The following is a 54747-nucleotide window of genomic DNA, read 5'->3' on the forward strand; positions in this document are numbered from 1 at the left end:
CTTCAACCGCCCCGAGCCGGATCGCGTCGAGGCTGTGGCGGATCGCATCGCCGCGCATCTTCGGCTGCGCGCGACGCCGAGGGCCGAGCGCAACCTCGTCATCCTTATTCCTGACTACCCTTCCGCCCCCGGCCGCACCGGCTATGCCGTGGGCCTCGACGTGCCGGAAAGCGTGCGGCGCATGCTGATCCGGCTGAAGGACGAGGGCTATGCGGTGGAGGATATCCCCGCCACCGCCCGCGACCTACTCGACCGGTTGGAGGGCGGCGAAACGCTGCCCCTTTCCGCTTACCGCGCGGCGATGGCCGATCAAACGCAAACGGTGCCGCGTCCCCTTCTCCCCAGCGGGGAGAAGGTGCCCGAAGGGCGGATGAGGGTGGATGCGCCGGCGCAAAAGTCGCAAGGGGAGCCCCCTCATCCGGCTGCCGCCACCTTCTCCCCCACGGGGAGAAGGGGCAAGAGCCGTGAGCCTGGTATTACAGGCGACGGTCCTGCCCTCCTGCCCCAAGCCGCACTGCAAGCGGTCTTCACGACATGGGGATCGCCGGAGGAAGACGAGTCCGTCGAAAACGGCCGTTTCCGTTTCCGCGCCGCCCGCTTCGGGCGCATCACCGTGGCGCTCGCGCCCGACCGGGGGCGGCAGGCGGAGCGCCGCGCCGATTATCACGATCCGGCGCTTGCGCCCCGCCACGCGCTGATCGCCTTCGGCCTGTGGATGCGCCGCGCGCTCGATGCGCACGCCATCGTCCATGTCGGCGCGCACGGGGCCATCGAATGGCTGCCGGGCAAGGTGGTGGCGCTGTCGTCCGCCTGCTTCCCGGAGGTCGTGATCGGTTCGTTGCCGGTCGTCTATCCGTTCATCGTTTCCAATCCGGGCGAGGCGGCGGTCGCCAAGCGGCGCATCGGCGCGGTCACGCTCGGCCACCTGCCGCCGCCGCTCGTCGGTGCGGAACTGTCGCCGGAGCAGCAAAAGCTGGAGCAACTCGCCGACGAATATGCGCAGGCCGAGGGGCTGGACCGCAACCGCCGCGACCGGCTGGCGAAGCTGATCGTCGAGACCGCGCGCGACACCGGCGTCGCGGCGGAAGCGGGCGTCGCGAAGACCGACGATCCCGAGACGGCGCTGGTGCGTATCGACGCCTTCCTCTGCGACCTCAAAGATTTCTCGCTGAAGGACGGCCAGCACATCTTCGGCTTCTCGCCACCGGGCGAGACCGACCCCGCCCGCATCGAAAGCGCGCGCGCCGAGGGCGAGGCCCTGATCGCCGCGCTCGACGGGCGGCGCATCCGCCCCGGCCCCTCCGGCGCGCCGGCGCGCGGCCGCCGCGACGTGCTGCCCACGGGCCGCAATCTCTATGCCGCCGACCCGCGCACCATGCCGACGCCGACGGCCTATGAGCTGGGCCGCCGGGCGGCGGAAGAGGTGCTGCGCCGCCATCTTCAGGACCACGGCGACTGGCCGCAATCCATCGTCATGGACCTGTGGGGCAGCGCCAGCTTGCGCAACGGCGGCGAGGACGTGGCGCATGCGCTGGCGCTGATGGGCGCGAGGCCGGTCTGGGACGCCGCGACGGGCCGGGTGACGGGCGTCGAGGTCCTGCCGCCCGCGAAGCTCGGACGCCCCCGCATCGACGTCACCATCCGCATGTCCGGCCTGTTTCGCGACATGTTCGCCGCGCTCATCGCGCTGCTCGACACGACGATGCGGGCGATCGCGGCGCGCGAGGAAGCGCCGGGCGACAATCCGCTTGCCGAAAAGGCTCGCCGTGAGGGCCGCCTGCCGCCGCGCCTGTTCGGCTCGGCCCCCGGCACCTATGGCGCAGGCATCGAGGACCGGCTTTCCTCCGGCGACTGGCAGGCCCGCGAGGCGCTGGGCGAGGCCTATCTGGCCATGACGAGCCATGCCTTTTCCGGCGAGAACGGCGAGGCGGAGGCCCTGCCCGGCCGTTTCGCCGAGGCCGTGCGCGACGCCGACCTTCTCGTCCATACCGGCGACGATCCGGGCCGCGACCTGCTCGACGGCTCGGCGGACGTCGCCTTCATCGGCGGGTTTTCGGCGGCGGTGGCCGCACTCGGCGGCAAGGCCGATGTGATCGCGCTCGACACCACCGATCCCGCCCGCCCCCGCGCCCGCTCGGTCAGCGAGGCCGTCGCCCGCGTGGTGCGGGGCCGCGCCGTCAGCCCGCGCTTCATCGCCGGCCAGATGCGCCACGGCCCGCGCGGGGCGGCCGAACTGGTCGAAACCGTCGACCGTCTCGTCGGCTTCGCCGAAACCACAGAGGCCATCCAGCCCTCGCTGATCGAAGCCGTGTTCGACGCCTATCTGGGCGACGGGACGGTGCGCGATTTCCTTACCGCCCAGAATCCGGAAGGCGCGCGCTTCATGGCGAAGCGCTTTCTCTCCGCCCGCCGCCGCAACCTCTGGCATCCGCGCCGCAACAGCATCGACGCGCTGCTGGAATCCCTTCTTCGCGAAGATACGGAGGCGACGATCCGATGACGGCGATCCTTCCCGAGACCATGCGGCGCGGCGCGTGCCCCAGCCTTTCCGCCCCCATGCAGACCGGCGACGGCCTGCTCTGCCGCGCGGCACTCACCGCCCCGGCAAGCCCGCGGGCGCTGGTGTCGCTCTGCGCGGCGGCGCTGCGCCACGGCAACGGCATTCTCGACATTTCCGCGCGCGGCAATCTCCAAGCGCGCGGCCTCACGCCCGAAAGCGCCTGTCTGTTCGAGCACGAGGCGCGCACGTTCGGCCTGCCGCTGCGCGATGGCATCGCCATCGACACCGGCCCGCTCGCCGGGCTGGATGCGGCGGAAGAGGCCGATCCGCGCCCGCTGGCGGAAGCCATCCGGCAGGGTGTCGCCGAACGCGGGCTTGCCCCCCGGCTCGCCCCTAAAACGGCGGTGGTGGTGGATGGCGGCGGACGCCTGCCGCTGTCCGCCCTGCTCGCCGATATTCGTCTGCGGGCGGTGAAGAATGCGGGATGGCTGCTTTTCACCGGCGGGCCGGAAAGGCCGGACGCGGCGCACGGCCTGCTGACAGCGAACGATGCGGTCGAAACGGCGCTCATCCTCCTGTCGCAGATGGCCGAGAAGGGCCGCCGCTTCCGGGGCCGTGATTTCGGCGCGGACGCGGTGCGGGCGCTGGCCGGCGCCCGGCTTGCTCCCGCAAGGCCCGCCCCCGTGCCGGCCGGCGATCCGAAGCCGTTCGGCCTGTTTGCGCTGAACGACGGAAAGACGGCGTTCGGCATCGCCCCGGCCTTCGGACAGGTCCGCGCCGAAACGCTGATCGGCTTCCTGCACGCGGCGGAGGCGGCCGGCATCGAGGCGATCCGCCCCGCGCCGGGCCATGCGCTGCTGCTGATCGGCGCGCCTGCCGCCTGCGCGGCGATGGAAAAGGCGGCGGAAAGCGCCGGCTTCCTGACGCGGGCCGACGATCCGCGTGCGGCAATTGCCGTCTGCCCCGGCCAGCCCGCCTGCACCTCGGCGCTGTTCGATACGCATGCGCTGGCGGCGGAGGCCGCACGCCTGCCGCGCCTGCTCGACGGTTCGTTCACGCTGCACATTTCCGGCTGCGCGAAGGGCTGTGCCCATCCCGAGCCGGCGCTGATTGCGCTGTCCGGCCAGCCGGACGGCATCGCTTTTGCCTTCGACGGCAAGGCTGGCGCTCCCCCGACCGCGAGCCTCGCCATCGATCAGGCGGCGGAAACCCTGCGCACGCTCTCGGCGCTCGTTGAACTGAGGCGCGAGGCGGGCGAGACCGCCGCCCGCTGCCTTCGCCGTCTCGGTCCCGCCGGGATCGCCCCGGCGCTCACGAAAGGAACCTCATGACCGTTTACGACTATATCCGCGACGGCAACGCCATTTACGAGAAATCCTTCGCGACCATTCGCGCCGAGGCCGATCTTTCCGCCTTTTCCGAAGAGGAGGCGGACGTGGCGATCCGCATGATCCACGCCTGCGGACAGGTGGAGGCGGCGGCGCATTTCCGCTTCTCGCCCGGCTTCGTCGGCGCGGCGCGCGCCGCGCTCAAGGCAGGCAGGCCGATCCTCTGCGACGCGGAAATGGTGGCGCACGGCGTGACGCGGGCGCGGCTGCCGGCGAACAATGCGGTGATCTGCACCCTGCGCGACCCGCGCACGGCGGAACGGGCGAAGGAAATCGGCAACACCCGCTCGGCGGCGGCGCTGGATTTCTGGGACGAGCATCTGGAGGGCGCCGTGGTCGCCATCGGCAATGCGCCGACCGCCCTGTTCTATCTGCTGGAAAAGCTGGAGGCCGGCGCGCCGCGCCCCGCCGCCATCGTCGGCATGCCGGTCGGCTTCGTGGGCGCGGCCGAATCCAAGGAGGCGCTTCTGGAAAGCCCGCTCGGCATTCCCCACGCCGTGGTCCGGGGCCGCATGGGCGGTTCGGCGATGACGGCGGCCGCACTCAACGCGCTGGCGAGGGCGGGGCTATGACGGAAAAGGGCAAGCTCTGGGGCGTCGGCACCGGCCCCGGCGATCCGGAACTGATGACGCTGAAGGCGGTCAGGGCGCTTTCCGAGGCCCATGTCGTCGCCTTCTTCTGCAAGAAGGGCTCGACCGGCAACGGGCGCGCCATCGTGGCCGCCCATATCCGCCCCGGAACGGTGGAACTGCCGCTGGTCTACCCGGTGACGGTGGAAAAGCACCGCAAGAGCGACGATTACGGCACGGAGATTTCCGCCTTCTTCGACCGCTCGGCGGAAGAGATCGCCGTCCATCTGGAGGCGGGCCGCACGGTGGCGGTGCTCTCCGAGGGCGATCCGCTGTTCTACGGTTCCTACATGCACCTGCATCTGCGGCTGGCGCCGCGCTTCGAGGCCGAGGTGGCGGCGGGCGTCACCGCCATGTCCGGCTGCTGGTCGGCGGCCGGCCTGCCGCTGGTGCAGGGCGACGATATCCTCTCCGTTCTGCCCGGCACGCTGGATGAGGACCTGCTGGCCGAGCGGCTTTCCGGCACGGATGGCGCGGTGATCATGAAGGTGGGGCGCAACCTGCCGAAGATCCGCCGGGCGCTGGAACGGGCCGGCAAGCTCGCCGGCGCGCTCTATGTCGAGCGCGGCACGATGGCCAATGCCGCGATGATGCCGCTTGCCGAACGCGGCCCGGAGCCTGCGCCCTATTTCTCCATCGTGTTGGTGCCCGGCTGGCGGACGCGCCCGCAAGCCCGCGCGGAGGCGGCGGAATGACCGGCGCGCTCAGCGTCGTCGGCCTCGGCCCCGGCGAACCCCGCTTCCTGACGCCGGAAGCCTCCGAAGCCATCGCGCAGGCGGAGGATTTCTTCGGCTACCTCCCCTATCTCGACCGGCTGGCGCTTCGCGACGACCAGCGCCGCCACGCTTCCGACAACCGCGAGGAACTTTCCCGCGCCGAGGCCGCGCTGACGCTGGCCGCCGCCGGGGGTAAGGTCTGCGTGGTTTCGGGCGGCGATCCCGGCGTCTTCGCGATGGCCGCCGCCGTCTGCGAGGCGATGGACAGGGGGCCGGAGGACTGGCGGGCCATCGATTTCAGGGTCGTGCCAGGCGTGACGGCCATGCTGGCGGTGGCGGCGAGCGCCGGCGCGCCGCTCGGCCACGATTTCTGCGCGATCTCGCTCTCCGACAACCTGAAACCCTGGTCCGTCATCGAACGGCGGCTGATCGCGGCGGCGGAGGCCGGCTTCGTCATGGCCTTCTACAACCCGGTGAGCAAGGCCCGCCCGCATCAGCTCGACACGGCCTTCGATGTGCTGCGCGCTCATCTGCCGGCCAAGGTGCCGGTGATTTTCGGCCGCGCTGCCGGCCGCCCGGACGAGGCGATCCGCGTGGTGCCGCTCGCCGAAGCGCGCGGCGCGATGGCCGACATGGCCACCTGCATCATCGTCGGCTCGGTGCAGACGCGGCTGATCGAGCGGCCGGGCAAACCGGCGCTGGTCTATTCACCGCGCTTCTGGGAGGAAGGATGAGAATGGAGCGGCTGCGTCGCTACCCCCTCTGGCTGCCGCCATCTCCCCCACGAGGGGGGAGAACGATGGGTGCACCGGTTTCCCGGCTCGCCGGCGTGGAAGACAACCTAACGGCTCCTGCGCCCTCTCCCCGAGGGGGAGAAGGTGGCGGCAGCCGGATGAGGGGGCTTGCACGGCAGGACCGTCGCGTTCGCTCCCCCTCATCCGCCCTTCGGGCCCCTTCTCCCCGGTGGGGAGAAGGGGGAGCCTGGCAGGAACGCGGAAAATCGCCGCAGCACCATGTCCGCCACCGCCTCCACGCTCTCGCCGCTTTCCACCTCCGGCAAAACGGGCCGGGCGATCATCACCACCGGCAGGCCGAGCGCGCGGGCGGCGGCGATCTTGCCGTAGGCGGCCTCGCCGCCGGAGTTCTTCGAAACGACCACCTCCACGCCGTGCGCTTCGAGCAACGCCCTCTCCTCGTCCTCCGGGAACGGACCGCGCGCGGTGATGTAGTCCGCATCCGGCAGGGCGAGCGGCGGCTCGACCGGATCGACGCTGCGGATCAGGTAACGGTGCTGCGGCGCGGCCTCGAAGGGCAGAAGTTCGTTGCGTCCGAGCGCCACGAACACCCGGCGCGGCGCATCACCAAGCACGGAAACCGCCGCCGCGACGCTTGCCGCGTCGCGCCAGTCGTCGCCCGCCTGCCGCTGCCAGCCGGGGCGGCGCAGCGCGACCAGCGGCACGCCGGAAAGCGCCGAGGCGCGGGCGGCATTGGCGGAAATCTTCGCCGCATAGGGATGGGTCGCATCCACCAGCAGATCGAAACGGCCCTGCTTCAGAAATTCCGCCAGCCCTTCCGCGCCGCCGAAGCCGCCGGTCCGCACCGGCACGGGCTGGGCGGCGGGCGTCTTCGTGCGTCCGGCCAGCGAAAGCAGGCAATCGAAGCCGGCTTGGGAAAGCTGCGCGGCAAGCTGGCGCGCTTCGGTCGTACCGCCGAGAATGAGCAGGGAGGGTTTCATGTCGTCTCCTGAATCGGATCGTCCCGTTTTAGCCGATGCGCCGTGGCTGTCCATCGTCGGCATCGGCGAGGACGGTGCGGCGGGGCTGGGCGAAGCGGCGCGCGCGGCGATCGCCGGGGCCGCGCATGTCTTCGGCGGCCGGCGGCATCTTGAGCTTGCCGCCCCGCTGATTACCGGCGAGGCGCATCCCTGGCCCGTGCCCTTCGATCCCGGCATGGCGGCGGTGCTGGCGCTGAAGGGAAGCCGCGTCTGCGTGCTTGCCTCCGGCGATCCCTTCTTCTTCGGTGTCGGGGCGACGCTCTCGCGCCATCTGAGCCACGGCGAGTTTGTCGCCTTCCCCGCGCCGTCCGCCTTCTCGCTGGCGGCGTCGCGGCTTGGCTGGCCGTTGCAGGGGGCCGAATGCCTGTCGCTGCATGGCCGCCCGCTCGATCTCATCCGCCCGCACCTGCATCCCGGTGCGCGCCTCATCGCGCTGACCTCGGACGGAGACGGCCCGGCGGCGCTGGCGGGTCTGCTGGCCGGAAGCGGCTTCGGCGCATCGCGGCTCACCGTTCTCGAAGCGCTCGGCGGGCCGCAGGAGCGCATCCGCACCCGGCCCGCGGAGAAATGGGACCTCGGCCCGGTCGATGCGCTCAATGTCGTGGCGGTCGAGGTGACGGCGGGGGAGAACGCCCGCGTCCTTCCCTTCGGCTTCGGCCTCGCCGACGATCTGTTCGAGCATGACGGCCAGATCACCAAGCGCGAGATCCGGGCGCTGACGCTTTCGGCATTGTCGCCCCGACGTGGCGAATTGTTGTGGGATATCGGCGCGGGCTCCGGCTCCATCGGCATCGAGTGGATGCTGGCGCATCCGTCGCTCTCCGCCATCACCATCGAGCGCGATCCGGCCCGCGCCGAACGCATCGCGCTCAACGCTGCGCGGTTCGGCGTGCCGGGGTTGAAAATCGTCACCGGCGCGGCTCCGGCGGCGCTCGAAGGCCTGCCCGCGCCGGATGCGATCTTCATCGGCGGCGGCGGTTCGGGTGACGGCGTGCTGGACGTGGCACTCGCCTCGCTGAAATCCGGCGGCCGGCTCGTCGCCAATGCCGTGACGCTCGACATGGAGGCGGTGCTGATCGCCGCACATTCGCGCCACGGCGGCGCGCTGACGCGGATCGAGGTTGCCCGCGCCGCGCCCATCGGCACGATGACCGGCTGGCGGTCCGCCATGCCGGTGACGCAATGGGCATGGGTGAAGCCATGATCGTCGCGGGCATCGGCTGCCGCAGGGGCACGGCGGCGGAGACCATTCTTGCCACGCTCGACGCGGCGTTGGCGGCGGCTTCCCTCAGCCGTGGTGCGCTGGCCGCGCTGGCGACCGGTGCGCTCAAGGCGGAGGAAGCCGGGGTGAAGGAAGCGGCGAACCGCCTCGGCCTGCCGCTGCGCATCGCGGACGATGCCGCGCTCGCCGCCGCCGAACCGCGCCTTCTCACCCGTTCCGAGGCAAGCCACGGGGCGACCGGCAGCGGCAGCCTGTGCGAAGCCGCCGCCCTTGCCGCCGCCGGCGAAGGCGCAAGCCTGCTTGCCCCCCGTTTCATCCGCGAGGGCGTCACCGTCGCCCTCGCCCGCATGTCCGGAGACCATCCATGACCGTTCATTTCATCGGCGCCGGCCCCGGCGCCGCCGACCTCATCACGCTGCGCGGCATGCGGCTGATTTCGACCTCCCCCGTCTGCCTCTATGCCGGCTCCATCGTGCCGAAGGAACTGCTCGACTATTGCCCGGCGGAGGCCCGCATCGTCGATACGGCGGCACTGTCGCTGGACGAGATCGAGGCGGAATATGTCGCCGCCCACGCGGCGGGCCGCGACGTGGCGCGGTTGCATTCCGGCGATCTTTCCGTCTGGAGCGCGGTGGCCGAGCAGATCCGCCGGCTGGAGCACCATGGCATCCCCTATACGATGACGCCCGGCGTGCCGGCCTTCGCGGCGGCGGCAAGCGCGCTGAAGCGGGAGCTGACCATTCCCGAAGTGGCCCAGAGCCTCGTCCTCACCCGCGTCTCCGGCCGCGCCTCGAAGATGCCGGCGGGCGAGACGCTCGCCGCCTTCGGCGCCACCGGCACGACGCTCGCCATCCATCTGGCGATCCACGCGCTGGCGAAGATCGTCGCCGAGCTCGCCCCTCTCTACGGTGCCGATTGCCCGGTCGCCATCGTCGTGCGCGCCACCTGGCCGGACGAGCGGGTGATCCGCGGCACGCTTTCCGACATCGAGGCGAAACTCGCCGCCGAACCGGCGGAACGCACCGCGCTCATTCTCGTCGGACCGGGGCTGGGCGCGCGGGATTTCCGCGAAAGCGCCCTCTATAGCGCCGATTACGTCCGCCGCTTCCGTCAGGGCCGGTCCGAATGAGCCGCCGGCGCGAAGCCGCAGCGACCGCGAAGCGCGCCGTCGCGGTCGAAGACGAGGATTTCGAGCGCGATGCCGGGATGGTCGAGCGCCTTGGCCGCCGTCCGCCAGGCGCGCGCGGCGACCAGTGCCCCGAGGTCGAAGCCTGCCGCCTGCGCCAGCGCGAAGGCGTGCGCCACGGTGTTGGCGGCGGCGATTTCGCCCGCGAGTGCCTCGTCCGCCCCGCCTTGCCGGGCGAGTGCGGTAAGCGCCTCGAGATCGGCGAGGCCGCGCTTGGAATGCACGTCCAGCATGCCCTGCGCCAGCTTGGTCATCTTGGCGACCCCGCCGGCCACCGTGACCTTTTCGACCGGGTGTTTCCTCAGATATTTCAGCATGCCGCCGACGAAATCGCCCATGTCGATCAGCGCGATGTCGTCGAGGCCGTGCAGCGCCTGTCCCGCCTTTTCCGAGGCGTTGCCGGTCGCGCCGAGAACGTGGGTAAGCCCCGCCGCGCGGGCGACGTCGATGCCGCGCCAGATCGAATGGATCCAGGCCGAGCAGGAAAAGGGAATGACGATGCCCGTCGTGCCGAGGATGGAAATGCCGCCGAGAATGCCGAGCCGCGGGTTGAGCGTGCGTTCGGCGAGCCTGGCGCCGTTCGCGACGGAAATCTCCACCTCGAAATCCTCCGAGCCCGTCGCTTCGCGGATCGCCTCGGCGATCATCCGGCGCGGCACGGGGTTGATGGCCGGCTCGCCCGGCGGCAGCGGCAGGCCGGGACGGGTGATCGTGCCGACGCCCGGCCCGGCGCGATAGGCGATGCCGCTGCCCGGTTCGCGGTGGCGCACGGTGGCGGAAATCGCTGCGCCGTGCGTCACGTCCGGGTCGTCGCCGGCATCCTTGATCACCGTGGCGCGGGCGAAACCCTCGCCTTTTTCCTGCGCGGCGAGCGCGAAGGCCGGGCGCTGGCCGCCGGGCAGCGTCACCGCGACGGGATCGGGAAACTCGCCGGAAACGAGCGCGGAAACGGCGGCCTTCGCAGCCGCCGCCGCGCAGGCGCCGGTCGTCCAGCCGCGCCGCAGGTCCTTGCCGTCCTCGATCATGAACCATCCTATAAACGCCGGGCGGCGCGCCGTCACCGGCAAAAGGCTTTCGCATGACGCTTACCCGTACGCTTTCCCGTTTCGAGGCCGGCTGGCCGGACTTCCGGCCCGGCCATGTCTGGCTGGCGGGCGCCGGCCCCGGTGATCCGCGCCACCTGACGCTGGAGGTGGCGAGCGCCCTTTCCCGCGCCGATGCCGTGGTTTACGACGCGCTGGTGAACGAGGCGGTGCTGTCCCTCGCGCCGCAGGCGGACCTGCTTTACGCCGGAAAACGCGGCGGCAGGCCCTCCGCCGTGCAGGAGGATATCTGCAAGACCCTTATCGATCTCGCCCGGGACAACGGGCGCGTTCTGAGGCTGAAGGGCGGCGATCCCTTCCTGTTCGGGCGCGGCGGCGAGGAGGCGCTGGCGCTGCGGGCGGCAAACATCCCCTTCCGCGTCCTGCCCGGCCTCACCTCCGCTTTCGCGGCGCTCGCCACGGCGCATATTCCGGCGACGATGCGGGGCATGAGCCGCGCCGTGACCTTCGCCACCGGCCATGCGGCGGACGAGCCCGACGATCTCGACTGGGCGGCGCTCGCCCGCACCGGCGAGCCTATTATCGTCTACATGGGCATGAAAAACCTCGACCGGATCGTCGCGAAGCTGAAGGCCGCCGGCCTTTCCGGCGCTACGCCCGCCGCCGTCATCATGGCCGCGACGACGCCCGGGGAGCGTATCCTGACGGCGACGCTGGACACGCTGGCGGAGGAGGCGAAGGCGCAGGGCTTTGCCGCACCGGCGCTGATCGTGATCGGCGAAATCGTCGCCGTGCGGGCCATGCTTGCCGGGGAGACGGCGGCATGAGCGCCCGGGCCATCATCATCGGCGCGCCGCGCTCCGGCTCGGGCAAGACCAGCGTCACCATCGGCCTGCTGCGCGCCTTTTCCCGGCGCGGCGTGAAGGTGCGCGGCATCAAGACCGGGCCGGACTACATCGACCCCGGCTTCCACGCCGCCGCGACGGGCCTGGAGGGCCTGAACCTCGAAAGCTGGGCCATGCGGCCGGCGCTGATCGCCCATCTTCTCGACGATGCGGCGAAGGATGCCGACCTCCTGCTCATCGAAAGCGCGATGGGCCTTTTCGACGGCATTCCGGGCGAGCCGAACCGCTCCGGCGCGGCGGCGGATCTCGCCCGCAGCATGAACATTCCGGTGCTGCTGGTGCTCGATGTCTCGGGCCAGTCGCAGACGGCGGCGGCGCTGGCCTGCGGATTCCTGCGCTACGATCCGGCGGTGAGGATCGCCGCCGTGGCGATGAACCGGGCGGGCAGCGAGCGCCACGTCCGGCTGGCGGGCGACGCGATCCGGGCGCTCGGCGTTCCTCTCGTCGGCGCGGTTCGCCGCGATGCGGGGCTGACCCTGCCCGAGCGGCATCTGGGACTGGTGCAGGCAAGCGAGCACCCCGCCATCGAGGCGCATATCGAGCGTCTGGCCGATGCGATGGAGCGGTCGCTCGATCTCGATGCGATCCATGCCGCCGCCGCGCCGCTCGCCATACCGCCCGGCTCGGATGAGGCGATGATTTCCCCGCCCGGGCAGCGCATCGCCATTGCCGAGGATGCGGCCTTCACCTTTCTCTATCCGCATCTGCGCCGGCACTGGCGCCGGGCGGGCGCGGAACTCGTCGGCTTTTCGCCGCTGGCGGACGAGGCGCCGCCTGCGGATTGCGACGTCTGCTGGCTGCCGGGCGGCTATCCGGAGTTGCACGCGGGACGGCTTGCGGCAGCGGAAACGTTCCGCGCCGGGCTTGTCCGTTTCGCCGGGACGAAGGCGGTTCACGGCGAGTGCGGCGGCTATATGGCGCTTGGGGAAAGCCTGACGGATGCCGCCGGGAAGACGCACCGCATGGCGGGATTGCTCTCCCACCGCACCAGTTTCGCGGAGCGGAAGATGAACCTCGGCTACCGGCAGGCCCGGCTTGTCGATAGCGGTGTGCTCGGTCCGGCGGGCACAAGCATCCGGGGCCATGAATTTCACTATGCGCGCGTCATCGATCCCGGCTGCGACGCGCCCTTTGCCGAAATCGCTGACGGGGAAGGCCGCCCGATCGGCTTTTCGGGCGGGCGGCGCCGCCTCGTCAGCGGCACGTTCTTCCATGCCATCGCCCGTTCCTGACATGGATAGCCCCTCCCCGGCATTCCGGGAAGGGGCTATCCTTTTGTTCCTGCGCATTTTCTGAAAATGCTCGAAATCCGGCGGCTCAGCCGGAAGCGCCGTCCACCGCGTCCTCGTCGGGTTCCGGCAGCATGCCGGTGCCCGGCGTCTTCGAACGGTCGATCAGTTCTTCCTTGTTGTGCGGTCCTGCAGCGGGCAACTCCTCGGGCGTGCTGGCCTTGTCGCGCGGCTGAAGATCGCGTTCCTTCTTCTTCACCTTGCTCATGTCGTTGCCTCCTTCCCTTGTTTTTCAGGTCTGGATCAACGGGCGGGCCGGCGGAAAGGTTCCCCGGCCCCGCAGGGCTCAGGCCGCCTCCAGCGCGGCTTCGGCACGCAGCAGCATGCCGAACAGGTCGCGCGGCTCGTCCGGGTCGGCCACCAGGTCGAGGTCCTGATAGAGCCCGGTTTCGGCCAGAAGGGCATGGACGTAGCGCAGGGCGGAAAAGTCCTCCGTGGCGAAGCCGACGCTGTCGAACAGGGTGATCTGCCGGTCGTCGCCGCGGCCCTCCTTCTCGCCGGCGATGACCTGCCAAAGCTCCGTCACCGGATGATCGGGCGCGAGCTGCTGGATTTCGCCCTCGATGCGGGTCTGCGGCGGGTATTCGACGAAGATCTGCGACCGCAGCAGGATTTCCCGGGCCAGTTCCGTCTTGCCGGGGCTGTCGCCGCCGACCGCGTTGATGTGAACGCCCGGCCCGGCCATGTTGTCGGAAAGAATGGTGTTCTGGCGCTTGTCCGCCGTGACGGTGGTGATGATATCCGCGCCCTCGACGGCTTCCTCCGCCGTCTTGCAGGCGACTATCTCGAAGCCGAAGCCCGAAAGGTTGCGCCGGCATTTTTCCGTGGCGGCCGGGTCGATGTCGTAGAGGCGCAGGCGCGTGACGCCGGTCAGCGCCTTGAAGGCGATCGCCTGGAATTCGCTCTGCGCGCCGTTGCCGATGATCGCCATGACGCTCGAATCCGTGCGGGCGAGATGCTTCGCCGCGACGGCGGAGGTCGCCGCCGTGCGCAGTGCGGTCAGCAGCGTCATTTCGCTGAACAGGATCGGATAGCCGTTGTGGACATCGGCCAGAACGCCGAAGCCGGTGACGGTCTGGCGGCCTTCCTTCATGTTCTTCGGATGACCGTTGACGTATTTGAAGCCGTAGAGATCGCCGTCGCTGGTCGGCATCAGCTCGATCACGCCTTCTGCCGAATGGCAGGGCACGCGCTCGCGCTTGTCGAACTGCGGCCAGCGGCGGAAATCCGCCTCGATGGTCTCGGCCAGTCCCTTCAGGAACGGCTCCACGCCGGTCCTCAGGACAAGCTTCATCATGTTGTCGACGCTGACGAACGGAACGGTGTTGAGGTTGGCGGCGGTCATAGTCTGGTTCCCTCTTTGCTTATGGCTGGTCGGTTGAATGGTGGGCGCTCACCCGGCGCGGGTCGGGCGGTCGAGCACGGTGCGGCCCATGAGGCTGGCGGCGAGATCGACCATCAGCAGCGCCGTCTTGCCGCGCTCGTCGAGAAACGGGTTGAGTTCCACCAGGTCGAGGCTCGAAACGAGGCCGCTGTCGTGCAGCATCTCCATGACGAGATGCGCCTCGCGGAACGTCGCGCCGCCCGGCACGGTGGTGCCGACGGCAGGCGCGATGGACGGGTCGAGAAAATCGACGTCGAGGCTAACGTGCAGCATGCCGTTCGCCGCCTTCACGCGGTCCAGAAAGGCGCGGATCAGCACGCCGACGCCGTGTTCGTCGACGGCGCGCATGTCGTGGATGGTGGCGGCGGTCGCGTTGAGCGCGGTGCGCTCGGCCGGATCGGCGCTGCGGATGCCGAGCATGGCCAGATTTTCCGTTGCCAGCGGATGCGGCACGGGCGGAAAATAGCCGGCAAAGCCCGACTGTCCGGTGAAATAGGCCACCGGCGTGCCGTGCAGGTTGCCACTTTCCGTCGTGTCGAGCGTATGGAAATCGGTGTGGGCGTCGAGCCAGAGCACGAAGAGAGGCCGGCCCCGTGCTGCCGCGCGGGCCGCCATGCCGTGGACCGTTCCGGCCGACAGCGCATGGTCGCCGCCCATGAAGACGGGCATGGCGTTCTCGCTCTCGCGGAAGGCGATCTCCGAAAGGGTCTCCACCCAGCCGGCGATGTCCGGCAGATGATGGATCGCCCGGTTGGGATGGACCGGCGGCCGGGCGGGTCGCGGCGCGGCATTGCCGCAATCCGTCACCCTGTGGCCGAGGCTGGACAGCGCATCGGCGAGCCCCGCCACGCGCAGGGCCGAAGGGCCCATTTCGCAGCCGAGCCGTCCTGCGCCGTCCTGAAGCGGCACGCCGATCAAACGCACATCCATGTCCCGGTCTCCGTCGGATTCGTAATGTGTCTATTGAAACACGGAGATGTGGCGGAATGAACATTGAATATTGGCAAATATTCCCGAATGACTTGTCAAATTGGTCAATTATCTTTATCGAAACGGTCATCATGGACGAACTGGACACCAAGCTCATCACCCTGCTGCGCCACAACGGACGCCGCAGCATTTCCGATCTGGCGCTCGAAACGGGAGCGTCCCGCGCCACCGTGCGGGCGCGGATCGAGAAGATGGAGAAGGAGGGCACGATTCTCGGCTACACCGTCATCCTGCGGGCCGACACGGTGGAGGTGCCGGTGCGCGGCATCATGCTGATCGAGATCGAAGGCCACGGCACCGAGCGCATCATCCGCGCGCTCGGCAACTATCCGGAAATATCGGAAATCCACACCACCAACGGCCGCTGGGACCTCATTCTGGAACTGGGCGCCTCCAGCCTGGCCGAGTTCGACGCCGTCCTGCGGCGCATCCGGCTCATTCCCGGCATCGCCTCCAGCGAAACCAGCCTGCTTCTGTCATCGCCGCGCTCGGCGCGGGCGCGGCTTTGAGTTGAGGACCGCCGTGCTTCAGGCGCGCTCGTAAAGATTGCGCCGGGCCAGCCAGCAGCCGGCTTCCAGCCGCGTCACCCGCCCGCGGCCGTCGCGTTCGAACCGCAGCGTGAAATCGCCGGGCGCCGGGGCGTCCATCGACCGGCGGACGGGCATGAGCCAGACGTCCGGCGCGAAGGGAAAGAGCGGATGCGCCGTCCCCTTGCCGAGAAAGCCGGAAAAGACGCCGAAAGGCTGGCCGCCGGAAACCGCGATGTCCAGATCGGCCTGAAGCTCCGGCGAGGTGTAGCGGCCGGCGATGTCCTCCGCTCCGGCGAACGGTTCGTCGGCAAGCGGCGGCAGGCGCTCCAGCCGGGTGAACAGGTTTTCGAACCGGCGTTCCAGAAGCAGGCCGTCGCCGTCGACCCGCAGCACCGTCTGGTCGCCGGAGGCCGTGCGCTCGTCGGCCGGGCTCAGGAACTCCGCGCCGGTGCCGAAGCGGAAATGGATGGTGCCGCCCGGCAGGGGAGTGACGGCGGCCGAAAGCCCGGTTTGCGGGCACAGGAAATGCCCCTTGAGCGCTTCGCCCGGCTGGCGGTTTTCCGTCGCGGCCGGCGAGCGGCCAAGGGCAGCGTCCAGCACGGAAAAGGCGGCGGCGCGCGCATTGGCCTCGTGGTTGAACATCACCACCACCGAAAGCCGCTCGGCGGGCGCATGAACGCGGTGGCAGCGCCAGCCGCGCAGGGCGCCGCCGTGGCCGACGGTCGCGATGCCGTTATGATCGGCATGGGCAAGGCCGAAGCCGTAATAGGCCTGGCGTCCGTCCGCGAAGGCCGGCGGGCGGGAGAGCCGGGCATGGATGCCGTCGGCGTCGTCGCGCGTCCGGTCGATGAACCGCTCCCAGGCGATCAGATCGTCGAGGCTCGCCACCAGGCCGGCATCGCCCGCCCACCAGATGCGGTTGACAGCCGGGAAGAAGCCGGTCGCGGCATTGCCTTCATAGCCCATGACATGGCCGGGCCGGTCGGCGGTGTCGGGCGCCAGCCGCGCCGTTTCCATGCCGGCGGGCGCCAGAATGCGCTCGGCCAGCAACTCGCCGAGATCGCGGTCGGTCCGCTCGGCGATGATCTCGCCGAGAATGTGGAAATTGCCGTTGGAATAGGAATAGCGGTGGCCGGGCGCGAAATGGGTGGTGCGGGTCCGCCCGATCAGTTCGCGCGCCTGGCTGCGGTCGAAACGCCCTTCCGCCAGCGCGCCGTGCAGCACGGTGAGCGCCCAGTAGTCGCGCAGGCCGGACTGGTTGTGGGCGAGGTGCGCAATCGTCGGGCGCGGCCCCTCCATTAGCGGCAGCCACGCGCCGAGCGCATCGTCGAGAACGGACGGATCGGGAAAGAGATCGAGCAGCAGGCCGCAGGTGAACTGCTTGGTGACGGAACAGACCGGCATGAGGCTTTGCGGAGACATCGGCATGCGGCGGTCGAGATCGGCATAGCCCCAGGCGTGGCGCACGAGCACCTCGCCGTTCCGGACGACGGCGACCGCGCCGCCCGGTCCCCGCCAGTGAAGGGGCAGGGCGGCGACGATCCGTTCGAGCGGTGAAAGCGATTGCGACATGGGAAAATCCTGAGAAGGGCTTATCCACGGGGCCGGGCAAGCAGACGGTCCACGAAATCCGGCACGGTTTCGGTTGCGCGGCCTTCGATGACGGAGTCGAAGAACCCGCCGGAGGCTTCAAGGTTCAGTTCGACGGTCCATGCGCCGGCCTCTCTGGCCTCGCGCACGAAGCCCGCTGCGGGATAGACCGTACCGGACGTGCCGATCGAAATGAAGAGGTCGGCCGAAGAAAGCGCGTCGAAAATCTCCTCCATGAAGTAGGGCATCTCCCCGAACCAGACGACATCCGGGCGCACCTGCCCGGCCTGCATGCACGAAGGGCAGACGGTGTCCGTGCCCATGTCGCCGTCCTGCGCGAAGCGCGCGCCGCATCCCGCGCACAGCGCGCCATCCAGCGTGCCGTGCATGTGGCGCAGCCGCGACGAGCCGGCTTTCTCGTGCAGGCTGTCGATGTTCTGCGTCACGAGCAGGAAGCCGCCCGGCCATTCCCGTTCCAGCCGCGCCAGCGCCAGATGGGCGGCGTTCGGGGCGCGGGCCGCCGTCTCGCGCCGGCGCATGTTGTAGAATTCGTGGACCAGCGCGGGGTTTTCGGCAAACCCTTCCGGCGTCGCCACCCGGCGGTAATCGTACCGGGCCCAGATGCCGTCCGGATCGCGGAACGTGTCGAGGCCGGATTCGGCGGAAATCCCCGCCCCGGTCAGGATGACGATGTTGCGTTCCCTGAATTGCTGCATGCCGCTTCCCCCGGTAATCTCCTGTGGAGCGATGTCCATCCTCCTGCCCCGCGGAACAGGGAGATGGAGGCTTGGCGCAAGATGTCAAGGCGCGCCGCGAAGGCCGAGAACCGCATTCAGCCGTGCGACCAGCACCCGTTCGCCGCCGCCGGGCCTGTCCTGTTCGACGCGGCCGGAGACGAAGGCGACCCGGTTTCCGGTCCGTTCGGCATGGATCGTCACGGCAAGATCGCCGGGGCGGCCCGACGCGAGAAAATCGACCGTTCCGTCGAGAAGCGAAAGCGGCCGTACAAGATGGCCGCCGAAGCGTTCCGCCGCCGTGTGCAGCGCGGCGGCGATCAGGCCGCCATGCAGCGCGCCGCGGCTGGCATTGCCCATGAATTGCGGGCGAAAGGCAAGGCGCCCGACCAGAACATCGGCGCGGATTTCCGAAACCATGCCTGCCGGCCCCGACAACGGGTCGATGCTGAAATCGGCCCGCGGCGGGATGGGCGGCGCCTCGTTTTCGTTCAGTTCGACGCGGCGCACCGCGATCATCCGGCCCTGCGCCAGCACCAGCGGCACATGCGGCGCATCCTTGGCCGATATGGTGATTTCCGTCAGCACGAAATCGCCCTGCACGGGCCGCGCCCGGGCAAAGGCCAGCAGCGCCGCGCCCTTCGGAATCGGCGCCAGAACCGCCTGTTGCAGGCTCACCGTCGCCACCTGCGTGCGCCAGCCGAAGGCGGCGGCGGCAGCCTGCCCCGCCGCTACATCGGCAAGGGCGAAGGTCATGGCCGGCGCGATGGCGCCGTCCGATCCGCTCAGGCGCGGCAGGAAGGGCATGACCAGCCGCACATCGTCGGCTTCCGCCGACAGGTAGCGCAGCCCGCACCAGTCATGAAAGGCGACGATGCCATCGTAGAGCGCGAAGAACCGGTGGCGGAGGCGGTCATGGATTTCGGTCATCACGGGTTCCGTCGATGGCAGACAAGCGGTTCGGCATGGCATAGAAGTGGAACATGGCGCATCGCGACAGTTTCGGCCGTCTGCGGGCGAAACACAAGTCCGGCCGCCGGCAGGCCGGGCCGGACGATATCGGCAAGGGAGTGAACAGGACATGACCGCGGCGGACCGGACATTCGAAACCGAACTGGAAACCTGGCGCGCGCAGCGCCTGAAGGCGCTCACTTCCGAGGACGGCTGGCTTTCGGTCTGCGGCCTGATCTGGATCGAACCGGGCCGATGGCGCTTCGGTTCGGCGCAGGACAACGATATCCTCATCGAAAAGCTGCCGCCCCATGCCGGGGTGCTCACGCTCGATGACGACGGTTCCGCACGGGTTGCCCTGTCGGCTGCGGGCGGCACGATCGGCGGCGAGGCCGTGCCGGAAGGTCCGCTCGTCGACGACCGCGACGCGGCGCGTCCGCCGACCCGCGTCGCCTTCGGCACGGTGAGCTTCCACCTCATCGACCGCGAGGGCCGGAAGGCATTGCGGGCGCGCGACAGCGAAAGCCCCATTCGCACGGGTTTTGCCGGTCTCGATCATTTCGACGCCGACCCGGCCTTTCGCATCGAGGCCGATTGGGTGGCGGTCGATCCGCCCCGCGTCTTCGAGGTCGACAGCATCGTCGGCATTTCGAGCACCGTCGCGGTGACGCACAAGGCCGTCTTTTATCATGACGGCGCACAATACACGCTCTGGCCGACGCATGGCAGCGCCGCCGCCCCCATGTTCGTGCTGCGCGACACGACGGCGGGCAAGGAAACCTATGGCGCGGCCCGCTTCCTGTCCGGCTTTTTCGAGGAGGACAGGCCGGGCCGGATCGTCCTCGATTTCAACCGGGCGATCAACCCGCCCTGCGCCTTCACGCCCGCCGCAACCTGCCCGCTGCCGCCGGAGGAAAACCGCTTGCCCTTCCCGATCCGCGCCGGCGAGAAGAAGCCGCGCGACTGACCTGACAGCAACCCGACAGTCGGGTATCTGTCGTGGTGCGGGACCGGAGAAGAGGCAATCTTCCGGCATCGAACCCCGGAGAAACGGCATGCTGGTACAAAAACACAGGCTTCAGCGCGGCTGGTCGCAAGAGCAACTGGCCGAAGTGAGCGGATTGAGCGTCCGCACGATCCAGCGCATCGAGCGCGGGCAATCCGCCAGTCTGGAAAGCATGAAGGCGCTGGCCGCCGTCTTCGAGGTCGATCTTTCGCAACTCACGGAGCCGAAGGAGGCCGAAATGCCCGTTCCCGCAACCAGTGCCGCCGAAGCGGAGGAAACCCTCGCTTTCGCGCGGGTCCGCCGCATCAGGCGGTTCTACATCCATGTTCTGCAATATATCGTCGTCATCGCCGTGCTGGCGGTCGTCAATGTCGTCACCAACCCGGATTATCTATGGGTGTTCTGGCCGGCGCTCGGCTGGGGCATCGGCCTCGTTTCCCTCGGGCTCACCACCTTCGGCATGGTGCCGTTTCTCAATGCCGCGTGGGAGAAGAGGCAGGTGGAAAAATATCTCGGCCGGAAGCTCTGACATTGAAAGCTCTGACAGGGGCTTTCGCCCGCCCGGGCACGAAAAAGCCGCCTGCGAACGGGTCGCAGGCGGCCTTGCGGGGCGGCGGAACCGGCGGAGGTCAGACCGTTTGCACCGCCATCATTTTCTCGGCATATGCGTGGACGCGGCGGAAGGCGGCCACGGCTCCGGCGACGGCGCGCTCCTCGGCGGCCTCGTCCAGGTCGACGGCGTCGAGCGCGGCCGTGAAGGTGCGCCAGTGCAGGCCGCGGCCTTCCGGTGCGCCGGCCAGATGGCGCGCGCCGAAGGTCTCGTCGAGGCCGAGCTTCGCCGCATCCTTGAGCAGGAAGGCGGCGCCCAGATTGGAGCCCTCGACCACGTAGAGCCAGCCCAGCGCCTCGGCGAGAACCGGTTCGGAGCCGCGAGCGAAGACGGGCTCGCCGGCCTCCGGCCGCTCGGTGCCGAGATCGGCGAGGTCCTGTTCGATCATCGCCAGACGGCGGCGGCCGGCGAGATCGGGCAGGAGCGCATCGAGCCGCGCATCGAAGAACAGCGCGTCGAGATCGCGGTGAAAGAGATATTGGGTGCGCACGAACCGGGCGAAATTCTCCCGCCCCTCGAAGGGCTTGGCCTGCATGATGAAGCCGTCCAGCGCCGAATGGGCGGCGTGCGTGGCGGCTCTCATCCGCTTCACGCGGGAGGTCGTGTCGAGATCGCGTTCTGCCTTGGTCATTCCATACTCCAGATCCGTATTTTTCCAGACTATAACAGTCATGTTTTGCCATCAAGGGGCTGTTCGGCGATTCCGCGACGCTAACCCGCCGGGTCGGTTCTTTTGCGCAGCTTGCGTTCGGCGCCGAGGAGCAGGCCCTTGAGCTCCGGCTCGCGGACGCGGCGGGCCGCTTCCGCACAGGACATCCATTCGATGCGCCGCTGTCCCTTCTCGCGGAAGGAGGTGACGATGCCGCGCGTCTCGACCAGATGAACCTCGACCGTGCAGGGCGCGAGGGAGCCGTCGTCCCTCTCCTTGAGATAGGTGAAATAGCCGAACGGCTTCTTGCGCGCCTTGCCGCGCACGCCGGCTTCCTCCAGCGCCTCGATCTCGGCCGAGCGACAGAGCGTCTTGCCCTTGACCGGCCAGCCCTTGGGAATGATCCAGCGCCCGCTTTCGCGCGACGTCACCAGCAATACTTCCAGCGCGCCGGTGACGGGGTTGTGGCGATGACAGAGCGCGCCGCACTGGGTCTGGAAGCCGGCGGAGAACAGCCTGTCCGCAACGGCGGCAAGCTCGCCGAGCAGTCCCGTGGCCTTGCGTTTGCCGGTATCCTTGTGCGCCATCGCCGCGACCGTTCCTTGCCTTCTACGGCGAACACCGATTCCCGCTCCATTGTGCCCGTGGCCGGATGTCGGGAATGTGACAGTTTCATCTTCAACAGAAAAAAGCAAAAAGCCCCCTGATTTCGCGGGGATTCGAATTCTTTCTTCTGTCCTTCATGACAAATTTGTGACAGGGGAGGCAAGCATAAAAGGAACGACGTCATGATGGGACTTTTCAGAAAGTTGCTTCCCCGCGAGGATGCCTTCTTCGCCCTTTTCGAGCGCCATTCCCAGCGCATCGTCGGTGCGGCCGAAGCGCTGGAACGCCTGCTTGCGGGGCATGACGGGGCGGCGAACGCCGAGCGGATCGTGGCGCTCGAGGACGAGGCGGACGACATCACCCGCGAAGTGTTGCAGGCCGTGCGCCTCAGTTTCATCACGCCGTTCGACCGCGGCGACATCAAGGACCTGATCCAGTCGATGGACGACGCCATCGACATGATGCACAAGGTGGTAAAGACCGTGCGCCTGTTCGAACGGACGGATTTCGAGCCCGGCATGCAGGAAATGGGCAAGGCCGTGGTCCAGGCGGCGCACCTGATCGCCAGCGCCATTCCCCTGCTCGACAGGATCAACGCCAATGCCGTCGAACTCGGCAGCATCGCCGAGGAGGTCATGCGCGTCGAGGGCCGGTCCGACGAATTGCACGAACTCGGCCTGAAGGACCTCTACCGGCGCTACGGCAAGGCCGACCCGATGGCCTACATCGTCGGAAGCCAGATCTACGGCGATCTCGAGAAGGTTCTCGACCGGTTCGAGGACGTCGCCAATGAAATCAGCGGCATCGTGATCGAGAACGTCTGATGGACGCGTCACTCGCTCTCCCGCTGCTCGTGGCGCTGATCGGCGTCGCGCTGTTCTTCGATTTCCTCAATGGTCTGCACGACGCGGCGAACTCCATCGCCACCATCGTCTCGACCCGCGTGCTGAAGCCGCAATATGCCGTCGCCTGGGCGGCGTTCTTCAATTTCATCGCCTTCCTGTTCTTCGGCCTGCATGTGGCCAACACGCTCGGCACGGGCATCATCGATCCGCATATCGTCTCGCCGCAGGTGATCTTCGCGGCGCTGACCGGCGCGATCCTGTGGAACATCATCACCTGGCGGTTCGGCATCCCCTCCTCCTCCTCGCATGCGCTGATCGGCGGCCTCGTGGGCGCGGGGCTCGCCAAGGTCGGCCCGTCCTCCATCGTGGCGAGCGGCCTGCTCAAGACCGTGTTCGCCATCGCCCTGTCGCCGATGGTGGGCTTCCTGCTGGCGCTCACCCTCATCCTGCTGGTGTCCTGGGGGTTCCTGCGCCAGACGCCGTTCGCGGTGGACCGCACCTTCCGCTTCATGCAATTCGTGTCCGCCTCGATGTATTCGCTCGGGCATGGCGGCAACGACGCGCAGAAGACGATGGGCATCATCGCCGTGCTTCTGTTCTCGCAGGGCCATCTCGGCGCCGAGTTCTACGTTCCCTTCTGGGTGGTCATCACCTGCCAGTCGGCGATGGCGCTCGGCACGTTGTTCGGCGGCTGGAGGATCGTCCACACGATGGGGTCGAAGATCACCCGGCTGAACCCGATGCAGGGGTTCTGCGCGGAAACCGGCGGGGCGCTGACGCTGTTCGGCGCGACCTTCCTTGGCATTCCGGTCTCCACCACCCACACGATCACCGGCGCCATCATCGGCGTCGGCGCGGCGCGGCGCACCTCGGCGGTGCGCTGGGGCATTGCCGGCAACATCGTCGTTGCCTGGGTGGTCACGCTGCCCTCGGCCGCCGTCATTTCCGCGCTGACCTACTACATCGCCAGCCTGTTCGGCTGATATCCGGTCGTGCCCTGAAACGATCCACGTAATCTTGTTGCTCTCAAATTCAGCAGACGATGCCTTTGTTGCGCGATTGCGTCGAAAGCCCTCACCTTATTTCGCGTTTTCGAGGCTGTTTGTGCCCGCCCGGCGCTTGACGTTGCGCGGATTTTGCTGAAATGAAAGGGATCTATCGAGGCGTACCGGATGGTTCGCCAAGGTTCCGGAGGCGTTCGGGAGCAAGGCGGCACGAAGGCGGCGGGAGGACATTGCCCCGGCAGGCCGCAATCCGCTTCGCCCTCGCAACGAACGACAAGAGCAAAAGCCGGGGACGCCTGCCGAAGGGGCGGCCGATCGCCGGAAGGAGAGGAAAAATGAAGTCGCTTTTCGCCTGCGCCGCTGCTGCCGGCGTTTTCGTTTCCGCCCTATGGGCGACTGCCGCCGCCGCCGATCCGGTCGAGGTGAAGATCGCCTATGCGCTCGCCCGCGATTCGCACTATGGCGCGGCCGCCGAGGGCTGGGAAAAGGCTGTCACCGAAGCGTCCGGCGGGCGTTACAAGTTCACCCACTTCCCGTCTTCCGCACAGGGCGGCGAGCGTGAGGTTCTCGAAGGGCTGCAACTCGGCACCGGCGTTCAGGCCGCCGTCGTGTCCTCGGGCACGCTGTCGAACTTCGTGCCGGAAGCCGGCGTGACGGACATCCCCTTCCTGTTCCGCGACCTCGCGCATGGCCGCGCCGTGCTCGACGGCCCGGTCGGCCAGTCGATCATCGAGAAGTTCCCCGATGCCGACCTGATCGCGCTGGCCTGGGGCGAACAGGGCTTCCGCCACATCACCAACAACCGCAAGCCGATCGAAAAGCCGGAGGATCTTGCGGGCCTCAAGATCCGCACGATGGAAAACCCGACCCATATCGACGCCTTCAAGGCCGCCGGCGCGGCACCGACGCCGATGTCGTGGCCGGAAGTCATCCCGGCGCTGGAACAGGGCGCCATCGACGCGCAGGAAAACCCGCTTTCCGTGATCGTGTCGGCCAAGCTGTGGGAAGTGCAGAAGTACCTGACGCTGTCCGGTCACGTCTATTCGACGGCGATGCTGGTGGTCGCGCCGGATTTCTGGAACGGCCTGTCCGAAGAGGACCAGAAGATCTTCCTCGACGGCGCGAAGCAGGGCCAGGCCGCGATGCGGGCCTTCGTCGACAATGCCGAAAAGAGCGGCGCCGAAACGGCAAAGGCCGCCGGCATACAGATCAACGAGCTCTCCGCCGAGCAGAAGGCCGCGTTCCAGACGTCCATGAAGGACGCCTATGACGGCTATTACAAGACCTACGGCAAGGACCTGATCGACGAGATCATCGCGGTGGAATAAGCCGCACCTGCGTCATCGCCGTCCGGCGCGCATTGTGCGGGATGGCTTCGCCTTCGGGCCGGAAGATAACGACACGACACATCAGAGCATCTCGGCTCTTCCGCGGCAGGCGGAGGCAGCCCGGGGGAAAGCCCATCATGAAGACCGCAGAGAAAATCTTCGTCGACATCAACCGCTGGGTGCTGATCGCCATCATGGTGACGATGGCGGTCATCGTGTTCCTGAACGTTCTCCTGCGCTTCTTCACCAACCAGTCGATCACCTGGTCGGACGAGGTGGCGCGCCACCTGATGATCTGGCTGACCTTCCTCGGCGCCGGCATCACGCTGCGTTACGGCGGGCTGGTCGCCATCGACAATCTCCAGCTTTCCGCCAGTCCGCGCGCGGCGAAGATCATGCGTATTCTCGTCGCCGCCATCCTGCTCGCCTTCTTCGTGGTCATGATCTGGGCCGGCAAGACCTATGTGGGGCGGACGATGCGCCAGCTCACGCCTTCGACGCGCATCCCCTTCGGCTATGTCTACATGGCCATTCCCATCGGCTTTTCGCTGCTGATCGCCCATTTCCTGCTGGTGATCCGTGCCTTCGTCGGCCACGGAATGAGCGTTCTCCAGGAGGAGGACGAGGCCCCGCCCGTCGCGGGCTGAGGCCCGGATACATCACGCCGTCCTCCCACCGCTTCCTCCGTCGAACAGTCTTCCGGCCATGATCATCATCCTTTTCGCTTCCTTCTTCGTTCTGCTCGCGCTGGGCGTTCCCGTCGCCTTCACGCTGGCGATCTCCACCTGGCTCGCCGTCATTCTCGGCAGCAACCTGCCGCAGATCCTGGTGATCAAGGAAATGTTCTCCGGCGTCGACAGCTTCCCGCTGCTCGCCGTGCCCTTCTTCATCCTTGCGGCGGAACTGATGACCGGTGGCTCGCTGACGCATCACCTGCTCAGGCTCACCATCCAGTTCGTCGGCCGCGCCCGCGGCGGGCTCGGCTATGCCAGCATTCTCTCCACCACACTGTTCGCCGGCATTTCCGGTTCGGCGCTGGCCGCCGCCGCCGGCCCGGGCGCGATGAACATCCGCATGATGGAAAAGAGCGGCTACGACAAGCGCTACGCCTCGGCGCTCGCCGCCGCCGTCGCCGTGGTCGATCCGATCATCCCGCCCTCGATCACCATGATCATCTACGCGTTGCAGGACCAGAACGTCTCGGTCGGCGGTCTCTTCGTCGCCGGCGTCATGCCCGGCATCGCCATCTCCATCGCCATGTGCGTGGTGAACTGGTACGTGTCGCGCAAGCGCGGCTACCGCTCGATGGACGTGCGCCCGAGCGTCCGCGAGATGATTTCCAACACGCTTTTCGCCATTCCGGCGCTGGCGCTCATCGTCATCGTCGTCGGCGGCATCCGCTTCGGCTATTTCACGCCCACCGAGGCGTCGGTGATCGCGGTCTTCTATTCGCTGTTCTGCGGCATGTTCATCTACCGTTCGCTGAAGGTGAAGGACCTGCCGGACATCATCTTCCGCTCGGCGATGGTCACGGTCGGCATCCTGCTCATCCTCGCCTCGGCGCGCGCCTTCGCCTGGGTGCTGATCAACGAGGGCGTGCCGCAGTTCCTGGCCGACACCATCGTCGGCTGGGACCTTTCGCCCATCGTTTTCCTGCTGGCGGTCAACCTGCTGCTGCTGGTGTTCGGCATGTTCATGGACCCGCTGCCGGGCGTGATGATCCTCGTGCCGATCCTCGCGCCCATCGCCGTCCATCTCGGGATCGACCCGATCCATTTCGCGATGGTCGTCATCCTCAACCTCACCATCGGCCTGATCACGCCGCCGGTCGGGGCGCTGCTGTTCGTCGTGTCGGCGGTGGTGAAGATCAGGGTCAGCGAGATCACCCGCGAGATGGCGCCCTTCCTTCTCGCCTATCTCGTCATCCTGGCGACCGTCACCTTCGTTCCGGCGCTTTCCACCTGGCTGCCGCGCCTGACGGGCTTCTGACGCGCCTCAGACCTTCCGCCGATGGACGCGGGCGCCAGCCGCGTCTATGATCCCTTCCCGAGGATGAGGAGCAGGCACCGCCGGCGCGACCGGCGGCGCGGAGGGGCACATGAATCTCAGGCAGCAGATTCTGGCGCTGGCGATCGTGCCGCTGGTCGTCGCCATACTGGCGGTGACGGCGCTGATCACCTGGCAGTCGATCACGCTTGCGCGCACCAGCATCGACGCCTTCGAGCGCAATATGCTGGAGGCGAAGCAGGCCGAACTGATGAACCTGACCAACCTGGCGCTTTCGGCGATCAACGGCATCTACGAAAGGGCCGGACCGGACGACGAGGCCGCGAAGGAGGAGGTCCGGCGCATTCTCTCCAGCCTCGATTACGGCGAGGACGGCTATTTCTTCGTCTACGACTATGACGGCTACAATGTCGTGCATCCGCGCCAGTCGTTCCGCCCCGGCCACAACTGGCTGGACCTGACCGACCCGGACGGCAACCGCGTGATCGCCGAACTCATCCGCAAGGCGGAGGAAGGCGGCGGCCTCCACCAGTACAAGTGGGAAAAGCCCTCGACGACCGAAACCGTCGACAAGCTCTCCTTTGCCGCCGGGCTCGACAAGTGGCGCTGGATGATCGGAACCGGCGTCTATCTCGACGATGTGTTCGCCGCCACCACCGCGGCCAAGGCGGATCTTCGCCGTTCGATCGCCAACACCTTCTTGACCGTCGCGCTGATCGCGGTGCCGGCCGTCTTCGTGGTCTTCGCCACCTGCATGCTGCTCAACCTGCGCCAGCAGCGGCTGGCGGATGGAAAGCTCAAGGAACTGACCCAGCGCATCATCGACACGCAGGAGGAGGAGCGCCTGCGCATCGCCCGCGAGCTGCATGACGGCATTTCGCAGAACCTCGTCGGCGTCCGCTATGCCATCGACCTCGTCCGGCGCAAGGTTCCGCCGGACAATCTGGCGGCGGCGAACGCCATCGAGAAGGGTGCCGTCGCGCTCAACGACGCGATCAAGGAAGTCCGGCGCATCTCCCACGACCTGCGCCCGCGCGTGCTGGACGACCTCGGCCTGACCGCGGCCCTGGAGGCGCTGATCGCCGGCTTTTCGGAACGCACGGGCATCGCGGTGACGCTGGAATCGGTCGCCTTCAAGAACATGCTGGTGCCCGAGGCGCGCATCGCGCTCTATCGCGTGGCGCAGGAGGCGCTGACCAATATCGAGCGCCATGCCGGGGCGAGCAAGGTGGCCGTGACCTTCTCCAGCCGGGTCGACAGCGTGCGGATGAAGATCAGCGACAACGGCCGCGGTTTCCCCGTCGATGCCCCGGGCGCGGAAAGGAGGGCCGATGCGGGGCTCGGCCTGCGCAACATGCAGGAGCGCATGGCCCATTTCGGCGGGCGGCTGGACGTCGAAAGCTCGGACCGCGGCACGGTGCTGCACGCCATCCTGCCGATCACCACGATGATGAGTCGCCGCGCCGCGCTCGCGGAGGCCGCATGAGTGCGAACGATGCGATCAGGGTCCTGCTCATCGACAACCATCCGCTGGTGCTGGACGGGCTGAAGGCCATTCTCGAAACCTACGATCATATCGACGTCGTCGGCGTCGCCTCCAATGCCGGTTCCGGCCTCGACGTGGCGCTCGCGACCCGGCCGGCGGTGGTGCTGATGGACATCAACATGCCGCAGATCAACGGCATCGATGCGCTGGAACTGTTCAAGGAGAAGCTGCCGGCGGCCCGCATTCTGATGCTTTCGATGCATGACAGCCGCGAATATATCTCCACCTCGGTCATGCACGGCGCGTCCGGCTATGTTCTCAAGGATGTCGCGACCGACGAGATCGTCTTGGCCATCGAGGCGGTCGCCGCCGGCGGCACCTATTTCTCGTCGGGCGTCTATGACGTCCTGATGGAGCGCAACCGCGAGATGGCGACGGCGCTGACCTCGCGGGAACAGGCGGTGCTGCTCTTGATCGCCGGCGGAAAGAGCAACCGCGACACGGCGCTCACGCTCGAAATCTCCGAACGGACCGTCGAAACCCACCGCAAGCACATCAAGCGCAAGCTCGGGATCGCGACGACGGCGGGACTGACCCGCTACGCCATCGAGAACGGCCTGATCGAGCGGTAGGGGATGGCAGCATACCCCCTCTGGCTGCCGCCATCTCCCCCACAAGGGGGAGATCGATAGAAGCACCGGTTTCCCCGATCAAAGATGTCGAAAGAAGGCAAAAGACTGCCACCTGCTTTCTCCCCCCTTGTGGGGGAGATGGCCGGCAGGTCAGAGGGGGCTTGTCCCGCGAATGAAAGGGCACATTCTTGCCGGACGCTGGGGCCCGCCTCCCCTACCCCGTAAGGCTCAGGCCGCCTTTTCCTCGTTTTCGGCCGGCGCCGAAATGCGGATCAGGTGGTCGAAGGCGCCGAGCGAGGCTTTCGCGCCCTCGCCGACCGCGATCACGATCTGCTTGTAGGGAACGGTGGTGCAGTCGCCGGCGGCGAAGACCCCTTCCAGCGAGGTGTCGCCATGCGCGCCGGTGACGATTTCGCCACGCGGGGAAAGCTCTACGGTGCCCTTCAGCCATTCGGTGTTGGGCAGCAGGCCGATCTGCACGAAGATGCCCTCGAGCGGAAGCGTGTGCTGCTCGCCCGTCTGGCGGTCCTCATAGGCAAGGCCCGTCACCTTGCTGTCATCGCCCAGCACCTCGGTCGTTTTCGCGTTGAGAAGAACCGTGACGTTCGGCAGGCTCCTGAGCTTGCGCTGGAGAACGTCGTCGGCGCGCAGTTTCGTGTCGAACTCGATCAGCGTGACATGCGCGACGATGCCGGCGAGATCGATGGCCGCCTCGACGCCGGAATTGCCGCCGCCGATGACGGCGGTGCGCTTGCCCTTGAACAGCGGGCCGTCGCAATGCGGGCAATAGGCCACGCCCTTGTTCCGGTAGGCATCCTCGCCCGGAACGCCCATCTGCCGCCAGCGCGCGCCGGTCGAAAGGATGACGGTCCGCGATTTCAGCGTGGCGCCGCTTTCCAGGGAAAGCTCGAAGAAATCGCCGTTCTTCGCAAGCTTCTCGGCCTTTTGAAGGTTCATGACCTCGACCGGGTATTCCTTCACATGCTGTTCCAGCGCGGTGGCGAAGGCGGGGCCCTCGGTGTGCGGCACGGAAATGAAGTTCTCGATGGCCATCGTGTCGAGCACCTGCCCGCCGAAGCGCTCGGCCACGAGGCCGGTGCGGATGCCCTTGCGGGCGGCATAGACCGCCGCGGCCGCGCCGGCCGGCCCGCCGCCGACGACCAGAACGTCGAACGGATCGAGTGCGTTCAGCTTGCCGGCTACGCGGGCGGAGGCGCCGGTGTCGATCTTCGCGAGGATCTGCTCGGCTTCCATGCGGCCCTGGCCGAACACCTCGCCGTTCAGGTAGACGGTCGGCACCGACATGATCTGGCGGTCGGCCACTTCCTCGGGGAAGAGCGCGCCGTCGATGGCGACATGGCGGATGCGCGGGTTCAGCACCGCCATCAGGTTCAGCGCCTGCACCACGTCCGGGCAGTTCTGGCAGGACAGCGAGAAATAGGTCTCGAAGGTGAAATCGCCGTCGAGATCGCGAATCTGGTCGATGATCGCCTGTTCGAGACGCGGCGGATGGCCGCCGACCTGAAGCAGCGCCAGAACCAGCGAGGTGAATTCGTGGCCGAGCGGAATGCCCGCGAAGGTCAGGCCGATATCCTGGCCGGGGGTGGAGAGCGAGAAGGACGGCGCGCGGGCGGATGCGTCCTCGACCGTCTCGACCGTGATCCTATCGGTCAGGCCGGCGATGTCGTTGAGGAGATCCAGCATTTCCTTCGATTTCGCCGAACCGTTCACGAAGGCGCGGATTTCGATGGGGCGAACGACCTTTTCGAGATAGGCGCGAAGCTGGCCTTTCAATGTTTCGTCAAGCATGGCTTTCTCCGGAAGGTGCCAGATTCGAACGGGATGGGCCGCCCCTTTTCAGGCAGGGCGGCCGGTGCGCGGAAAATCAGATCTTGCCGACGAGCGACAGGGACGGCGCGAGCGTCTTTTCGCCCTCTTCCCACTTGGCCGGGCACACTTCGCCCGGATGCGCGCGGATATACTGGGCGGCCTTGACCTTGCGGACCAGTTCGGCGGCGTTGCGGCCAATGCCTTCGGAGGTGACTTCGACGCCCTGGATGATGCCGTCCGGGTCGATGATGAAGGTGCCGCGGTCGGCAAGGCCTTCTTCCTCGCGCAGGTTGTCGAAGTTGCGCGAGATCGTCAGCGTCGGATCGCCGATCATGTAGTACTGGATCTTGCCGATGGTCTCGGAGGAATCGTGCCAGGCCTTGTGGGTGAAATGCGTGTCGGTGGAAACGGAGAAGACCTCGACGCCGAGCTTCTGGAGTTCCTCGTAATGATCGGCGACGTCGCCCAGCTCCGTCGGGCAGACGAAGGTGAAATCGGCCGGATAGAAGAAGAAGATGGCCCACTTGCCGAGAACGTCGGCTTCGGTGATCTCGACGAACTTGCCCTGCTTGTAGGCCTGTGCCTTGAACGGCTTGATCGATGTGTTGATGACAGACATGGCTTCCTATCCGTGTTGGCGGGGAGATTGTTTTGCAATGCAGCATAATGCGGGCTTTCGGCGCTGCAAACAGAAAACTCGCGGCATTCGGGCCGCCATTAACAGGAAATGTCGATTACAGGGGTGTTTTTAAACGGTATTTCCGATCCGGAAAAAGGCGCACGCAAACCGGTTGCAGGCAGCCGGCGCAGGGGCGGCCTGTTGCGATGCGAAGCGGCAGCGGGATGGAGCCGCAGGCCGGCCCGCTCGTCTTGCGAAAGGGGGAGACTGTGAGGCGATGCCGCCTCACAGGCCTCCGAAGCGTGAGGAGATCAGCACCAGTGCGAGGCCGACCACGCAGAAGGCGGTGACGACCAGAACGACGCGCCGCACCGGCGCCTGGGCATGGCCTGCCGCGGAACGAACCGCGGTCGGCTTGATGTAATAGCGATAATAGAAGCTTGGTTCGGGGCTTTCGAGCAGCCCCCGGAAAACGTGGGGCGCTATATCCATGTGCTCCACGACTCGTCCGTTCGACAAGGTGACATCGAGCCGGCGCGAACGTTCATTATAGCGAGCCAGCTTTATTTTCCGAGACTTGATGTTGACCCAATCCATCGAGTTCCCTTTCCAGTCTGCGTTCGCAGCCTTCCCGGGAGGCGGGAAGCCGATTCTGCGGATGCTGCGAGCCCGTCATTTTCATCGGATATGAGGCAATGAGAAGGCAAGGAAAAAGTTTCGCATGGATGGGCGCCAATGAAAACGCCCGGCGGGCAGGAACCGTCGGGCGTCTTCATGACCGGAGGGGTCGGTGGAAATCAGGCGGCGCTGGCCAGTGCCTCGGTCTTCGCCTTGGCGGCGGCGAGCGCCTTCTCGGCGGCTTCAGGACCGAAGGCCAGGCCCTCGACGAAGATCGTCTCGACATCGGTGAGGCCGATGAAGCCGAGAACCGTCTTGAGGTAGGGAACGGCATGGTTGACGGCCACGCCGGGGCCTTCGGAATAGATGCCGCCGGAAGCGAGGACGATATAGACCTTCTTGCCCGTCACGAGGCCTTCCGGGCCGGTTTCAGTGTAGCGGAAGGTGCTGCCGGCGCGCGCGATGTTGTCGATCCAGCTCTTCAGCGTGGAATAGAGGCCGAAATTGATGAGGCCGGTGGCCAGCACGATCGTGTCGGCGGCCTTGAGTTCGGCGACCAGCTTGTCGGAATAGTCGGCGGCGGCCGCCTCTTCCGGCGTGCGGTCGGCGGGCGCCTTGCGGATGGCGGAGGTCACGACGCTGTCGATGTGCGGGATCGGGTTGGAGCCGAGATCGCGCACCGTGACCTTGCCGCCCCTGGCGAGCGCCGTCGCCAACTCGCCGGCAACCTTGGAGGAAATGGATTCCGCGCCGCGCGGGCTGGAGGTGACGAGAAGAATGGAGGACATGGGCATATACCTTGCAAGGGTTGTCGTTCTTTCCGGCGGGCGCCGCCGTTTCGCCTGTGAAAATAAGCATGGACACCCATCCAACAAACCGGAATAATATCGAAGTCTTCCATCGAAAATATGGATAACGGGCATGGACGCCAATCCGACCCTCGATCAGTTGCAGGTCTTTCTCGCCGTGGCGGAAACCGGCAGTTTTTCCGCGGCCGCGCGCCAGATCAACCGGGCGCAATCGGTGGTGAGCTATACGATCGCCAATCTGGAGGCGCAGCTTGAAGTCACGCTGTTCGAGCGCGGCGCGGCGCGCCAGCCGCGACTGACGGAAGCGGGACGGGCGCTGATCGCCGACGCGCGCCGCCTCGTCGCCGATCTTCAGGCGTTGCGCGCCCGCGCCCGCAGCATCAACCAGGGGCTGGAGGCGGAAATCACCCTGGCGCTCTCCAGCCTGATCCCCTCGGATGTGGTGGTGGCGGAACTGCGGGCGTTCCGCGACCGGTTCGCGAACGTCACGCTGAACCTGTCCATCGGCGAACTCGGCATGGTGATGGAGGCCGTCACCAGCGGCAGGGCGGATATCGGGCTGGGTGGAGCCCTGCTCCAGCCGGACAACCGGCTGGTGGCCGAGCGGATCGGCCATTCCTACATGGTGCCCGTCGCCTCGGCCGACCATCCGCTCGCCCGGCTCGGACGCCCGTTGACGCTGGCCGACGTGCGCGAGGAGGTGCAACTGGTCGTGACCGACACGTCGGGGCTGACCAGCGGCCGGGATTTCAACGTGCTGTCCTATCGCACATGGCGGGTGGGCGACGTTCACAGCAAGCGGCTCCTGACGCTCGGCGGGCTCGGCTGGGGCGGGTTGCCCGCGCCGCTGATCGCCGATGACCTGCGTGCCGGCCGGCTGGTGATCCTGCCGCTCGAAGCCTACGAGCAGGGGCAATATCCGCTCTATGCCATCAGCCGGGTCGCCAGTCCGCCCGGTCCCGCCGGACGCTGGCTGATCGAGCGGTTCCAGGCGCAGCTTTCGTCCTGCCCCGACCACGGGGAGTTCGTGGGGGCGCTCGGCGGAACCCCGCCGGCGGAAAAGCGCAGGGCGGCGGAATGATCATGGCCGCGTCTTCACCGGCGTAAAGAAAAAATCAAATTTCCTCCGCTATTGGGTATGGCGGAACGGGATATGATTTTAGGGGATCGGGGCTGATGGGTGCCTTTCAGAACAAAGCCGTGAAACTGCTTCAGGTTCAGGACGGACATGAATCGGTTTCCGAACTTGCGCTTGCCAATGCGCGTCTTCTCAAGGCGTTCCTCGATTTCTACCTGTCGACCGGCGGCACGCTGGACGAGGTGGTGGAGGCTGCGCAAAGCGCCGAAACGGAACGCCAGGCCGGGGCCCAGCGCGTCGATGTCGCGATGGGCGATGTGATGACGGCGCTGGCCGTGCTCGGCCATGTCCATGACATCGACATCATGCAGGCGGGCTACAACACGCTCGAGGCGCAGATCCGGGAACTGAAGGCGAGCCTTAACAGCCTGCGCGCCGACGATTTCTGAGACGGCGCACCGGTGGGACGGCAGACATGCACGCAGGCAGGGAAGAAGGACGCCCGTCCTTCCTCCGCCCGGCGACCGTCAGAGGATCAGGCGGAACGTCGCGAATCCGTTTTCGCCGTCGCCGGCATCCTCGATCGTCACGCCCTTGACCTCCGCCGCATAGGTCCGCCCCTTCGGCCCGGTTTCGAACAGCGCAGTGGCATCCTTCACCGGCGCGAACGACCAGTTGGCATCGGCCGACGGGTTGATCGTGCCTTCGGCAAGGATATAGCGGACGATGACGTCGCGGTTCGTGTCCGGGGCGGCGAAGATGACCTTGTCGGCGGCGATCTCCGGGAACTTGCCGCCGCCGCCGGCACGATAATTGTTGGTCGCGACGATGAATTTCTGCTCCGGATCGATGGGTTCGCCCTCGAAGCGCAGGTCGACGATGCGGTGGGCGTCGGGGTTGGCCAGTTCGCCGTCGCCGTCGAAGCGCGCCGGCTGCGAAAGGTCGATCTTGTAGGTCACGCCGTCGATGACGTCGTAATTGTAGGAGGGGAAACCCGGGTTCAGCAGCGGCACGTCCCGCTCGCCCGGACTGACCTGGTTGAACATGCCCGCCGATGCCTCCAGCCAGTTCTTCACCTGCGCGCCGGTGACGAGCACGGCCTGCACGGTGTTGGGATAGAGATAGAGGTCGGCGACGTTCTTGATGGCGATATCGCCGGCCGGCACGTCTGTGTAGTAGTCCGCGCCGCCGCGCCCGCCCGCCTTGAACGGCGCCGCCGCCGACAGGATGGGATAATCCTTGTACGGACCGTCCTTCAGCATGTCCCTGATGTACCAGGTCTGCGCGTTCGAGACGATCTGCACGGAGGGATCGTCGGCCACCAGCGCGAAATAGGAGTAGAGCGGCGCGGAGGTCTTGCCGACGGCGCGGCGCACATAGGCGAGCGTTGCCTCGTGGTCGGCCTGCACGGGAGCGATCACGTCCGGCTTGTCCCCTACGTCGGCCACGATCGCGCGGTTCTCGTCGCGATGATAGATCGGCCGGGCCTCCGTGGTGAAATCGACGATCTTCCAGCCGCTGCCGTCCTTTTCGATCAGAAGATCGATCAGGCCGAGATGCGAGCCCCAGAAGCCCGCCATCACCGCCGGCTTGCCCATCAGCGTGCCCTTCACGGGGTCGGCGCCGTCGATGCCGTCCCAGCTCGTCGGGCCGGGGAAGACGAGATGCTGGTGGCCGGTGAAGACCGCGTCGATGCCCTCGACGCCGGCGAGATAGAGCGCGGCGTTTTCCATGCGCTCGCTGCGGCCCTTGCCTTCGATACCCGAATGGGCGAGCGCGATGACGATATCGGCGCCCTCCTCCTTCATCGCCGGCACCCAGGCTTCCGCCGCCTCGACGATATCCCGGGTGGCCGCCTTGCCTTCGAGATGACCGGAATCCCACAGCATGATCTGCGGCGGCACGAAGCCGATGACGCCGACCCGGATCGGGCTTTTCTCGCCGGCTCCGTCGACGATCTCCCGGTCGAGGATGGTGTAGGGCCGGAAGAACAGGTCGTCCCGCTTCGGATCCGAGGCGAGCTGCCCCTTGGCGAGATTGGCGCAGACATAGGGATGCTTCGCACCGTTCAGGGTGTTGAACATGAAGTCGAGGCCGTAATTGAACTCGTGATTGCCGAGCGTGCCGCAATCGTAGCCGAGCACGTTCATCGCCGCGATGACCGGATGGATGTCGCCCGCCTTCATGCCGCGCTCGTGGGCGATGAAATCGCCCATCGGATTGCCCTGGAGGAAATCGCCGTTGTCGACCAGCAGGGAATTGCCGGCCTCGGCACGGATGGCGTCGATGATCGAGGCGGTGCGGGCAAGGCCAAGCGTGTCGTTCGGCTTGTCGGCATAATAGTCGTAGGGGAAGACGTGGACGTGGATGTCCGTCGTTTCCATGATGCGCAGATGCGCCTGGCCCGCATTCGCCCGCGCGGCGAACGGATGGAGCAGCACCAGAGTCGTCGATGCAGCCGCGCCGCCGAGAAAGGAGCGGCGGCTGACGAGACGGGTTTCACGGCGAAACGGCATGATGTTTTCCTCCGGGGTAAAACGCATGGGCGCGTTGCAGGGACAGTGCAGGCGTGTCTTGCAAAAATGCATCGGCCAGATGACAGCACCGGGCGGCGGAGCGATCAAGCCCCGTTTTCGCCCGCCGTCAGACCAGAAACTGTTCCGGCCAGTCGCGGTAAAGGGCGACCTGCCCGTCCCGGCGCAGCCGGGCCACCTCGGCAAGGTCGATTTCGCCGTAGAGCCAGCGGCTGTCCGGGGTGAAGACGGCATCGCTCTCGCACCAGACGCCGCTCGGCGGCATGCCGTAATCGGCGGGGACATAGAGCGCCGCACGGCCGGCATTTTCATCGACCGCCGGCGACCACGGCGCGGAGCCGGCGGTAGGCGACACCAGAACGGCGAACTGGTTTTCCAGCGCCCGGGCCTGTGCGCCGATGCGCACCCGGTGATAGCCGGCCTCCGTGTCGGTGCAACTCGGGGCGAGCACGAGATCGGTGCCCATTTCCGCCAGGCGACGGGCCAGCATCGGGAATTCGTTGTCGTAGCAGATGAGGATGCCGAGCCGCCCGAACGGCGTCTCGAAGGTGCGCAATCCGTCGGTGCCGCTGGCGATGAACCATTCCTCCCGCTCGAAACGGGTCATGATGATCTTGTCCTGGTGGCCCAGCCGGCCGGAGGGGCCGAAGAGAAAGGCGCGGTTGCGATACTTTCCGTCCGGATCGGCGACGGGCGCCGATCCGGGACAGAAGCAGACCGCGTGGCGGCGCGCCAGCGCCTCGCACAGCTCCAGCCAGCGCGGAACGAGCGGCTGGATGCCGAAGATCGATTTCTGAAGGTCGCCGCGCTCCTCCTCCGGCAGAAGGCCGGTCAGCGTCATCGCGGCATATTCGGGCAGGAGCAGGATTTCGGCGCCGGCAGCCGCCGCCTCCCCGACAAGCGCGTCGAGGTGGGCGGCATAGGCGTCCCAGTCCGCAAACAGCTCGATGGCATACTGGCAGGCGGCAAGCTTCACCATCAGCGGATTTCCTTCATCCAGAACGACATGGGTTTGGCGGTCTCGTGCGTCTCGCCGACATCGCGCCAGACATATTCGGTGCGCAGGTCGGGATGATGCGTGTAGCCGCGGCGGGTCCAGAACGTATCGAGCGGCTGATGGTCTGCCGGCCGCAGCGGGTGATCGGCGGGACGCTCGACCGCGCAGAAACAGCAGATGTCGAAGCCGCCGAGCCGGCGGGCATGGGCCTCGCGCTCCTCGAAGAAGCGCACGCCGAGCCCCTGCCCCCGATAATCCGGCATCAGCACGGATTCGCCGAAATAGAAAATCCGCTCCGGGTTCCAGCCTGCCTTCAGGAACGGCGCCTTGAATGCGTCGGTCTCGTCGCGCATCGGAATGCCGGTGGAGGCGCCGACCACCCTGTCGCCGTCCAGCGCCAGCACGAAGACGCTGTCCTGCGAGCGGGCATAGGTGGCGACATAGGTCTTCTCGTAGTCGAGCGTTCCCTCGTAGAGATAGGGGAAGGCGCGGAAGACGGCGATCCTCAGCCGCGCCAGATCGTCGATGAAGGGCGCGATCCCGCTGCCCTGCCTGACCAGTATCCTCATGGCTTCCCCGCCTTGCGCCATTCCCCTGCCCGCTTCGGAAACGGAAACGTACTATGCAGGAACTGGCAAGTGCTATAGGAAATCTTTCCCGTGGAATCCACGCATTTCAGACACCAGAGGAACACGATGAGTGCCGCCGAAACCATTCGCGCCTATTACGATGCCTTCAACCGCCAGGACATGGACGCCTTCCTCGCGCTCCTGACCGACGACGTCGTCCACGACATCAATCAGGGCGAGCGCCAGACCGGCAAGGATGCCTTCGCGCGGTTCATGGAGCACATGAACCGCTGCTACCGGGAAACGCTGACGGACATGGTCATCATGGAAAACGCCGACGGCACGCGCGCGGCCGCCGAGTTCGTCGTCAACGGCGAATATCTGGCATCGGACGAGGGCTTGCCCGAAGCCAGAGGCCAGACATACGTGCTGCCGGCCGGCGCCTTCTTCGAGATCCGCGACGGCAAGGTCGCCCGCATCACCAACACCTACAATCTGAACGACTGGATCGCCCAGGTCGGCGGTTGAGGGCCAACTTTCGCCTCCGTTTCGCCCATTATGGAACTCTTTTCCGTTTCGCACGTTTTTCACGCAAATCGGAAGCAAGGAGAGAGTCATGACAAGTGCGGGTATCGGATGGATCGCAGCCATCATCATCGGCGGCGTCGCCGGCTGGCTGGCGGAACAGTTCATGAAGAGCAACATGGGCATTCTCATGAACATTCTGCTGGGCATCGTGGGCGCCATCGTCGCCAATGCGCTGCTGTCGCTCTTCGGGGTCGTCCTGACCGGCGCGATCGGCTATCTGATCGCCGGGTTCGTCGGTGCGTGCATCCTCATCGCGATCGGCCGCGCCTTCCGACGAGGATAGCCGGGTCTTCGCAAACACGCCGCCTCGTGTTTGCTTGCCGCCGCCGCATCCGGTTCGTCCGGTTGCGGCGGTTTTCATGTGGGCGGCGCCTTTTCCGTCCGAAGAGCGGGAATAAGGTGTGGCGAACCAAATTAATCCGCGCCTGCGCCTTGAATTATCCGGCCATGCAAGCTTTCCTGACAGGAAAGATCGAGGAGACCATCGATGACCAAGTCCGCCACGCCCGGCGATGTCGTCCTGCCCTTCCAGAACCCGCATGCGGTGCGCGACGAGGTGCGGGATAACAACCTGGAGCGCGCCATCGGCCATGAAGTGCGCACGCTTCGCAAGAAGCTGGGCATCACCGGCGCGGACCTGGCCTCCGCCACGGGCATTTCGCTCGGCATGCTTTCCAAGATCGAGAACGGCAACACCTCGCCGTCGCTGACGACCCTGCAATCGCTGGCCCAGGCGCTCGGCGTGCCGGTCACGGCCTTCTTCCGCCGCTTCGAGGAGCAGCACGACGCCGTGTTCGTCAAGGCCGGCGAGGGCGTCGAACTGGAGCGGCGCGGCACCCGCGCGGGACACCAGTACAACCTGCTCGGCCATATCGGCAACAACACCTCCGGTGTCGTGGTGGAGCCCTACCTGATCACGCTCACCACCGATTCCGACGTTTTCCCGACCTTCCAGCACGAGGGCCTGGAGTTTCTCTACATGCTGGAGGGCGAGGTGCATTATCGCCACGGCGACCGGCTCTACCAGATGCAGCCGGGCGACAGCCTTTATTTCGACGCCGATGCGCCGCACGGGCCGGAGGTTCTGGTGACGCTGCCGGCACGCTTTCTGTCGATCATCTGCTATCCGGAAAAGATCCGCGGCCGCCGGTAGGAAAGCGAAACCGCGGGCCATCGCAGCTCTTGCGGTTCTTCACGCAACTGTGATTAACTGACCGTTAACGCGCAGGCGATGCAAATTTCCGCTTGCCATTTAATGATGTGCATATAATTTTCATTACAAGAAAACATGGGGTGGAAATGCCGCGGGGGGCCTAACAAAATGGGGAACTCGCGCCATGAACGAAACAACGGCAGATGTGGCGGCCAGGCTCGAAGCGCTTGAAAAGTCGCTCGAAACGGTCAACGCTCTCAACTCGGAAATTTTCTATTGGTGGTGTACCGCACTGATGGTCGCCATCCACGCCGGCTTCCTGGCCTATGAAATGGGCGCTTCTCGCTCGAAGAACGCTCTGGCCTCGGGCATCAAGAACCTTCTCGCCTTCGCCTTTCTGATGCCTGCCTTCTATTTCGTCGGCTGGTGGATTTACCTCGCCTTCCCGACCGGCCTGACCATTTCCGCGGACGCGGCCGCCGGCCTGCCCTGGTCCCAGAACATGGGGCCGAACGTCGCCGACCAGGCTTCGGGCATCTTCTATGCCGCCTTCGCCCTCTTCGCCGCCACGACGGCCTCGATCATGTCGGGCGCGTGCATCGAGCGCATCCGCCTGTCGGGCTTCACCATCCTCGCCGTGCTGTGCGGCGCCTTCGTCTGGAACCTCGGCGCATCCTGGGGCTGGCATCCGGAAGGCTGGCTGGTCACGTCCTTCGGCTTCCACGACGTCGCCGCCGCCGGGGCCGTCCACATGATTTCCGGCTTCTTCACGCTCGGCGTCCTTATCAATCTCGGTCCGCGCATCGGCCGCTACAACGCCGACGGCTCGCTGAACGAGATCACCGGCCACTCCATGCCGATGTCGATGATCGGACTGATGCTCATCGTGCTCGGCTTCTTCGGCTTCCTCGGCGGCTGCATCATTTACACGGCCGACGGCTGGACGACGATCTACAACACCCCGGCAAACCTGTCCGCTTTCGGCTTCAACACGCTGATGAGCATCGCCGGCGGCATGATCGGCGCCTATCTCGTCACCCGCGATCCCTTCTGGATGATGTCGGGCGCCCTCATCGGCGTCATCTCCTCCGGCTCGGGCCTCGACCTCTACTATCCGGGTCTGGCGTTCCTGAACTCCTTCATCGCCGGTTGCGTCATTCCGAAGCTCAACGACATGCTCATCAGCAAGTTCAAGATCGACGACGCGGTGGGCGCCGTCGCCGTTCACGGCTTCACCGGCATCTGGGGCATTCTCGCGGTGGGCATCCTCGCCTCCGGCTATCCGAACGTCGAAGGTCCGGCCATCTCCTTCACCGGCCAGTTCGCCTCGATGATCGTCTACGCCCTGCTCGGCTTCGTTCCCGGCTATGCGGTGTCCTATGTCCTGAAGCTTTTCGGCATACTGCGCGCCAGCCCGGACGCCGAACTCGTCGGCCTCGACAAGGCCGAAGTGCCGGCGATGGCCTATCCGGAATCCCACATTCCGGCCTTCGCCGATCATGCCAGCACGTCGCCGGCCGAATAAACGGAACCCATTCTCAAGGAGAACGTCATGAACAGTGCGCCTATCACCACCTGGGAAGGGGCCGAAGCCTACTTCACCTTCGCGGACAAGCCGGCCGTGCTGATGCTGATCGCCGTGCTCGGCATCCTCGCCGGCGGCTACACGCTGGTCAGCATGATCAAGCACGAGAACGCCTGCTACAACTACACGAAGAAGAAGCCCTGATCGAAGGCTTGCCTTCCGCTCCCCCGGCCTTGCGCCGGGGGAGCTTTCTTCCTGTCCGATCCTTGCGGGACCGCAAACGCCAAGGTTTGCGGTCCTGATTATTTTCAGTAAAATTTTTTTCTTATGATGCAAGTTGCGCTTTACAGGCGTGGGGCGCTTTGCCACTATGGAAGCACTCGAAAACGGATGTTGAGAGGGAGGGCGCCATGCAGGAGAGCGATACGGCATTGCCGCGCGTCCGGTCGGTTTCCGGCAGCATTCTGCGCTATCCCGGCACGTCCGCCCTGCCCCCCGGCGTCGAGCGCTACAAGGTGCGCGGCGGCGGCACGCTGGTGGTTCCGGTTTCCGCCGGCGATCATGCGGTGCTGACGGATGTCGAGGGCATGCAGTCCTGCGAGATCGCCTTCATGGCGCCGGACGGATGCTTTTCCGACCCCGGCCTCGGCGCCCGCTTCACCTGCGATGCAGGCGGCATCAGGGCCATCCTGTCGGCGGGCGGCGAAAGCGCCCGCCGCGTGCGCGCCGCCATCGAGCGCCGCGGCGGCAATCTGGCCGGCGCCCGGGCGCTGCGCCTTTTTGGCTGTGGGTCGCGCCCCGGCGAAACGGCGCAATTCACTGTGCAGGCCGATGGTCTCCTGATCCTCGCCGCACCCGGCGAGCCCATGCTGCCGGACGGGCAGTCGACGCTGACCGAAATCGGGCTGCGCATCCGCCGCACCCGCCTGCGGCACGCCCGCGAGGCGCTGCTGCCCGAACCGCTGGCGGACCCGCTTCAGGATATCCGCATCGCGGCGGCAAATGCCCGCGCCTATTTCGTCCGCGCCGGCGAATATATCCAGATCCTCGACGTCCAGGGCCGCCAATGCACCGATTTTCAGGCGTTCTCCGCCCGCAAGGTGGACAAGGGGCTGGATCTGGCGCTGGATTCGACCGTGACGCGCACGCTGCTCGGGCGCAGCTATCCGACGCCCGGCCTGCCGTCGAAGGCCTTCGACCGCGATTTCGAACCGCTGGTGGAAATCGTGCAGGATACGGTCGGCCGCCACGATGCTTTCGCCACGGCCTGCAATTCCCGTTACTACGACGACATGGGCTATCCCGGCCACGTCAATTGCACGGATAACTTCAATGCCGAACTCGCCCCCTATGGCATCGCGCCGCGCAAGGGCTGGGAAGCGCTGAATTTCTTCTACAACACGCGCGTCGACGACCATAACCAGCTTTATCTGGACGAGCCGTGGTCGCGCGCCGGCGATTATGTGCTCATGCGGGCGCTGACCGATCTGGTCTGCGTGTCCTCCTCCTGCCCGGACGATATCGACGCGGCCAATGGCTGGGACCCGACAGACATCCACGTCCGCACCTATTCCGCCGAAAAGACGTTCACGAGAGCCCTGGCCTATCGCATGACACCCGACGCCGACGCCGAACTGACGCGGGAGACCGCCTTTCACTCCAGCCTTCAGCCGCTGACCCGCGATTTCGTCGAATATCGCGGCTACTGGCTGGCAAACGGCTTCGCCGCCAGCGGCCCGATCGAGGAATACTGGGCCTGCCGCGAGGCCGCCGCGCTGATCGACCTTTCGCCGCTGCGCAAGTTCGAGGTCACGGGGCCGGATTCCGAAGCGCTGCTGCAATATTGCCTGACCCGCGACGTGCGGAAACTGGCAACCGGCCAGGTCGTCTATTCCGCCATGTGCTACGAGCATGGCGGCATGCTGGACGACGGCACGCTGTTCCGCCTCGGCGACCATAATTTCCGCTGGATCGGCGGCGACGACTATTCGGGCATCTGGCTGCGCAAGGTGGCGGAGGAGAAGGGGTTTCGCGCCTGGGTCCGCTCGTCCACCGACCAGTTGCACAATATCGCGGTGCAGGGGCCGAAGAGCCGCGATATCCTCAGGGACCTGTTCTGGACCGCGCCGCGCCAGCCGACCGTCGGGGAACTGGGCTGGTTCCGCTTCACCGTTGCCCGCATCGGCGGTTTCGAAGGCGTGCCCGTGGTCGTTTCCCGCACCGGCTATACCGGTGAACTGGGCTACGAGATCTTCTGCCATCCGAAGGATGCGGCCGCGGTCTTCTCGGCGGTGCGGGAGGCGGGAGAGCCGCACGGCCTGCGCCTGATGGGCCTTCAGGCGCTCGACATGCTGCGCATCGAGGCCGGGCTGATTTTCGCCGGCTACGATTTCGACGACCAGACGGACCCGTTCGAGGCCGGCATCGGCTTCACCGTGCCGCTGAAATCGAAGCAGGACGATTTCATCGGCCGCGAGGCGCTGATCCGCCGCAAGGAAAATCCGCGCTGGACATTCGTCGGCCTCGATGTCGGCGCCAACGAGGCAGTCGGGCATGGCGACTGCCTGCATATCGGCCGGGCGCGGATCGGCACCGTCACCAGCGCCACCCATTCGCCGGTCCTCGGCAAGACCATCGCGCTCGCCCGTGTCGACGTCACGCACGCGGCGGTGGGAACTGAAATCGAGATCGGCAAGCTCGACGGGCAGCAGAAGCGCATCCCCGCCGTCATCGTGTCGCTGTCCCATTACGATCCGCAGAAGACGCGCCCGCGTTCGTAGACCGACCCCGCTCCCCTGCCCTTGGAGGCGATCCGCCCGGCAGAAACCACGGTTTCTCCGGGCGGCTTTTTATGGATTTTCGGGGGGGGGTGGAAAAGAGACCACCCCGGCTTCCCCTTCTCCCCTCGAAGAGACGGTGCCCGAAGGGCGGAGGAGGGAGCGCGCAAAAGCCCTGACTCAAAGGGCCCCCTCAACCGGCTCCGCTCCGGCTTCACCCGCTCTCTTCCGTCATCCTCGGGCTTGACCCGAGGATCCATGCATCCGCACAGCCAGCCGATGGATCCTCGGGTCAAGCCCGAGGATGACGAAGGAGGGGGAGACGGAGAGGGAGAAGATGTCGTCGGGCGAAGCGTCGTTTCCGTCAGGCCGATTTCCGCTGGGCCATCGAAATCGAGCGCGCGGCGTCTTCGGATGTGTTGGCGAGTTGACGCATTTCGGCGGCCAGAAAGGCGAAGCCGGCGCCGGACGTGCCGGCCCGCGCCGCCTCGATGCCGGCATTGACGGCCAGAAGCTTGAGATAGCGCAGCGAGTGCAGGATCTCGGCGGTTTTCGAGGCGGTCGCGCGGATTTCCGCCGTTTGCGCGTCCAGACGCTGGTAGAGCGACTCGATGTTGATGATGCTGCCTTCCAGATAGAGCAGTTCGCCCTTGTCGTCCCAGATGCCGCCGCCGGTTTCGGCGACCCAGATCGTATGGCCGTCGCGATGGCGCATGCGGTATTCCATCGACCAGTCGGTTCTGTTCTCGAGCGCGGCGGCGACCGCCTCGTCCATGCGGGCGAGATCCTCTTCGGAAATCAGCGAAGAGAAGCTGCGGACCTTGTTGCCGACAATCTCGTCCGCCGGATAGCCGAAGATCCGCTCGATCCCGTCGGTCATCTCCAGCATCGTATAATCGGCATCCGCCCGGCACCGATACAGGAAGCCGTTCATGCGGCCGAGTATGCTTTCGCGAAATTCCATGTCCGCCCCAATCCGACACTTGAATATCGGTGACAATAATTTCCTGAAATGGTTACGATGGAATGAAAGGAAACTGCCAATTGTTAATTGGTGCTGCACTGCAAAAACGCGCTGTTCGCTGCCGGAGCCGGGCGCGGCGGCGCCCGGACGCAGGGAGGACGGCCGGAAAGGTTAACGGCCGTCACGACGACGGGACCGCTCAGTTTCTCAGATAGGCTTCCATCGAATCGTCCAGCGCGTCCTTCCACGGCGTGTGGTGCTTCGGCGCCATCGTGCCGGTGATCAGCGACCTGTAGGAATTGTTGCGGAAACCCATGATGTCTTCCGTCTTGTGCTTCTTCCATTCGAAGAAGGCGTAGCACGCTCCGTCGACGTCGAAGTCCGGATAGTCGGTGTCGGCGATCAGTTCCTTGACGTAATCGCCCTGATACCTGATCGCGTATTTCACGTCGTCGGAGGCTTCCTCTCGGGCCTCGCGCTCGGCCACATCGGCCAGCAGCACCGCCTTGTCGGCGGGAACCTCGATGCGGCCGAGGATGATGTCGCGCACGTACCAGGCCTGCGCGTCGAACATGTTGAAGGTGAACCACTGGTCCTGCATGCCGAGGTAGAAGAGTTTCGGGTTATGGACGTAGACCACGCCCTTGTAGAGATCGGCGGTGGCGAGGCGGTTCCCGGTCTTCAGGCGCAGGTCGTCCGGCAGGAACGGGAAATAGTGCCTGTAGCCGGTACACAGGATGATCGCGTCGACGTCCTTCGCGCTGCCGTCCGCGAAGAAGGCCGTCTTGCCCTCGACTTTCACCAGAGCGGGCTTTTCCTCCCAGTTCTCCGGCCAGTTGAAGCCCATCGGCGCGGAACGGTAGCAGGAGGTGATGGATTTCGCCCCATATTTCCAGCATTGCGAGCCGATGTCCTCGGCGGAATAGGATGAGCCGACCACCAGAATGTCCTGCCCGGCGAATTCACGTGCCTCGCGAAAATCGTGGGCGTGGACGATGCGGCCGTAGAACGTGTCGAAGCCCGGATAGTCCGGAACGTTCGGCGAGGAGAAGTGGCCGGAAGCGCAGACGACATGATCGAAACGCTGCTTGGAAACGCTGTCGGTCTTCATGTCGTGGACGGTGACGGTGAAATCGCCCGCCTCCGCGTCGTATTCGACGAAGCGGACCACGGTGGAGAAGCGGATCCAGTCGCGGACGCCGGCCTTCTTCACCCGGCCCTCGATATAGTCCATCATCACGGCGCGCGGAGGATAGGAGGCGATCTGCTTGCCGAAATGCTCCTCGAAGGAGTAGTCGGCGAATTCGAGGCCCTCCTTCGGGCCGTTGGTCCATAGATAACGGTACATGGAGCAATGCACCGGCTCGCCGTTCTCGTCGACGCCCGTGCGCCAGGTGTAGTTCCACAACCCGCCCCAGTCGGACTGTTTCTCGAAGCAGACGACCTCCGGGATCTCCGCGCCCTTCTTCGCGGCGGACTGGAAGGCACGCAGCATCGCCAGGCCGGACGGTCCGGCCCCAATCACAGCAACTCTCGTCATGTCGTTCCCCTCTGGTGGTTATAGCCGGTTTCGGGTTCGGGGCCCTCAGTCCGGGAATGTGCCGGCGCCGGTCGGCGCGCCGTCGTCATGCTTCGAAAGCCAGGCCACCGCGTCGTCGCGATAGCGGCTCAGGCCCTTGTAATCCACGAGTTCGGGCGGCAGCGTCTTCAGGACGCGATGCAGCCGGCGGCCCCATTTCGGCACCGTGACCAGCTCGTCCATGTTCATGAGATAGCAGCGGATGACGAAGAGGATGGCGTTGGAGCGCGGCAGGCGCCACAGGGTCTGGAGTTCGACGCGCAGATGCACCTTTTCGCCGACATTCTGAGGCGTCACCGTCGTGCGGTCCCTGCCCCATTTCGGATAGTTTTCCGGGCTGGTGTCGAGACGCGGATTGACGGTCATCGTCCAGTTGTAGCGGCGCACCGGCCTGCCGAGCTGGAGATTGAGCAGGAATTTCAGCGCCCGCTCGAACACGCCCTGCTGGTGGGCGAGCGGCACCGGCCCGTGCCATTCCATGAAGTTCATGCCGATGTCGAAATCGAGCGACCAGTCGGCCTGGGTCGTCACCATGCCGGCGTCCATCCACAGATTGCCGTCGCGCTGGTCGACGATGGTGATGTCGCCCTGCGCCTGGCGGGAGATGTATTCGAGCGGCTCCATCGGCAGCGTCGTGGCGTCGCCGAAGGTGAAGGTGTCGTCGATGCCGAGCGGACGGTTGATCCAGCGCCAGCGGTCGCCGTCCTTCGTCAGCGTGAAATGCTCCGGATAGCCTTCGGCCTGCTGTTCCATCAGCAGCTCCAGCGTGTCCCATTGCGCCAGCATCATGTGCGGCAGCGCCTGGTAGCGCAGCGGGTCCTCCTTCAGCACCAGCGCCCGGTCGGCCATCTCCGCGATGTAATGCTCGTCGACGTCGATGAGGTTTTCGAAGACCGTGCCCTTCGCGCCCTTCACATGCGGCTCCACGTTCACGGAATACATGTAGGCGTCGTCGGGGAAGGGAAACGGGAAGCGCCGGATGTTTTCCGGGCTGTTGCGGTAGGTGAAGTCGTCGCGGAAGGTTTCCTGCCGGAATACGATCGCCATCGTCTGTTCTCCTGCCGATACCGGCGGTTGAGGCGATTCCGGGAACGCGGGAGGCGGCTTTCCGGCGGAATCGCGTACAGTGCCCTAAAGTTCCAGTGCCACGCGCGGCCCCTCGATACGGGACACGCAGATCATGATCTTCCTGCCTTCGCTTTTCTCCTCTTCCGACAGATAGACGTCGTTGTGCAGGATGACGCCCTCGCAGGCGGCAACGCCCGTCTCGCATTGTCCGCAGGCCCCGCCGCGGCAGAGATAGGGGGCATCGACGCCCGCCGCCTCCAGCGCTTCGAGGATGCTCTCGTGCGCGCCGACCGGAACCGTCTTCCGCGAACGGGTGAGGTCCACGGTGAAGGGCTTGCCGGGCGGCGGCGTCAGGAAGCGTTCGGCGTGCAGGCTCGTCGCCGGCCAGCCGGCATCGATCCCAGCCTCGATCACGCCGTCGATCATCCGGTCCGGGCCGCAGACATAGAGATGCGTGCCGAGCGGCTGGCGGACGAGGATATCCTCCAGCGGAATGCGCGCGCCGTCCTCGCCGATATAGACCTTGACCCGGCTTGCGCCGTAGCGGGCGGCGAGATCGTCGAGGTAGGCGCCGCGCGAGCGCGTGCGCACCGCATAATGGAGTTCGAAGGGGATGCCCGCGCGGTCGAACTGCGCCATCATCGCGATGAACGGCGTGATGCCGATGCCGCCGGCGATCAGGATGTGCTTGCGGCCCCGCCAGTCGGGCGAAAAGAGGTTGACCGGCGCGCCGATCGAAAGCACGTCGCCCTCCTTCAGTCTCTCATGCAGGAAGACCGAGCCGCCGCGGGAGCCTTCGGCCTTCTGCACGCTGATCTCGTAGGCCGAGGGATCGGCCGGGTCGGACATCAGCGAATAGGCGTTGCGGCGCATCTGGCCGTTGTCGTTCATGGAGACGACGACATGCGCGCCGCCGGAAAACACCGGCAGGGGGCCGCCGTCGGCGCGTTCGAGACGGAACCGCTTGATCGTGTCGGCGACGGGGGTGATCTTCGTCACGCGGACGGGAAAGTCGCCCATGTTCACAGGACTGGTGCTCACAGGTACAGCTCCTCCGGTGGGGGCGCGGTGCCCGGTTCCTCCGCGTCGATGTTGACGCCCTGGAAGGCGCCGAGCCGGCGCGAATAGTGATCGCGCACCAGCAGCGGCAGGTCGCAATGGGAACAGTTGACCGGGCTGGTGGTGACGTTTTCCGTCATCCCCTTGCAATGGACGCATTGCACGCGCCGGGCGAGCGAGCCGCGATGCTCGGCCGGGATGCTCGAATGGTCCATGCCGAGATCGAGGGCGACCTGCATGGCCCGGCCGATGAAGCCCTCCGTGCCGGCGATGTAGAGCCGCGTGCCCATATGGGCGGATGACAGCATGACCTTGAGGCGGAACAGCAGCGTCTCGACGGTCGGGGCGGTCCAATGCGAACCGGCGCCGAGGGCGTCAAGACCCGCCTCGTGGCCGCGCCCGGCGGAGCCGCGCGCGACATAGAGAATATGCGTTTCCGCCAGAATGGCGCCGGGCAGGGCGTCCTTCTGTTCCAGAAGGGCGGACGCACCCTCCCCCTCCAGAGCGAAGATATGCCGGCGGGCGCGGGGATCGACGGCGATCCCCCTGTAGACAGGCCGGCTCTTGATGCCTTCAACCAGCATGCCCGCCTCCTCTAGCCGATGGCCGTGCGCTTCTTCTTCTGCGGATCGTCAAACGGCAGCGTGTGCGCGCTCGCCTTGACCTGAAGGGTCTTGCCCCGCACCTCCAGCGGCGTGCCATGAACGGCCCTGTCGACGTCGAGGCGGGCGATCGCCATCGACTGCTTCGTCAGCGCCGAGTAGCAGGGGCAGGTGATGACGCCGACCTTTTTGCCGTCCGCCCACACCTCGTCGCCCAGTTCGGCGGGGCCGTCGGCGTCGAGCAGCATGCCGAAGATTTTAAAGCGCTCCCTGCCTTTGAGGCGGGCATGTTCCTCGGCGCCGCGAAAGCCGGTCTTGCCCCTGGAGACGGTGAAATCGAGGCCGAGTTCCCACAGGCTGTCGCCGGGCGGCTCGTCGGCGAAGGGATACATCTGCGAATTGTCGTAGGGGTAGAACAGCAGGTAGCTTTCCACGCGCAGCATGTCGAGAACGCTGAAGCAGCAGGGGATGATGCCCATCTCCGCGCCTTCGGCGAGGATCGTGTCCCAGATGAGCGGCGCATCCTGCCCGCGCACGAAGATTTCATAGCCGCGCTCGCCGGTATAGCCGGTGCGCGAGATCATCACCGGCGCACCGAACAGCGTCGTCTGCATGTGATGGAAATATTTCAGATCCCGGATGCCGGGGACATGTTTCGCCAGATAATCGACCGCGACCGGGCCCTGAAGCGAAAGATCGTGCAGGTCGTCGTCGAAGAGGACGGCGCAATTGCGGCCCGCGGCCTGCCTGACGACCTCCTCGTGGCCGGAGCCCGAGCCATGCACCAGCATCCACGAATTCGGGCCGGTGCGATAGACGATGCAGTCGTCGGTGAAATGCCCGCGCTCGTTGAGCATGGTGGCGTAGATCGAACGGCCCGGATAGATCTTCGACATGTCGCGGGTGGTGATGTAGTCGAGAACGGCGATGGCGTGCGGACCGACCAGATGCACCTTCTTCAGGCCCGAAACGTCCATCAGTCCGGCTTTGGTGCGGATCGCCACATGCTCGGCGGAGATGTCCTTGTCGTAGGTCCAGGCGGTGCCCATGCCGCTCCAGTCCTCGAGACCGGAGCCGAGTGCGCGATGCCGATCGGCAAGCGCCGAAAAGCGCCAGATAGTTGTCATGTCATTCCCCTCTTATTTCCGGACTTTCCTATCCAGAATATTTATTTCCCAAGTATATGGGTTTTCTCCTTCAAGGCAAGCTTTTCCGGCGCTGCACCATCACTTCTGACAAATGCCAGTTTCGGCGCCGCAGCGCGTTGAAAACCAGTGAGGGGCCGTTCCTGCAATGCAGCGGACACCGCATTCCGGCGGCGGTTCGTTCGCCGTTCCGGCATTATGCTTTCGATCAGGAAGGCTTGCGGCCCGTGCGCAGGGCGTCGGTTACGCGTCGAGCGGTTCGACGTCGCCGGCGTTCAGCCCCAGGCGTTCGACTTCGTCTGCGATCACCCGTCCGACGACGGACAGGTCGCCGGCGATTTCCGCCAGCGGCACCAGCACGAAGGCGCGGTTGAACATGTCCGCATGCGGCAGGGTCAGTTCCGGCCCGGCAATGTGGATGTCGTCGATGAAGAGAATGTCGATGTCGATGGCGCGCGGTCCCCAGCGGACGGTCGGCACGCGCCCGACCTGGAACTCGATGCGCTTGCAGGCCTTCAGCACCTCCTGCGGCGTCATGGTGGTCCAGCCGGTGGCGCAGGCGTTGACGAACCAGTCCTGATCCTCGTTGCCCCACGGCCGGGTGCGATACAATCTGGAAATCGCGTCGAAGTCCACGACATTCTCGGTGCGCAGCAGGGACAGCGCCGTCTGGATGTTCGCGACCTTGTTACCCATGTTCGAGCCGAGCGACAGGCCGATGCGGCGACGCCGGCGACGACGGATTTCCACCCCGGCATGGTCGAGCATGGCCGGCAGCGGCGCGGACGGCTTGCGCACCCGCACCACCACTTCCGACACGGCATAGAACCGCGCCAGAATGGCCTCGGCGATGCGCTGGCCGAGCGTTTCGATCAGCTTGAACGGCCCGGAGGCCGAGACCTCCGCCGCGATGTCGCACAGCGTGCCGTAGCAGACGGCCTTCTCGTAGTCGTCGTCGGTCGCGCAGGGCGAAAGGTCTGCCGCGCATTCGATGTCGATGAGGAATTTCTGGCCGAGCCGGGTTTCCTCGGGGTGAAGCCCGTGATGGCCGTGCAGGCAGAGGCTGGAAACGAAAACGCGGTCGGTCATGGGGAAACTCGCTGGGATGTGCGCCACAGGCGGGCGATGGCGAAGAAATTGGCCAGAAGGTCGTGGCCGTGTTCGGAAAGAATGGATTCCGGGTGGAACTGGACGCCGAAGGTCGGGTGCGCGGCATGCGACAGCGCCATGACCTCGCCTTCCAGCGACGCGGCGTCGGCGCGAAGCGGGGTCGCGGCATCGCCGAGCGTGACGATCAGCGAATGGTAGCGCCCGACCTGCAACGGTTGCGGCAGGCCGGAAAACAGCCCCTCGCCGCGGTGGGTGATCGCCGAGGCCCGTCCGTGCATCGGCACGCGCGCCCGTTCGACGCGGGCGCCGAAGGCCTGCCCGATGCACTGATGGCCGAGACAGATGCCGAGAATGGGGATGCGCCCGGAAAAGCGCATAATCGCCGGCAGGGAAATGCCGGCTTCCGCCGGAGAACAGGGGCCCGGCGAAATCAGGATGGCCTCCGGGGCGAGCGATGCGATCTCCTCGATGCCGATCCGGTCGTTGCGGACCGTCAGCGTTTCCCGCCCCAGTTCCTGGCAATAGCGCACGATATTGAAGACGAAGGAATCGTAATTGTCGATGATCAGCAGCATCAGCCGGCACCTCCGGCGGAAAACGCCCGGAAGGCCTCGAAGATGCGCTGCGCCTTGGTCAGCGTTTCGGCATATTCCTGCGCCGGATCGGAGAGAAGCGTAATGCCGCCGCCCACGGAAAAGCAGGCCCGGCCCGGTTCCAGCGTCACCGTGCGGATCGCGATGTTGAGGTCGAGGTCGCCGTCGAAGCCGATATAGCCGATGGCGCCGCAATAGACGCCGCGCGCCGCCCCCTCGATTTCGGTGATGATGTCCATCGCCCGCAGCTTCGGCGCGCCGGTGATCGAGCCGCCGGGAAAACACGCCGCTATGAGGTCGACGGCATCGCAGCCCGCCCTCAACCGCCCGGTGACGACCGAGGTCAGGTGATGTAGGCCCTCGTAGCTTTCCAGCCCGCACAGCATCGGCACCCGCACCGTTGCGGGCGCGCAAACCCGCGAGAGATCGTTGCGCAGCAGATCGACGATCATGGTGTTTTCGGCCCGGTCCTTGTCCGAGGCGAGCAATCGGGCGGCAATTTCCGCATCGCGGGCCGGATCGGCGGCGCGGCGCGCCGTTCCCTTGATCGGCCGTGCCTCGACCGCTCCGTCCCGGCAGGCCAGGAACCGCTCGGGCGAACTGGAGACGATGGCCGTGGAACCGGAGCGCAGAAAGGCCGCGAACGGTGCGGGATTGACCGTCCGCAAGGTGCAGTAGAAGGCCCAGGGGTCGAAGCCCTCGTCAAGCGCGGCCGTGAAGCGCTGCGCGATATTGGCCTGATAGATGTCGCCGGCGAGAATATAGTCCTGCACCTTGCGGACGGCGGCCTCGTATTCTGCTGCCGGGCGGTCGGAGCGCCATTCACCCGCCCTTCCCGTCGCGCTTACCGGCCCGGCCGTGCCGGCCTTCAGCCATGCCTGCGCCTCTTCCGCCCTCTCGCCGGCCCGCCCGCCGCGCGCCGTCTCGTCTTCCTCGGGAAAGCCGGAGGAAAACAGCACGCAGCGCCTGTCGCGGTGGTCGAAAGCGATGACCAGATCGTAGAAGCCGAAGCGCAATTCATCGAGCGGGTGGAGCGGGTCCGCCGGTTCCGCGAGGGTTTCGAGACGCCGGCCGAAATCGTAGGAGATATGACCGATCACGCCGCCCCGGAAAGGAAACGGCCCTGTCCTTTCGAGCCGGAAACGCTTCAGCAGGCCGCGCAGCGCCGCAAGCGGTGCGTCCTCGCACGGTTCCCCGTCCCAGAACGCCATCCCGTCCCGGACATGGAACGTGCCGAACGGATCGATGCCGATGAAGGAGTAGCGCCCGAGGTCATCATAGTCGCCGGCGCTGTCGAGAAAGGCGAAACACGGACGGCCGGACAGGATGTCCGCCCTTTCCGCGGCCGGACCGTAATCGAGTTCGACTTCCAGCATTCCGTTCCGCTCCGGGTGTCCATCGGCGCAGGCGGCCCTTCGCCCGCGCGCGGCGGCGTTGCGCAAGGCGTCCTTATAGGCGAGAAGCCGGCCGGCTTCCACATCCGATATGTTTCGCGTTTCAGGCGAGGACCTGCCCGACGCCGAACTGGCGGAATGGTTCGGCCAGCGCGCTTCCCACGGCTGCGTCCGTGACGACGCGGTCGATATCGCGCCAATGGGCGTAGCGCGCCGGGAAAAGCCGGTCGTGTTTCGAGCGGTCGGCGACGACGACGGTGCGGGCCGCCTGCGACACCATCGCCTGATAGACCGCCGCGCATTCGATCAGCGCATCCGCGGGGCCGTCCTGTCCGAGCCCGGACGCGCCGAGAACGGCATAGTCGGCGTGGAAGTTCTGGAGGAACGAAACCGTATGCGCCCCGACCGTCGCGCCTTCGCTGGCGTGATAGTCGCCCGGCAGCATGATGACCTTGATGGTCGGGTTGATCGCCAGCACGGTGGCCACGCCGAAGGCATGGGTGAGCACGGTGACGTTCTTCATCTCCACCGCGATCCGGCGCGCGACATGCACTGTCGTCGAGCCGGAGCCGATCATCAGCACGCGGCCGTCCTTCACGAGCGGCACGGCGGCGCGGGCGATGCGCTCGCGTTCCGACACGAACAGGGTGTGCCGTTCCGTAACCGAAGGTTCGGTGCCCAGCGAACGGACCGCGCCGCCATAGGTGCGGTTGAGCAGGCCCTGCTCGGTCAGTTCGTCGAGATCGCGGCGAATGGTCTCCGTGGAAACGGCCAGACGGCGGGCGAGTTCGGCCACGCGCAGGCTCGGCGCCTGGTTGAGTTCGCCGAGGATCTGTTCCTGGCGCAGCGGTTTCGGCTTCTTCATGCGTTTCGTCCTTCCGTCCGGGTGGCTCGCTCGGCCAGCCATTCCCGTCCGCCGGCCTCCACGGCCCGGCAGACCGCCTTGCCGATGGTGGCGCCGATATCGGTGTGAAGCCCGGCATAGGTCTGCCGCTCGCCCTCGGCCGGGCAGGCGATCACCACGCAATCCGTCCCCGTTCCGGTGGCGACCGTGCGGCCATCCGGCTTCCAGTCGAGCCCGATCATCGCAGCCGTGCGGGCCTCGACGGCGATGGACAGCGCCTCGACCAGA

Annotated in this window: 56 protein-coding genes (2 of these 56 only partly in view); 28 read left to right on the plus strand and 28 right to left on the minus strand. The window is 66.4% G+C overall.

Annotated elements, in window-relative coordinates:
• The 5 genes in view from NOF55_RS13160 to NOF55_RS13180 are tightly spaced (each overlapping or abutting the next) and all read left to right on the plus strand, a layout consistent with a single transcriptional unit that may run on beyond the window.
• Positions 1–2500 carry the 3' portion of a cobaltochelatase subunit CobN gene (locus NOF55_RS13160; protein WP_306412214.1) on the plus strand. Its footprint begins 1019 nt before the window's first position, so only the last 2500 of its 3519 coding nucleotides appear in the window; its start codon lies beyond the left edge, outside the window; it ends in the stop codon at positions 2498–2500.
• Positions 2497–3831, plus strand: coding sequence for a precorrin-3B synthase (cobG, locus tag NOF55_RS13165; RefSeq protein ID WP_306411842.1), 1335 nt, complete (start codon positions 2497–2499; stop codon positions 3829–3831). The genes NOF55_RS13160 and cobG overlap by 4 nt, the downstream gene beginning before the upstream one ends.
• A complete protein-coding gene (locus NOF55_RS13170; protein WP_306411843.1) occupies positions 3828–4460 on the plus strand; it encodes a precorrin-8X methylmutase in 633 nt (210 codons plus the stop codon). Before cobG ends, NOF55_RS13170 begins: the two co-directional genes overlap by 4 nt.
• A complete protein-coding gene (locus NOF55_RS13175; protein WP_306411844.1) occupies positions 4457–5212 on the plus strand; it encodes a precorrin-2 C(20)-methyltransferase in 756 nt (251 codons plus the stop codon). The genes NOF55_RS13170 and NOF55_RS13175 overlap by 4 nt, the downstream gene beginning before the upstream one ends.
• Positions 5209–5967, plus strand: coding sequence for a precorrin-3B C(17)-methyltransferase (locus NOF55_RS13180; RefSeq protein ID WP_306411845.1), 759 nt, complete (start codon positions 5209–5211; stop codon positions 5965–5967). The genes NOF55_RS13175 and NOF55_RS13180 overlap by 4 nt, the downstream gene beginning before the upstream one ends.
• A 200-nt stretch (positions 5968–6167) precedes the next feature.
• Here the strand turns inward: NOF55_RS13180 and NOF55_RS13185 are convergent, their stop codons facing one another.
• Positions 6168–6968, minus strand: a complete 801-nt coding sequence (locus NOF55_RS13185) for a cobalt-precorrin-6A reductase (RefSeq protein ID WP_306411846.1) — start codon at positions 6966–6968, stop codon at positions 6168–6170.
• On the opposite strand from NOF55_RS13185, the gene cbiE reads away from it, so the two are divergent.
• Genes cbiE through cobM form a run of 3 tightly spaced genes read left to right on the plus strand, consistent with a single transcriptional unit; the run spans position 6967 to position 9358 of the window.
• A complete protein-coding gene (cbiE, locus tag NOF55_RS13190) occupies positions 6967–8211 on the plus strand; it encodes a precorrin-6y C5,15-methyltransferase (decarboxylating) subunit CbiE (protein WP_306411847.1) in 1245 nt (414 codons plus the stop codon). The genes NOF55_RS13185 and cbiE overlap by 2 nt on opposite strands.
• The gene (locus NOF55_RS13195) at positions 8196–8597 is read left to right on the plus strand and encodes a cobalamin biosynthesis protein (protein ID WP_306411848.1); all 402 of its coding nucleotides are present in this window, start codon (positions 8196–8198) and stop codon (positions 8595–8597) included. Before cbiE ends, NOF55_RS13195 begins: the two co-directional genes overlap by 16 nt.
• Positions 8594–9358: a precorrin-4 C(11)-methyltransferase gene (gene cobM, locus NOF55_RS13200; protein ID WP_306411849.1), complete on the plus strand. Its 765-nt coding sequence runs from the start codon at positions 8594–8596 to the stop codon at positions 9356–9358. Before NOF55_RS13195 ends, cobM begins: the two co-directional genes overlap by 4 nt.
• On the opposite strand, the gene NOF55_RS13205 is transcribed toward cobM, so the two are convergent.
• Entirely contained in the window at positions 9340–10440 is a 1101-nt protein-coding gene (locus NOF55_RS13205) for a cobalt-precorrin-5B (C(1))-methyltransferase (RefSeq protein ID WP_306411850.1), read from the minus strand. The genes cobM and NOF55_RS13205 overlap by 19 nt on opposite strands.
• A 53-nt stretch (positions 10441–10493) precedes the next feature.
• On the opposite strand from NOF55_RS13205, the gene cobA reads away from it, so the two are divergent.
• Both cobA and NOF55_RS13215 read left to right on the plus strand, forming a co-directional pair.
• Positions 10494–11285, plus strand: coding sequence for a uroporphyrinogen-III C-methyltransferase (gene cobA / locus NOF55_RS13210; RefSeq protein ID WP_306411851.1), 792 nt, complete (start codon positions 10494–10496; stop codon positions 11283–11285).
• Complete coding sequence (locus tag NOF55_RS13215) at positions 11282–12595, plus strand: cobyrinic acid a,c-diamide synthase CobB (protein WP_306411852.1); 1314 nt, start codon at positions 11282–11284, stop codon at positions 12593–12595. The genes cobA and NOF55_RS13215 overlap by 4 nt, the downstream gene beginning before the upstream one ends.
• 85 nt (positions 12596–12680) lie before the next feature.
• Here the strand turns inward: NOF55_RS13215 and NOF55_RS13220 are convergent, their stop codons facing one another.
• From NOF55_RS13220 to rocF, 3 genes are all read right to left on the minus strand, one after another.
• On the minus strand, positions 12681–12860 hold the full coding sequence (locus NOF55_RS13220) for a hypothetical protein (RefSeq protein WP_306411853.1): 180 nt from the start codon (positions 12858–12860) through the stop codon (positions 12681–12683).
• A gap of 78 nt (positions 12861–12938) precedes the next feature.
• The gene (ocd, locus tag NOF55_RS13225; protein ID WP_306411854.1) at positions 12939–13997 is read right to left on the minus strand and encodes an ornithine cyclodeaminase; all 1059 of its coding nucleotides are present in this window, start codon (positions 13995–13997) and stop codon (positions 12939–12941) included.
• A 48-nt stretch (positions 13998–14045) separates the two neighbouring features.
• The gene (gene rocF, locus NOF55_RS13230; protein WP_306411855.1) at positions 14046–14966 is read right to left on the minus strand and encodes an arginase; all 921 of its coding nucleotides are present in this window, start codon (positions 14964–14966) and stop codon (positions 14046–14048) included.
• 131 nt (positions 14967–15097) lie between these two features.
• On the opposite strand from rocF, the gene NOF55_RS13235 reads away from it, so the two are divergent.
• Complete coding sequence (locus NOF55_RS13235; protein ID WP_306411856.1) at positions 15098–15535, plus strand: Lrp/AsnC family transcriptional regulator; 438 nt, start codon at positions 15098–15100, stop codon at positions 15533–15535.
• An 18-nt stretch (positions 15536–15553) separates the two neighbouring features.
• Here the strand turns inward: NOF55_RS13235 and NOF55_RS13240 are convergent, their stop codons facing one another.
• The 3 genes from NOF55_RS13240 to NOF55_RS13250 all read right to left on the minus strand — a co-directional run bounded on the left by NOF55_RS13240 (position 15554) and on the right by NOF55_RS13250 (position 18810).
• Positions 15554–17128 carry a D-aminopeptidase gene (locus NOF55_RS13240; RefSeq protein WP_306411857.1) on the minus strand — a complete coding sequence of 525 codons (1575 nt, stop codon included), beginning with the start codon at positions 17126–17128 and terminating at the stop codon, positions 15554–15556.
• 20 nt (positions 17129–17148) lie between these two features.
• Positions 17149–17862, minus strand: coding sequence for an NAD-dependent deacylase (locus NOF55_RS13245; RefSeq protein ID WP_306411858.1), 714 nt, complete (start codon positions 17860–17862; stop codon positions 17149–17151).
• Between the two features lie 84 nt (positions 17863–17946).
• A complete protein-coding gene (locus tag NOF55_RS13250) occupies positions 17947–18810 on the minus strand; it encodes a PaaI family thioesterase (RefSeq protein WP_306411859.1) in 864 nt (287 codons plus the stop codon).
• Between the two features lie 151 nt (positions 18811–18961).
• Between NOF55_RS13250 and NOF55_RS13255 the strand changes: the two genes are divergently transcribed.
• Both NOF55_RS13255 and NOF55_RS13260 read left to right on the plus strand, forming a co-directional pair.
• Positions 18962–19798: a DUF1684 domain-containing protein gene (locus NOF55_RS13255; protein WP_306411860.1), complete on the plus strand. Its 837-nt coding sequence runs from the start codon at positions 18962–18964 to the stop codon at positions 19796–19798.
• Between the two features lie 88 nt (positions 19799–19886).
• Positions 19887–20366, plus strand: a complete 480-nt coding sequence (locus NOF55_RS13260; protein ID WP_306411861.1) for a 2TM domain-containing protein — start codon at positions 19887–19889, stop codon at positions 20364–20366.
• 100 nt (positions 20367–20466) lie between these two features.
• Here NOF55_RS13260 and NOF55_RS13265 read toward each other — a convergent pair whose 3' ends face one another.
• Positions 20467–21078 (minus strand): biliverdin-producing heme oxygenase, encoded by a 612-nt coding sequence (locus NOF55_RS13265; RefSeq protein ID WP_306411862.1) that lies wholly within the window; start codon positions 21076–21078, stop codon positions 20467–20469.
• Positions 21079–21158: 80 nt separating this feature from the next.
• Positions 21159–21683, minus strand: coding sequence for an NUDIX hydrolase (locus NOF55_RS13270; protein ID WP_306411863.1), 525 nt, complete (start codon positions 21681–21683; stop codon positions 21159–21161).
• Positions 21684–21884: 201 nt separating this feature from the next.
• Here NOF55_RS13270 and NOF55_RS13275 point away from each other — a divergent pair, with 201 nt between their 5' ends.
• The 7 genes from NOF55_RS13275 to mctR all read left to right on the plus strand — a co-directional run bounded on the left by NOF55_RS13275 (position 21885) and on the right by mctR (position 29004).
• Complete coding sequence (locus tag NOF55_RS13275) at positions 21885–22526, plus strand: DUF47 domain-containing protein (protein ID WP_306411864.1); 642 nt, start codon at positions 21885–21887, stop codon at positions 22524–22526.
• Positions 22526–23530 carry an inorganic phosphate transporter gene (locus NOF55_RS13280; RefSeq protein ID WP_306411865.1) on the plus strand — a complete coding sequence of 335 codons (1005 nt, stop codon included), beginning with the start codon at positions 22526–22528 and terminating at the stop codon, positions 23528–23530. Before NOF55_RS13275 ends, NOF55_RS13280 begins: the two co-directional genes overlap by 1 nt.
• A 356-nt stretch (positions 23531–23886) precedes the next feature.
• Positions 23887–24879 (plus strand): TRAP transporter substrate-binding protein, encoded by a 993-nt coding sequence (locus NOF55_RS13285; RefSeq protein ID WP_306411866.1) that lies wholly within the window; start codon positions 23887–23889, stop codon positions 24877–24879.
• A 137-nt stretch (positions 24880–25016) separates the two neighbouring features.
• Positions 25017–25526, plus strand: coding sequence for a TRAP transporter small permease (locus NOF55_RS13290; RefSeq protein ID WP_306411867.1), 510 nt, complete (start codon positions 25017–25019; stop codon positions 25524–25526).
• Between the two features lie 58 nt (positions 25527–25584).
• Positions 25585–26868 (plus strand): TRAP transporter large permease, encoded by a 1284-nt coding sequence (locus NOF55_RS13295; RefSeq protein WP_306411868.1) that lies wholly within the window; start codon positions 25585–25587, stop codon positions 26866–26868.
• Between the two features lie 109 nt (positions 26869–26977).
• Positions 26978–28372, plus strand: a complete 1395-nt coding sequence (gene mctS, locus NOF55_RS13300) for a two-component system sensor histidine kinase MctS (protein ID WP_306411869.1) — start codon at positions 26978–26980, stop codon at positions 28370–28372.
• A complete protein-coding gene (mctR, locus tag NOF55_RS13305; protein ID WP_306411870.1) occupies positions 28369–29004 on the plus strand; it encodes a two-component system response regulator MctR in 636 nt (211 codons plus the stop codon). The genes mctS and mctR overlap by 4 nt, the downstream gene beginning before the upstream one ends.
• A 228-nt stretch (positions 29005–29232) precedes the next feature.
• Here the strand turns inward: mctR and ahpF are convergent, their stop codons facing one another.
• From ahpF to NOF55_RS13325, 4 genes are all read right to left on the minus strand, one after another.
• On the minus strand, positions 29233–30813 hold the full coding sequence (gene ahpF, locus NOF55_RS13310) for an alkyl hydroperoxide reductase subunit F (protein ID WP_306411871.1): 1581 nt from the start codon (positions 30811–30813) through the stop codon (positions 29233–29235).
• A 76-nt stretch (positions 30814–30889) separates the two neighbouring features.
• Complete coding sequence (gene ahpC, locus NOF55_RS13315) at positions 30890–31453, minus strand: alkyl hydroperoxide reductase subunit C (protein ID WP_306411872.1); 564 nt, start codon at positions 31451–31453, stop codon at positions 30890–30892.
• A 285-nt stretch (positions 31454–31738) separates the two neighbouring features.
• Positions 31739–32050 carry a KTSC domain-containing protein gene (locus NOF55_RS13320; protein ID WP_306411873.1) on the minus strand — a complete coding sequence of 104 codons (312 nt, stop codon included), beginning with the start codon at positions 32048–32050 and terminating at the stop codon, positions 31739–31741.
• Between the two features lie 200 nt (positions 32051–32250).
• A complete protein-coding gene (locus NOF55_RS13325; RefSeq protein WP_306411874.1) occupies positions 32251–32859 on the minus strand; it encodes an FMN-dependent NADH-azoreductase in 609 nt (202 codons plus the stop codon).
• A gap of 133 nt (positions 32860–32992) precedes the next feature.
• Between NOF55_RS13325 and NOF55_RS13330 the strand changes: the two genes are divergently transcribed.
• Both NOF55_RS13330 and NOF55_RS13335 read left to right on the plus strand, forming a co-directional pair.
• The gene (locus tag NOF55_RS13330) at positions 32993–33961 is read left to right on the plus strand and encodes a LysR family transcriptional regulator (protein ID WP_306411875.1); all 969 of its coding nucleotides are present in this window, start codon (positions 32993–32995) and stop codon (positions 33959–33961) included.
• A gap of 95 nt (positions 33962–34056) precedes the next feature.
• On the plus strand, positions 34057–34407 hold the full coding sequence (locus NOF55_RS13335) for a hypothetical protein (protein ID WP_306411876.1): 351 nt from the start codon (positions 34057–34059) through the stop codon (positions 34405–34407).
• Positions 34408–34485: 78 nt separating this feature from the next.
• Here NOF55_RS13335 and NOF55_RS13340 read toward each other — a convergent pair whose 3' ends face one another.
• From NOF55_RS13340 to NOF55_RS13350, 3 genes are all read right to left on the minus strand, one after another.
• Entirely contained in the window at positions 34486–36474 is a 1989-nt protein-coding gene (locus NOF55_RS13340; protein ID WP_306411877.1) for a bifunctional 2',3'-cyclic-nucleotide 2'-phosphodiesterase/3'-nucleotidase, read from the minus strand.
• A 127-nt stretch (positions 36475–36601) separates the two neighbouring features.
• Positions 36602–37471 carry a carbon-nitrogen hydrolase family protein gene (locus NOF55_RS13345; protein ID WP_306411878.1) on the minus strand — a complete coding sequence of 290 codons (870 nt, stop codon included), beginning with the start codon at positions 37469–37471 and terminating at the stop codon, positions 36602–36604.
• A complete protein-coding gene (locus tag NOF55_RS13350; RefSeq protein ID WP_306411879.1) occupies positions 37471–38058 on the minus strand; it encodes a GNAT family N-acetyltransferase in 588 nt (195 codons plus the stop codon). Before NOF55_RS13350 ends, NOF55_RS13345 begins: the two co-directional genes overlap by 1 nt.
• Before the next feature lie 126 nt (positions 38059–38184).
• Between NOF55_RS13350 and NOF55_RS13355 the strand changes: the two genes are divergently transcribed.
• From NOF55_RS13355 to NOF55_RS13380, 6 genes are all read left to right on the plus strand, one after another.
• Positions 38185–38586, plus strand: coding sequence for a ketosteroid isomerase-related protein (locus NOF55_RS13355; protein ID WP_306411880.1), 402 nt, complete (start codon positions 38185–38187; stop codon positions 38584–38586).
• An 88-nt stretch (positions 38587–38674) separates the two neighbouring features.
• Positions 38675–38929: a GlsB/YeaQ/YmgE family stress response membrane protein gene (locus tag NOF55_RS13360; RefSeq protein WP_306411881.1), complete on the plus strand. Its 255-nt coding sequence runs from the start codon at positions 38675–38677 to the stop codon at positions 38927–38929.
• A gap of 204 nt (positions 38930–39133) precedes the next feature.
• A complete protein-coding gene (locus NOF55_RS13365) occupies positions 39134–39799 on the plus strand; it encodes a helix-turn-helix domain-containing protein (RefSeq protein ID WP_306411882.1) in 666 nt (221 codons plus the stop codon).
• Between the two features lie 184 nt (positions 39800–39983).
• A complete protein-coding gene (locus NOF55_RS13370; RefSeq protein WP_306411883.1) occupies positions 39984–41324 on the plus strand; it encodes an ammonium transporter in 1341 nt (446 codons plus the stop codon).
• A gap of 27 nt (positions 41325–41351) precedes the next feature.
• Positions 41352–41528 carry a hypothetical protein gene (locus NOF55_RS13375; RefSeq protein WP_306411884.1) on the plus strand — a complete coding sequence of 59 codons (177 nt, stop codon included), beginning with the start codon at positions 41352–41354 and terminating at the stop codon, positions 41526–41528.
• Positions 41529–41734: 206 nt separating this feature from the next.
• Positions 41735–44104: a trimethylamine N-oxide demethylase gene (locus tag NOF55_RS13380; protein WP_306411885.1), complete on the plus strand. Its 2370-nt coding sequence runs from the start codon at positions 41735–41737 to the stop codon at positions 44102–44104.
• 361 nt (positions 44105–44465) lie between these two features.
• On the opposite strand, the gene NOF55_RS13385 is transcribed toward NOF55_RS13380, so the two are convergent.
• From NOF55_RS13385 to NOF55_RS13435, 11 genes are all read right to left on the minus strand, one after another.
• Positions 44466–45065: a methyl-accepting chemotaxis protein gene (locus tag NOF55_RS13385; RefSeq protein ID WP_306411886.1), complete on the minus strand. Its 600-nt coding sequence runs from the start codon at positions 45063–45065 to the stop codon at positions 44466–44468.
• 199 nt (positions 45066–45264) lie between these two features.
• Positions 45265–46605, minus strand: a complete 1341-nt coding sequence (locus tag NOF55_RS13390; RefSeq protein ID WP_306411887.1) for a trimethylamine monooxygenase — start codon at positions 46603–46605, stop codon at positions 45265–45267.
• A gap of 45 nt (positions 46606–46650) precedes the next feature.
• Positions 46651–47691 carry a heme-dependent oxidative N-demethylase family protein gene (locus NOF55_RS13395; protein WP_306411888.1) on the minus strand — a complete coding sequence of 347 codons (1041 nt, stop codon included), beginning with the start codon at positions 47689–47691 and terminating at the stop codon, positions 46651–46653.
• An 84-nt stretch (positions 47692–47775) separates the two neighbouring features.
• Positions 47776–48732 carry a PDR/VanB family oxidoreductase gene (locus NOF55_RS13400; RefSeq protein WP_370868988.1) on the minus strand — a complete coding sequence of 319 codons (957 nt, stop codon included), beginning with the start codon at positions 48730–48732 and terminating at the stop codon, positions 47776–47778.
• Positions 48733–48749: 17 nt separating this feature from the next.
• Positions 48750–49355, minus strand: coding sequence for a dimethylamine monooxygenase subunit DmmA family protein (locus NOF55_RS13405; RefSeq protein ID WP_306411889.1), 606 nt, complete (start codon positions 49353–49355; stop codon positions 48750–48752).
• An 11-nt stretch (positions 49356–49366) separates the two neighbouring features.
• Positions 49367–50500: an aminomethyl transferase family protein gene (locus NOF55_RS13410; RefSeq protein ID WP_306411890.1), complete on the minus strand. Its 1134-nt coding sequence runs from the start codon at positions 50498–50500 to the stop codon at positions 49367–49369.
• A 261-nt stretch (positions 50501–50761) separates the two neighbouring features.
• Positions 50762–51607, minus strand: a complete 846-nt coding sequence (gene folK, locus NOF55_RS13415) for a 2-amino-4-hydroxy-6-hydroxymethyldihydropteridine diphosphokinase (RefSeq protein WP_306411891.1) — start codon at positions 51605–51607, stop codon at positions 50762–50764.
• Positions 51604–52203, minus strand: coding sequence for an anthranilate synthase component II (locus NOF55_RS13420; protein ID WP_306411892.1), 600 nt, complete (start codon positions 52201–52203; stop codon positions 51604–51606). Before NOF55_RS13420 ends, folK begins: the two co-directional genes overlap by 4 nt.
• Complete coding sequence (gene pabB, locus NOF55_RS13425) at positions 52203–53597, minus strand: aminodeoxychorismate synthase component I (protein WP_306411893.1); 1395 nt, start codon at positions 53595–53597, stop codon at positions 52203–52205. Before pabB ends, NOF55_RS13420 begins: the two co-directional genes overlap by 1 nt.
• Before the next feature lie 121 nt (positions 53598–53718).
• The gene (locus NOF55_RS13430; protein WP_306411894.1) at positions 53719–54480 is read right to left on the minus strand and encodes a DeoR/GlpR family DNA-binding transcription regulator; all 762 of its coding nucleotides are present in this window, start codon (positions 54478–54480) and stop codon (positions 53719–53721) included.
• Positions 54477–54747 carry the 3' end of an adenosylcobinamide amidohydrolase gene (locus NOF55_RS13435; protein ID WP_306411895.1) on the minus strand. It continues 407 nt past the right edge of the window, so 271 of the gene's 678 nt are visible here — the last part of the coding sequence; its start codon lies off the right edge, out of view; the stop codon is at positions 54477–54479. The genes NOF55_RS13430 and NOF55_RS13435 overlap by 4 nt, the downstream gene beginning before the upstream one ends.

It is taken from the genome of Ectorhizobium quercum (assembly GCF_026552795.1).
Taxonomy (GTDB): Bacteria; Pseudomonadota; Alphaproteobacteria; order Rhizobiales; family Rhizobiaceae; genus Ectorhizobium; species Ectorhizobium quercum.

Bases quoted from the DNA above. Each gene is read 5' to 3' on its own strand.
- cobG (WP_306411842.1), top strand. From the start codon at position 2,497: ATGACGGCGATCCTTCCCGAGACCATGCGGCGCGGCGCGTGCCCCAGC.
- NOF55_RS13170 (WP_306411843.1), top strand. From the start codon at position 3,828: ATGACCGTTTACGACTATATCCGCGACGGCAACGCCATTTACGAGAAA.
- NOF55_RS13175 (WP_306411844.1), top strand. From the start codon at position 4,457: ATGACGGAAAAGGGCAAGCTCTGGGGCGTCGGCACCGGCCCCGGCGAT.
- NOF55_RS13180 (WP_306411845.1), top strand. From the start codon at position 5,209: ATGACCGGCGCGCTCAGCGTCGTCGGCCTCGGCCCCGGCGAACCCCGC.
- cbiE (WP_306411847.1), top strand. From the start codon at position 6,967: ATGTCGTCTCCTGAATCGGATCGTCCCGTTTTAGCCGATGCGCCGTGG.
- NOF55_RS13185 (WP_306411846.1), bottom strand. From the start codon at position 6,968: ATGAAACCCTCCCTGCTCATTCTCGGCGGTACGACCGAAGCGCGCCAG.
- NOF55_RS13195 (WP_306411848.1), top strand. From the start codon at position 8,196: ATGGGTGAAGCCATGATCGTCGCGGGCATCGGCTGCCGCAGGGGCACG.
- cobM (WP_306411849.1), top strand. From the start codon at position 8,594: ATGACCGTTCATTTCATCGGCGCCGGCCCCGGCGCCGCCGACCTCATC.
- NOF55_RS13205 (WP_306411850.1), bottom strand. From the start codon at position 10,440: ATGATCGAGGACGGCAAGGACCTGCGGCGCGGCTGGACGACCGGCGCC.
- cobA (WP_306411851.1), top strand. From the start codon at position 10,494: ATGACGCTTACCCGTACGCTTTCCCGTTTCGAGGCCGGCTGGCCGGAC.
- NOF55_RS13215 (WP_306411852.1), top strand. From the start codon at position 11,282: ATGAGCGCCCGGGCCATCATCATCGGCGCGCCGCGCTCCGGCTCGGGC.
- NOF55_RS13220 (WP_306411853.1), bottom strand. From the start codon at position 12,860: ATGAGCAAGGTGAAGAAGAAGGAACGCGATCTTCAGCCGCGCGACAAG.
- ocd (WP_306411854.1), bottom strand. From the start codon at position 13,997: ATGACCGCCGCCAACCTCAACACCGTTCCGTTCGTCAGCGTCGACAAC.
- rocF (WP_306411855.1), bottom strand. From the start codon at position 14,966: ATGGATGTGCGTTTGATCGGCGTGCCGCTTCAGGACGGCGCAGGACGG.
- NOF55_RS13235 (WP_306411856.1), top strand. From the start codon at position 15,098: ATGGACGAACTGGACACCAAGCTCATCACCCTGCTGCGCCACAACGGA.
- NOF55_RS13240 (WP_306411857.1), bottom strand. From the start codon at position 17,128: ATGTCGCAATCGCTTTCACCGCTCGAACGGATCGTCGCCGCCCTGCCC.
- NOF55_RS13245 (WP_306411858.1), bottom strand. From the start codon at position 17,862: ATGCAGCAATTCAGGGAACGCAACATCGTCATCCTGACCGGGGCGGGG.
- NOF55_RS13250 (WP_306411859.1), bottom strand. From the start codon at position 18,810: ATGACCGAAATCCATGACCGCCTCCGCCACCGGTTCTTCGCGCTCTAC.
- NOF55_RS13255 (WP_306411860.1), top strand. From the start codon at position 18,962: ATGACCGCGGCGGACCGGACATTCGAAACCGAACTGGAAACCTGGCGC.
- NOF55_RS13260 (WP_306411861.1), top strand. From the start codon at position 19,887: ATGCTGGTACAAAAACACAGGCTTCAGCGCGGCTGGTCGCAAGAGCAA.
- NOF55_RS13265 (WP_306411862.1), bottom strand. From the start codon at position 21,078: ATGACCAAGGCAGAACGCGATCTCGACACGACCTCCCGCGTGAAGCGG.
- NOF55_RS13270 (WP_306411863.1), bottom strand. From the start codon at position 21,683: ATGGCGCACAAGGATACCGGCAAACGCAAGGCCACGGGACTGCTCGGC.
- NOF55_RS13275 (WP_306411864.1), top strand. From the start codon at position 21,885: ATGATGGGACTTTTCAGAAAGTTGCTTCCCCGCGAGGATGCCTTCTTC.
- NOF55_RS13280 (WP_306411865.1), top strand. From the start codon at position 22,526: ATGGACGCGTCACTCGCTCTCCCGCTGCTCGTGGCGCTGATCGGCGTC.
- NOF55_RS13285 (WP_306411866.1), top strand. From the start codon at position 23,887: ATGAAGTCGCTTTTCGCCTGCGCCGCTGCTGCCGGCGTTTTCGTTTCC.
- NOF55_RS13290 (WP_306411867.1), top strand. From the start codon at position 25,017: ATGAAGACCGCAGAGAAAATCTTCGTCGACATCAACCGCTGGGTGCTG.
- NOF55_RS13295 (WP_306411868.1), top strand. From the start codon at position 25,585: ATGATCATCATCCTTTTCGCTTCCTTCTTCGTTCTGCTCGCGCTGGGC.
- mctS (WP_306411869.1), top strand. From the start codon at position 26,978: ATGAATCTCAGGCAGCAGATTCTGGCGCTGGCGATCGTGCCGCTGGTC.
- mctR (WP_306411870.1), top strand. From the start codon at position 28,369: ATGAGTGCGAACGATGCGATCAGGGTCCTGCTCATCGACAACCATCCG.
- ahpF (WP_306411871.1), bottom strand. From the start codon at position 30,813: ATGCTTGACGAAACATTGAAAGGCCAGCTTCGCGCCTATCTCGAAAAG.
- ahpC (WP_306411872.1), bottom strand. From the start codon at position 31,453: ATGTCTGTCATCAACACATCGATCAAGCCGTTCAAGGCACAGGCCTAC.
- NOF55_RS13320 (WP_306411873.1), bottom strand. From the start codon at position 32,050: ATGGATTGGGTCAACATCAAGTCTCGGAAAATAAAGCTGGCTCGCTAT.
- NOF55_RS13325 (WP_306411874.1), bottom strand. From the start codon at position 32,859: ATGTCCTCCATTCTTCTCGTCACCTCCAGCCCGCGCGGCGCGGAATCC.
- NOF55_RS13330 (WP_306411875.1), top strand. From the start codon at position 32,993: ATGGACGCCAATCCGACCCTCGATCAGTTGCAGGTCTTTCTCGCCGTG.
- NOF55_RS13335 (WP_306411876.1), top strand. From the start codon at position 34,057: ATGGGTGCCTTTCAGAACAAAGCCGTGAAACTGCTTCAGGTTCAGGAC.
- NOF55_RS13340 (WP_306411877.1), bottom strand. From the start codon at position 36,474: ATGCCGTTTCGCCGTGAAACCCGTCTCGTCAGCCGCCGCTCCTTTCTC.
- NOF55_RS13345 (WP_306411878.1), bottom strand. From the start codon at position 37,471: ATGGTGAAGCTTGCCGCCTGCCAGTATGCCATCGAGCTGTTTGCGGAC.
- NOF55_RS13350 (WP_306411879.1), bottom strand. From the start codon at position 38,058: ATGAGGATACTGGTCAGGCAGGGCAGCGGGATCGCGCCCTTCATCGAC.
- NOF55_RS13355 (WP_306411880.1), top strand. From the start codon at position 38,185: ATGAGTGCCGCCGAAACCATTCGCGCCTATTACGATGCCTTCAACCGC.
- NOF55_RS13360 (WP_306411881.1), top strand. From the start codon at position 38,675: ATGACAAGTGCGGGTATCGGATGGATCGCAGCCATCATCATCGGCGGC.
- NOF55_RS13365 (WP_306411882.1), top strand. From the start codon at position 39,134: ATGACCAAGTCCGCCACGCCCGGCGATGTCGTCCTGCCCTTCCAGAAC.
- NOF55_RS13370 (WP_306411883.1), top strand. From the start codon at position 39,984: ATGAACGAAACAACGGCAGATGTGGCGGCCAGGCTCGAAGCGCTTGAA.
- NOF55_RS13375 (WP_306411884.1), top strand. From the start codon at position 41,352: ATGAACAGTGCGCCTATCACCACCTGGGAAGGGGCCGAAGCCTACTTC.
- NOF55_RS13380 (WP_306411885.1), top strand. From the start codon at position 41,735: ATGCAGGAGAGCGATACGGCATTGCCGCGCGTCCGGTCGGTTTCCGGC.
- NOF55_RS13385 (WP_306411886.1), bottom strand. From the start codon at position 45,065: ATGGAATTTCGCGAAAGCATACTCGGCCGCATGAACGGCTTCCTGTAT.
- NOF55_RS13390 (WP_306411887.1), bottom strand. From the start codon at position 46,605: ATGACGAGAGTTGCTGTGATTGGGGCCGGACCGTCCGGCCTGGCGATG.
- NOF55_RS13395 (WP_306411888.1), bottom strand. From the start codon at position 47,691: ATGGCGATCGTATTCCGGCAGGAAACCTTCCGCGACGACTTCACCTAC.
- NOF55_RS13400 (WP_370868988.1), bottom strand. From the start codon at position 48,732: ATGGGCGACTTTCCCGTCCGCGTGACGAAGATCACCCCCGTCGCCGAC.
- NOF55_RS13405 (WP_306411889.1), bottom strand. From the start codon at position 49,355: ATGCTGGTTGAAGGCATCAAGAGCCGGCCTGTCTACAGGGGGATCGCC.
- NOF55_RS13410 (WP_306411890.1), bottom strand. From the start codon at position 50,500: ATGACAACTATCTGGCGCTTTTCGGCGCTTGCCGATCGGCATCGCGCA.
- folK (WP_306411891.1), bottom strand. From the start codon at position 51,607: ATGACCGACCGCGTTTTCGTTTCCAGCCTCTGCCTGCACGGCCATCAC.
- NOF55_RS13420 (WP_306411892.1), bottom strand. From the start codon at position 52,203: ATGCTGCTGATCATCGACAATTACGATTCCTTCGTCTTCAATATCGTG.
- pabB (WP_306411893.1), bottom strand. From the start codon at position 53,597: ATGCTGGAAGTCGAACTCGATTACGGTCCGGCCGCGGAAAGGGCGGAC.
- NOF55_RS13430 (WP_306411894.1), bottom strand. From the start codon at position 54,480: ATGAAGAAGCCGAAACCGCTGCGCCAGGAACAGATCCTCGGCGAACTC.